This is a genomic window from Mesorhizobium sp. URHB0026, from assembly GCF_054059755.1.
In genome coordinates, this window is the sequence record NZ_JBSSCN010000001.1 from 725,879 (window position 1) to 777,500 (window position 51,622).

At 63.2% G+C, this 51,622-nt stretch carries 50 protein-coding genes, 1 tRNA gene, 2 rRNA genes and 2 pseudogenes (2 of these 55 cut by a window edge); 33 read left to right on the forward strand and 22 right to left on the reverse strand.

What is annotated here, in order from left to right; translation table 11 throughout:
• The 12 genes from phnG to phnE (ACVWWD_RS03725) all read left to right on the forward strand — a co-directional run.
• Nucleotides 1-263: the 3' portion of a phosphonate C-P lyase system protein PhnG gene (gene phnG / locus ACVWWD_RS03670; RefSeq protein WP_352551591.1), read on the forward strand. It extends 199 nt beyond the left edge of the window; the window shows 263 of its 462 coding nt (coding positions 200-462); the start codon falls outside the window, past its left edge; it ends in the stop codon at nucleotides 261-263.
• Nucleotides 263-874, forward strand: a complete 612-nt coding sequence (phnH, locus tag ACVWWD_RS03675; RefSeq protein ID WP_023770677.1) for a phosphonate C-P lyase system protein PhnH — start codon at nucleotides 263-265, stop codon at nucleotides 872-874. Before phnG ends, phnH begins: the two co-directional genes overlap by 1 nt.
• 1 nt (nucleotide 875) lies before the next feature.
• Nucleotides 876-1,988, forward strand: a complete 1,113-nt coding sequence (locus ACVWWD_RS03680) for a carbon-phosphorus lyase complex subunit PhnI (protein ID WP_457102916.1) — start codon at nucleotides 876-878, stop codon at nucleotides 1,986-1,988.
• Nucleotides 1,985-2,896, forward strand: a complete 912-nt coding sequence (locus tag ACVWWD_RS03685) for an alpha-D-ribose 1-methylphosphonate 5-phosphate C-P-lyase PhnJ (protein WP_352551840.1) — start codon at nucleotides 1,985-1,987, stop codon at nucleotides 2,894-2,896. Before ACVWWD_RS03680 ends, ACVWWD_RS03685 begins: the two co-directional genes overlap by 4 nt.
• On the forward strand, nucleotides 2,893-3,669 hold the full coding sequence (gene phnK / locus ACVWWD_RS03690) for a phosphonate C-P lyase system protein PhnK (RefSeq protein ID WP_352551838.1): 777 nt from the start codon (nucleotides 2,893-2,895) through the stop codon (nucleotides 3,667-3,669). Before ACVWWD_RS03685 ends, phnK begins: the two co-directional genes overlap by 4 nt.
• A gap of 46 nt (nucleotides 3,670-3,715) precedes the next feature.
• Nucleotides 3,716-4,423: a phosphonate C-P lyase system protein PhnL gene (gene phnL, locus ACVWWD_RS03695; protein WP_352551836.1), complete on the forward strand. Its 708-nt coding sequence runs from the start codon at nucleotides 3,716-3,718 to the stop codon at nucleotides 4,421-4,423.
• Nucleotides 4,420-5,058, forward strand: coding sequence for a DapH/DapD/GlmU-related protein (locus ACVWWD_RS03700; RefSeq protein WP_352551834.1), 639 nt, complete (start codon nucleotides 4,420-4,422; stop codon nucleotides 5,056-5,058). Before phnL ends, ACVWWD_RS03700 begins: the two co-directional genes overlap by 4 nt.
• A gap of 86 nt (nucleotides 5,059-5,144) precedes the next feature.
• A complete protein-coding gene (locus ACVWWD_RS03705) occupies nucleotides 5,145-5,855 on the forward strand; it encodes a DUF1868 domain-containing protein (RefSeq protein ID WP_352551832.1) in 711 nt (236 codons plus the stop codon).
• A gap of 210 nt (nucleotides 5,856-6,065) precedes the next feature.
• Nucleotides 6,066-6,923, forward strand: a complete 858-nt coding sequence (phnC, locus tag ACVWWD_RS03710) for a phosphonate ABC transporter ATP-binding protein (protein ID WP_352551830.1) — start codon at nucleotides 6,066-6,068, stop codon at nucleotides 6,921-6,923.
• Nucleotides 6,924-7,035: 112 nt separating this feature from the next.
• A complete protein-coding gene (gene phnD, locus ACVWWD_RS03715; protein WP_352551828.1) occupies nucleotides 7,036-7,944 on the forward strand; it encodes a phosphonate ABC transporter substrate-binding protein in 909 nt (302 codons plus the stop codon).
• A 56-nt stretch (nucleotides 7,945-8,000) separates the two neighbouring features.
• Nucleotides 8,001-8,957, forward strand: coding sequence for a phosphonate ABC transporter, permease protein PhnE (gene phnE / locus ACVWWD_RS03720; protein ID WP_023770685.1), 957 nt, complete (start codon nucleotides 8,001-8,003; stop codon nucleotides 8,955-8,957).
• A gap of 68 nt (nucleotides 8,958-9,025) precedes the next feature.
• Nucleotides 9,026-10,384, forward strand: coding sequence for a phosphonate ABC transporter, permease protein PhnE (gene phnE, locus ACVWWD_RS03725; protein WP_352551826.1), 1,359 nt, complete (start codon nucleotides 9,026-9,028; stop codon nucleotides 10,382-10,384).
• 77 nt (nucleotides 10,385-10,461) lie between these two features.
• Here the strand turns inward: phnE (ACVWWD_RS03725) and ACVWWD_RS03730 are convergent, their stop codons facing one another.
• The 3 genes from ACVWWD_RS03730 to ACVWWD_RS03740 form a co-directional block, all read right to left on the reverse strand.
• Nucleotides 10,462-11,313, reverse strand: coding sequence for a sugar phosphate isomerase/epimerase family protein (locus ACVWWD_RS03730; protein ID WP_352551824.1), 852 nt, complete (start codon nucleotides 11,311-11,313; stop codon nucleotides 10,462-10,464).
• A 64-nt stretch (nucleotides 11,314-11,377) separates the two neighbouring features.
• Entirely contained in the window at nucleotides 11,378-12,565 is a 1,188-nt protein-coding gene (locus ACVWWD_RS03735) for a Gfo/Idh/MocA family protein (protein WP_023770688.1), read from the reverse strand.
• Between the two features lie 54 nt (nucleotides 12,566-12,619).
• On the reverse strand, nucleotides 12,620-13,675 hold the full coding sequence (locus ACVWWD_RS03740) for a sugar phosphate isomerase/epimerase family protein (RefSeq protein ID WP_352551821.1): 1,056 nt from the start codon (nucleotides 13,673-13,675) through the stop codon (nucleotides 12,620-12,622).
• 399 nt (nucleotides 13,676-14,074) lie between these two features.
• Here ACVWWD_RS03740 and ACVWWD_RS03745 point away from each other — a divergent pair, with 399 nt between their 5' ends.
• The 5 genes and pseudogenes from ACVWWD_RS03745 (at nucleotide 14,075) to ACVWWD_RS03765 (ending at nucleotide 18,340) form a co-directional block, all read left to right on the forward strand.
• A complete protein-coding gene (locus ACVWWD_RS03745) occupies nucleotides 14,075-14,962 on the forward strand; it encodes a sugar phosphate isomerase/epimerase family protein (RefSeq protein WP_352551819.1) in 888 nt (295 codons plus the stop codon).
• Nucleotides 14,963-15,022: 60 nt separating this feature from the next.
• The gene (locus ACVWWD_RS03750) at nucleotides 15,023-16,192 is read left to right on the forward strand and encodes a mandelate racemase/muconate lactonizing enzyme family protein (protein ID WP_023770690.1); all 1,170 of its coding nucleotides are present in this window, start codon (nucleotides 15,023-15,025) and stop codon (nucleotides 16,190-16,192) included.
• Between the two features lie 2 nt (nucleotides 16,193-16,194).
• On the forward strand, nucleotides 16,195-16,914 hold the full coding sequence (locus tag ACVWWD_RS03755; RefSeq protein ID WP_023770691.1) for a FadR/GntR family transcriptional regulator: 720 nt from the start codon (nucleotides 16,195-16,197) through the stop codon (nucleotides 16,912-16,914).
• A 14-nt stretch (nucleotides 16,915-16,928) separates the two neighbouring features.
• Nucleotides 16,929-17,910, forward strand: a pseudogene (locus tag ACVWWD_RS03760) (hydroxyacid dehydrogenase).
• Nucleotides 17,911-17,950: 40 nt separating this feature from the next.
• Nucleotides 17,951-18,340, forward strand: coding sequence for a hypothetical protein (locus tag ACVWWD_RS03765; RefSeq protein ID WP_352551816.1), 390 nt, complete (start codon nucleotides 17,951-17,953; stop codon nucleotides 18,338-18,340).
• Between the two features lie 15 nt (nucleotides 18,341-18,355).
• On the opposite strand, the gene ACVWWD_RS03770 is transcribed toward ACVWWD_RS03765, so the two are convergent.
• Entirely contained in the window at nucleotides 18,356-19,660 is a 1,305-nt protein-coding gene (locus tag ACVWWD_RS03770) for an amidase (RefSeq protein ID WP_352551814.1), read from the reverse strand.
• A 113-nt stretch (nucleotides 19,661-19,773) separates the two neighbouring features.
• Here ACVWWD_RS03770 and ACVWWD_RS03775 point away from each other — a divergent pair, with 113 nt between their 5' ends.
• Nucleotides 19,774-20,118, forward strand: a complete 345-nt coding sequence (locus tag ACVWWD_RS03775) for a GFA family protein (protein ID WP_023770695.1) — start codon at nucleotides 19,774-19,776, stop codon at nucleotides 20,116-20,118.
• An 11-nt stretch (nucleotides 20,119-20,129) separates the two neighbouring features.
• Here ACVWWD_RS03775 and ACVWWD_RS03780 read toward each other — a convergent pair whose 3' ends face one another.
• Nucleotides 20,130-21,032, reverse strand: a complete 903-nt coding sequence (locus ACVWWD_RS03780) for an SDR family oxidoreductase (RefSeq protein WP_352551812.1) — start codon at nucleotides 21,030-21,032, stop codon at nucleotides 20,130-20,132.
• A gap of 97 nt (nucleotides 21,033-21,129) precedes the next feature.
• Between ACVWWD_RS03780 and ACVWWD_RS03785 the strand changes: the two genes are divergently transcribed.
• From ACVWWD_RS03785 to ACVWWD_RS03795, 3 genes are all read left to right on the forward strand, one after another.
• The gene (locus ACVWWD_RS03785) at nucleotides 21,130-21,708 is read left to right on the forward strand and encodes a TetR/AcrR family transcriptional regulator (RefSeq protein WP_023770697.1); all 579 of its coding nucleotides are present in this window, start codon (nucleotides 21,130-21,132) and stop codon (nucleotides 21,706-21,708) included.
• Nucleotides 21,709-21,922: 214 nt separating this feature from the next.
• Nucleotides 21,923-22,894 carry an AraC family transcriptional regulator gene (locus tag ACVWWD_RS03790; RefSeq protein WP_352551810.1) on the forward strand — a complete coding sequence of 324 codons (972 nt, stop codon included), beginning with the start codon at nucleotides 21,923-21,925 and terminating at the stop codon, nucleotides 22,892-22,894.
• A gap of 116 nt (nucleotides 22,895-23,010) precedes the next feature.
• The gene (locus ACVWWD_RS03795; protein WP_352565973.1) at nucleotides 23,011-23,442 is read left to right on the forward strand and encodes a DUF4437 domain-containing protein; all 432 of its coding nucleotides are present in this window, start codon (nucleotides 23,011-23,013) and stop codon (nucleotides 23,440-23,442) included.
• A gap of 7 nt (nucleotides 23,443-23,449) precedes the next feature.
• Here the strand turns inward: ACVWWD_RS03795 and ACVWWD_RS03800 are convergent, their stop codons facing one another.
• From ACVWWD_RS03800 to ACVWWD_RS03830, 7 genes and pseudogenes are all read right to left on the reverse strand, one after another.
• Nucleotides 23,450-24,553 carry an ABC transporter ATP-binding protein gene (locus tag ACVWWD_RS03800; RefSeq protein ID WP_352551808.1) on the reverse strand — a complete coding sequence of 368 codons (1,104 nt, stop codon included), beginning with the start codon at nucleotides 24,551-24,553 and terminating at the stop codon, nucleotides 23,450-23,452.
• Entirely contained in the window at nucleotides 24,553-25,656 is a 1,104-nt protein-coding gene (locus tag ACVWWD_RS03805; protein ID WP_352551806.1) for an ABC transporter ATP-binding protein, read from the reverse strand. Before ACVWWD_RS03805 ends, ACVWWD_RS03800 begins: the two co-directional genes overlap by 1 nt.
• Nucleotides 25,653-25,883: a hypothetical protein gene (locus ACVWWD_RS03810; protein ID WP_023793683.1), complete on the reverse strand. Its 231-nt coding sequence runs from the start codon at nucleotides 25,881-25,883 to the stop codon at nucleotides 25,653-25,655. The genes ACVWWD_RS03805 and ACVWWD_RS03810 overlap by 4 nt, the downstream gene beginning before the upstream one ends.
• Nucleotides 25,880-26,839, reverse strand: a complete 960-nt coding sequence (locus tag ACVWWD_RS03815; RefSeq protein WP_352551804.1) for a carbohydrate ABC transporter permease — start codon at nucleotides 26,837-26,839, stop codon at nucleotides 25,880-25,882. The genes ACVWWD_RS03810 and ACVWWD_RS03815 overlap by 4 nt, the downstream gene beginning before the upstream one ends.
• A gap of 1 nt (nucleotide 26,840) precedes the next feature.
• Nucleotides 26,841-27,747, reverse strand: a pseudogene (locus ACVWWD_RS03820) (carbohydrate ABC transporter permease).
• A gap of 69 nt (nucleotides 27,748-27,816) precedes the next feature.
• Complete coding sequence (locus ACVWWD_RS03825; RefSeq protein ID WP_015315631.1) at nucleotides 27,817-29,133, reverse strand: ABC transporter substrate-binding protein; 1,317 nt, start codon at nucleotides 29,131-29,133, stop codon at nucleotides 27,817-27,819.
• Nucleotides 29,134-29,493: 360 nt separating this feature from the next.
• Nucleotides 29,494-30,174: a TetR/AcrR family transcriptional regulator gene (locus ACVWWD_RS03830; protein WP_023770703.1), complete on the reverse strand. Its 681-nt coding sequence runs from the start codon at nucleotides 30,172-30,174 to the stop codon at nucleotides 29,494-29,496.
• A 136-nt stretch (nucleotides 30,175-30,310) separates the two neighbouring features.
• Here ACVWWD_RS03830 and ACVWWD_RS03835 point away from each other — a divergent pair, with 136 nt between their 5' ends.
• The 3 genes from ACVWWD_RS03835 to ACVWWD_RS03845 are packed head-to-tail and all read left to right on the forward strand — an operon-like array spanning nucleotide 30,311 to nucleotide 32,803.
• Entirely contained in the window at nucleotides 30,311-31,507 is a 1,197-nt protein-coding gene (locus ACVWWD_RS03835; protein ID WP_457102917.1) for a Tm-1-like ATP-binding domain-containing protein, read from the forward strand.
• Nucleotides 31,508-31,516: 9 nt separating this feature from the next.
• Complete coding sequence (locus ACVWWD_RS03840) at nucleotides 31,517-32,383, forward strand: phosphoenolpyruvate hydrolase family protein (RefSeq protein ID WP_023770705.1); 867 nt, start codon at nucleotides 31,517-31,519, stop codon at nucleotides 32,381-32,383.
• 3 nt (nucleotides 32,384-32,386) lie between these two features.
• Nucleotides 32,387-32,803 (forward strand): cupin domain-containing protein, encoded by a 417-nt coding sequence (locus ACVWWD_RS03845; protein ID WP_023770706.1) that lies wholly within the window; start codon nucleotides 32,387-32,389, stop codon nucleotides 32,801-32,803.
• A gap of 192 nt (nucleotides 32,804-32,995) precedes the next feature.
• Here ACVWWD_RS03845 and ACVWWD_RS03850 read toward each other — a convergent pair whose 3' ends face one another.
• Nucleotides 32,996-34,186, reverse strand: a complete 1,191-nt coding sequence (locus ACVWWD_RS03850) for a Xaa-Pro peptidase family protein (RefSeq protein WP_352551796.1) — start codon at nucleotides 34,184-34,186, stop codon at nucleotides 32,996-32,998.
• A gap of 365 nt (nucleotides 34,187-34,551) precedes the next feature.
• Here ACVWWD_RS03850 and ACVWWD_RS03855 point away from each other — a divergent pair, with 365 nt between their 5' ends.
• From ACVWWD_RS03855 to ACVWWD_RS03875, 5 genes are all read left to right on the forward strand, one after another.
• Entirely contained in the window at nucleotides 34,552-36,162 is a 1,611-nt protein-coding gene (locus ACVWWD_RS03855) for an ABC transporter substrate-binding protein (RefSeq protein ID WP_352551795.1), read from the forward strand.
• Between the two features lie 144 nt (nucleotides 36,163-36,306).
• Nucleotides 36,307-37,293, forward strand: coding sequence for an ABC transporter permease (locus ACVWWD_RS03860; RefSeq protein ID WP_352551792.1), 987 nt, complete (start codon nucleotides 36,307-36,309; stop codon nucleotides 37,291-37,293).
• Nucleotides 37,290-38,120 (forward strand): ABC transporter permease, encoded by an 831-nt coding sequence (locus ACVWWD_RS03865; RefSeq protein ID WP_352551790.1) that lies wholly within the window; start codon nucleotides 37,290-37,292, stop codon nucleotides 38,118-38,120. The genes ACVWWD_RS03860 and ACVWWD_RS03865 overlap by 4 nt, the downstream gene beginning before the upstream one ends.
• Nucleotides 38,117-38,968, forward strand: a complete 852-nt coding sequence (locus tag ACVWWD_RS03870) for an ABC transporter ATP-binding protein (RefSeq protein ID WP_352551788.1) — start codon at nucleotides 38,117-38,119, stop codon at nucleotides 38,966-38,968. Before ACVWWD_RS03865 ends, ACVWWD_RS03870 begins: the two co-directional genes overlap by 4 nt.
• Nucleotides 38,965-39,741 carry an ATP-binding cassette domain-containing protein gene (locus ACVWWD_RS03875; protein WP_457102918.1) on the forward strand — a complete coding sequence of 259 codons (777 nt, stop codon included), beginning with the start codon at nucleotides 38,965-38,967 and terminating at the stop codon, nucleotides 39,739-39,741. The genes ACVWWD_RS03870 and ACVWWD_RS03875 overlap by 4 nt, the downstream gene beginning before the upstream one ends.
• A gap of 36 nt (nucleotides 39,742-39,777) precedes the next feature.
• Here the strand turns inward: ACVWWD_RS03875 and ACVWWD_RS03880 are convergent, their stop codons facing one another.
• From ACVWWD_RS03880 to ACVWWD_RS03895, 4 genes are all read right to left on the reverse strand, one after another.
• Nucleotides 39,778-40,533: an ATP-binding cassette domain-containing protein gene (locus ACVWWD_RS03880; protein ID WP_352553637.1), complete on the reverse strand. Its 756-nt coding sequence runs from the start codon at nucleotides 40,531-40,533 to the stop codon at nucleotides 39,778-39,780.
• On the reverse strand, nucleotides 40,526-41,587 hold the full coding sequence (locus tag ACVWWD_RS03885) for an ABC transporter permease subunit (protein WP_352553639.1): 1,062 nt from the start codon (nucleotides 41,585-41,587) through the stop codon (nucleotides 40,526-40,528). Before ACVWWD_RS03885 ends, ACVWWD_RS03880 begins: the two co-directional genes overlap by 8 nt.
• 99 nt (nucleotides 41,588-41,686) lie before the next feature.
• Nucleotides 41,687-42,664, reverse strand: coding sequence for an ABC transporter substrate-binding protein (locus ACVWWD_RS03890; protein ID WP_015315618.1), 978 nt, complete (start codon nucleotides 42,662-42,664; stop codon nucleotides 41,687-41,689).
• 433 nt (nucleotides 42,665-43,097) lie between these two features.
• Nucleotides 43,098-44,003, reverse strand: a complete 906-nt coding sequence (locus ACVWWD_RS03895; RefSeq protein ID WP_352553642.1) for a sugar-binding transcriptional regulator — start codon at nucleotides 44,001-44,003, stop codon at nucleotides 43,098-43,100.
• 275 nt (nucleotides 44,004-44,278) lie between these two features.
• On the opposite strand from ACVWWD_RS03895, the gene ACVWWD_RS03900 reads away from it, so the two are divergent.
• Both ACVWWD_RS03900 and ACVWWD_RS03905 read left to right on the forward strand, forming a co-directional pair.
• Nucleotides 44,279-45,187 carry a tagatose-bisphosphate aldolase gene (locus ACVWWD_RS03900; protein WP_352553644.1) on the forward strand — a complete coding sequence of 303 codons (909 nt, stop codon included), beginning with the start codon at nucleotides 44,279-44,281 and terminating at the stop codon, nucleotides 45,185-45,187.
• 35 nt (nucleotides 45,188-45,222) lie between these two features.
• Nucleotides 45,223-46,689, forward strand: a complete 1,467-nt coding sequence (locus ACVWWD_RS03905; protein WP_352553646.1) for an ROK family protein — start codon at nucleotides 45,223-45,225, stop codon at nucleotides 46,687-46,689.
• On the opposite strand, the gene ACVWWD_RS03910 is transcribed toward ACVWWD_RS03905, so the two are convergent.
• Nucleotides 46,673-47,284, reverse strand: a complete 612-nt coding sequence (locus ACVWWD_RS03910) for an NAD(P)-dependent oxidoreductase (RefSeq protein WP_457102919.1) — start codon at nucleotides 47,282-47,284, stop codon at nucleotides 46,673-46,675. The genes ACVWWD_RS03905 and ACVWWD_RS03910 overlap by 17 nt on opposite strands.
• A gap of 36 nt (nucleotides 47,285-47,320) precedes the next feature.
• A complete protein-coding gene (locus ACVWWD_RS03915) occupies nucleotides 47,321-47,959 on the reverse strand; it encodes a DsbA family protein (protein ID WP_023781038.1) in 639 nt (212 codons plus the stop codon).
• Nucleotides 47,960-48,101: 142 nt separating this feature from the next.
• Here ACVWWD_RS03915 and ACVWWD_RS03920 point away from each other — a divergent pair, with 142 nt between their 5' ends.
• Complete coding sequence (locus ACVWWD_RS03920) at nucleotides 48,102-49,019, forward strand: LysR family transcriptional regulator (protein WP_023770718.1); 918 nt, start codon at nucleotides 48,102-48,104, stop codon at nucleotides 49,017-49,019.
• A 136-nt stretch (nucleotides 49,020-49,155) separates the two neighbouring features.
• A complete protein-coding gene (locus ACVWWD_RS03925; protein WP_352553649.1) occupies nucleotides 49,156-49,473 on the forward strand; it encodes a DUF2251 domain-containing protein in 318 nt (105 codons plus the stop codon).
• A 406-nt stretch (nucleotides 49,474-49,879) separates the two neighbouring features.
• Here the strand turns inward: ACVWWD_RS03925 and ACVWWD_RS03930 are convergent.
• The 3 genes from ACVWWD_RS03930 to ACVWWD_RS03940 form a co-directional block, all read right to left on the reverse strand.
• Nucleotides 49,880-49,956, reverse strand: a tRNA-Met gene (locus tag ACVWWD_RS03930).
• A 126-nt stretch (nucleotides 49,957-50,082) separates the two neighbouring features.
• Nucleotides 50,083-50,197 (reverse strand): 5S ribosomal RNA (gene rrf, locus ACVWWD_RS03935).
• A 273-nt stretch (nucleotides 50,198-50,470) separates the two neighbouring features.
• Nucleotides 50,471-51,622 (reverse strand): 23S ribosomal RNA (locus ACVWWD_RS03940); it runs 1,684 nt beyond the window's last position.

Below are 51,622 nucleotides of genomic sequence, written 5' to 3' on the forward strand. Positions count from 1 at the left end.
GCGAGGCGACCGTCACGCGTGCCACTGTCCGGCTGCCATCCGGGCAGGTCGGCCATTGCTACGCGCTTGGCCGCGACAAGCAGAAGGCGAAGCTGGGAGCAATAGCCGACGCGCTCTGGCAGGACCCTGCCCGCCGCACCGAGGTCGAGACCAGGCTCATTACGCCTTTACGCTCGGCTCTCACCGCTGCCCACGAAAAATGCCGCGCCGAGACGGCGGCAACGAAGGTGGATTTCTTCACCATGGTTCGCGGAGAAGATTGATGGATATCGCTGCGCAATCGATCGAGGGCGGTTTCGCCGATCCGGTCTTCAACGCTCAGACTGTGTTTCGGGCCGTCATGGATGCCATGGCGCGGCCGGGCAGCTTCCAGCCCTTGCCGGCCCTGGCCCGCCCACCGGCTCCGCTCTCGGCGACATCGGGCGCCGTGGCACTGGCGCTATGCGACAACGACACGCCGCTCTGGCTCGACCCTGCCCTCCATGCCTCCGCCGCGATCGGGTCCTGGCTTGGTTTCCATACGGGCGCGCCGCTGGCCAACACGCCGCCCGACGCGCATTTCGCGTTTGTTGCCACGCCGGCCGAGATGATGGCGCTCGACGGTTTTTCGCAGGGCACGCAGGATTATCCCGACCGATCGACGACGCTGATCCTGCAGGTCGGCGATCTCACTTCAGGGACCCCGCTGTTGCTGGAAGGCCCGGGTATCGAAACCAGCGCCACGATCGCGCCGGCACGGATGCCGCGCCATTTCGTCGAGCAGTGGAAGCAGAATATCAGGCGCTTTCCGCGCGGCGTCGACATCGTCCTCGCCACATCTGACGGCATAGCCTGCCTGCCGCGCACCACGCGCATCAAGACGATGGAGGCGTGATATGTATGTCGCGGTAAAAGGTGGCGAAGCCGCCATTGCCAACGCCCACAGCCTGCTTGCCGACCGCCGGCGCGGCGACCGCTCGGTGCCCGCACTTCGCCTCGACCAGATCGTCGAACAGCTGGCGCTCGGCGTCGACAGGGTGATGAGCGAAGGCTCACTCTATGACAGGGAATTGGCCGCGCTGGCCATCGTTCAGGCGCGCGGCGACATGATCGAGGCGATTTTCCTGGTGCGCGCCTACCGCACCACGCTGCCGCGCTTCGGCTATTCCAGACCGATCGACACCGGCACCATGCTGGTCGAGCGGCGTGTGTCGGCGACCTACAAGGACCTGCCCGGTGGCCAGTTGCTTGGTCCGACCTTCGACTACACGCACCGCCTGCTCGACCCCGAGCTCGCCGCCGGTGCCGATGTCGCCGAGCCCTTGCGGCGCGAGACGAAAGCGCAGGCGATGCCGCGTGTCTCGGCGATCCTCGCCCGTGAAGGCCTGATCGAACCGGATGGCCAGATGCCTGGGGATCATGTGCCCGGCGACATCACCCGCGAGCCGCTGGAATTCCCGATGACGCGTGACATCCGCCTGCAGGCGCTGTCGCGCGGCGACGAGGGTTTTCTGCTGGCGCTCGGCTATTCCACCCAGCGCGGCTATGCCCGCAATCATCCCTTTGTCGGCGAAATCCGCATCGGCGAGGTCGAGCTGGAACTCGACGTTCCCGAACTGCCCTTCGCCGTCCCGCTCGGCACGGTGCGCGTCACCGAATGCCAGATGGTCAACCAGTTCAAGGGCTCGGCCAAGGCGCCGCCGCAATTCACCCGCGGCTACGGCCTCGTCTTCGGCCAGAGCGAACGCAAGGCGATGGCCATGGCGCTCTGCGACCGCGCCCTGCGCGCCTCCGAGCTCGGCGAGGACATTATCGCCGCCGCCCAGGACGAGGAGTTCGTCATCTCGCACTCCGACAATGTCCAGGCCACCGGCTTCGTCGAGCATCTGAAGCTGCCGCACTATGTCGACTTCCAGGCCGAACTCGACCTCGTGCGCCGCATGCGCGCCGAATACGAGGCTCGCGAAAATCCAGCGCAGGCGGAAGAAAAAAAGGAGGCAGCGGAATGACTGCGCAACCGACAGACATCGCCACCTACAATTTCGCCTATCTCGACGAGCAGACCAAAAGGATGATCCGCCGGGCGATCCTCAAGGGCATCGCCATCCCCGGCTATCAGGTGCCGTTCGCCTCGCGCGAAATGCCGATGCCTTATGGCTGGGGCACTGGCGGCGTGCAGGTCACCGCGTCGATCATCGGCCCCGACGATGTGCTGAAGGTCATCGACCAGGGCGCCGACGACACCACCAACGCCGTGTCCATCCGTGCCTTCTTCAAGAAGGTCGCCAATGTCGCGGTCACCACCGATACCGCCAGCGCCACCATCATCCAGACACGCCACCGCATTCCCGAGCATCCGCTGACCACGGGCCAGGTGCTGGTCTACCAGGTGCCGATCCCCGAACCCCTGCGTTTCCTCGAGCCGCGCGAGACCGAAACGCGGAAAATGCATGCGTTGGAGGAATACGGCCTCATGCATGTGAAGCTCTATGAGGATATTGCCAAGCACGGCCGCATCGCCACCACCTATGCCTATCCGGTCAAGGTCGAGGGCCGTTATGTCATGGACCCGTCGCCGACGCCGAAATTCGACAATCCCAAGATGCACCGCTCGCCGGCCCTGCAGCTGTTCGGCGCCGGCCGCGAAAAGCGCATCTACGCCGTGCCGCCCTTCACCGATGTCGTCAGCCTCGACTTCGAGGATCATCCGTTCGAGGTGCAGACTTTCGATCAGCCCTGCGCGTTGTGCGCGGCCGAGAATGTCTATCTCGACGAGGTCATCCTCGACGACCATGGCGGCCACATGTTCGTCTGCTCCGACACCGATTATTGCGAGAAGCGGCGCGCCGACGGCCATCGCGGCCACCTTGCCCCCGAAACCGATCTTGCCGCGGGAAAAATGGAGCCGGCCCAATGACCGACGAACCGCTGCTGCGCGTCTCTGCGCTCTCCAAGTTCTATGGCTCACGGGTTGGCTGCGACAACGTCTCCTTCGACCTGTGGCCGGGCGAAGTCCTGGCTGTCGTCGGTGAATCCGGTTCCGGCAAGACGACACTGCTCAACTGCCTGTCGACACGGCTTTTGCCTTCGTCGGGCACCGCCAGCTACCGCATGCGCGATGGCCAGTTCCGCGAGCTCTACCGCATGAGCGAGGCCGAGCGCCGCTTCCTGATGCGCACCGACTGGGGCTTTGTCCACCAGAACCCGGCCGATGGCCTGCGCATGACGGTGTCGGCCGGCGCCAATGTCGGTGAACGGCTGATGGCGGTCGGCGACCGCCACTACGGCAAGATCCGCGCCACGGCGGTCGACTGGCTATCACGCGTCGAGATCGAGGAAGACCGCATCGACGACGAACCGCGCACCTTTTCCGGCGGCATGCGTCAGCGGCTGCAGATCGCCCGCAATCTCGTCACCGGGCCAAGGCTGGTGTTCATGGATGAGCCTACCGGTGGCCTTGATGTCTCGGTGCAGGCACGCCTGCTCGACCTGTTGCGCGGGCTGGTCACCGACCTTGGCCTGGCCGCGATCGTCGTCACCCACGACCTCGCCGTGGCGCGGCTTCTGTCACAGCGCATGATGGTGATGAAGGACGGCCGCGTCGTCGAAAGCGGCCTCACCGACCGCGTCCTCGACGACCCGCGCGCGCCCTACACGCAATTGCTCGTTTCCTCGATTTTGCAGGTGTGATGATGGCGCGTGTCCCGCCGACCATCGACGATTGGAGAACCTTCTGATGCCGACCCCACTCGTTGTCTCCGACGTTGCCAAAAGCTTTACCATGCATCTGCGCGACGGCATCAAACTGCCCGTCGTCACCGGCGTTTCGTTCTCGATCAAGGCCGGTGAATGCACCGTGCTCGGCGGCCCGTCCGGCGCCGGCAAGAGCTCGATCCTGAAGATGCTCTACGGCAACTACGCCGTCGACGAAGGCCAGATCATCGTCAGGCACGAGGACGGACTGATCGACCTCGCCCATGCCAGCCCGCGCACCGTGCTTGCCGTACGCAGGCAAACGATCGGCTATGTCAGCCAGTTCCTGCGCACCGTGCCGCGCGTCTCGGCTCTCGACGTCGTCGCCGAGCCACTGGTTGAACGCGGCGAGGAGCGCGAGGCGGCCCGAGCCAAGGCACGCGCGTTGCTGGCCCAGCTCAACCTCCCGGAAAAACTCTGGATGCTGCCGCCGGCAACCTTCTCGGGCGGCGAGCAGCAGCGTGTCAACATCGCGCGCGGCTTCATCACCGAGCACCCCATCCTGCTGCTCGACGAGCCGACCGCATCGCTCGACGCGACGAACCGCGACGTGGTGATCGAACTCATCGCCGCCAAGAAGGCGGCTGACGTTGCCCTGCTCGGCATCTTCCACGATCACGATGTGCGCGAGGCGGTGGCCGACCGCATCATCGACGTCACCGCCTTCGCTCCGGGAAAACTCGCCGCATGACCAGGAAGCTATCGGAGACGCCGCTGGTTCACCCGACGGCGGAGGTGCACAACTCGACGCTCGGCCGCTGGACCGAGATCGCCGACCGCAGCCGGGTTTCGGAAAGCGAGCTCGGCGACTATTCCTACATGATGCAGGACTGCGCGGTCTGGTGCGCGACGATCGGCAAGTTTGCCAACATCGCCGCCAGCGTGCGCCTCAACGCCACCAACCACCCGACCTGGCGGCCGACGCTCCACCACTTCACCTATCGCGCCTCCGACTATTGGGACGACGCCGAGCATGAGAGTGAATTCTTCGCTGAGCGCCGCGCCAAGCGCGTCACCATCGGCCACGACACCTGGCTCGGCCACGGCTCGACCGTCCTGCCCGGCGTCACCATCGGTGACGGCGCCGCCGTTGGCGCCGGAGCGGTCGTCTCGAAAGACGTCGCGCCCTACGCCATCGTCGCCGGGGTACCGGCAAAACCGATCCGCGAGCGCTTCGACCGCCGCACCGCCGCGCGCTACCAGGCGCTTGCCTGGTGGGACTGGGATCACGCAAGGCTGCGCGCCGCGCTCGACGATTTTCGGGAGCTGACGGCCGAAGCATTTTTGGAGAAATACGAGGAAAGTGCATCGGGCAAAGGGGCATAGCCCTCACATCTTCGCCAGATCGCCGGCTTGTTCATATCCTTGACACAGGACTCGGACAGGACGCGATCTCCTTCAAGGAGATCGCCATGCTCGACACCATCAAACCCTCGCTCGCCGGATTCTTCGCCGGCTCCAACCCGGCGTCGCCGGCGCATCTTGGCACGCGCTACGATTCCTCAGGCAACTTCCTCCTCGAGCCGGGCAACACCGTCGTCAGCCATCTGGTCAGCGGCTCGCATTCGGAAGCGGTGGTGTTAGCCGTCCGCGAGAAGATGCTGGCGATGCCTGATGCCGACCGCCTCGCCTTCACGCCGGTCTCCAGCCTGCACATGACGCTGTTCCAGGGCATCATCGAATATCGCCGCCGCTTGCCTTACTGGCCGCAGGACGTGCCGCTCGACACCAGCATCGACGCCATGACCCGCCTCTATCTGGGGCGCTTGAAAGGGTTCGAGGGCTTCGGCCCATTCAACATCAAGGTGGTCGAGATCGTGCCGACCGGCCTCACCGTCGCCGGCGCGACGGACGAGGATGTGCGCATCATGCGTCAATGGCGCGATGCGCTCGCGGTGCCGTTCGGCTACCGCCATCCCGATCACGACACCTACGTCTTCCACATCACCTTCGCCTATCAGATCCAGCGCCTTGATGACGATGGAGCCGCCGCGTGGCAGGCGCGGGTTGACGATTGCCTGGCGCTTTTCGCGCGCCAGGCGCCGGTGATCGAGATCAAGGCTCCCGCCTTCTGCGCATTCCGCGACATGAAGCATTTCGAGGAATTGCTGGTGCTCGGCTGATCGCCCGCCAGGCGCCAATGCATGTCGCCGAAAGTGACCTCGGTGTCGGGAGAACGACATGCATAAAAACAAAAGACCTGAAGCGCGACGCGCTTCAGCCGTCGCCCCTGTGGAGCGTAACAAAACTGACATCATCGCGACACGGCAGGTTCATGTGGCTGCGTTAGGCGAGTGCCTGACGATCAATATGGACCGGACTGGAACCAGCCCATGTCAGCAAGCTCTGCCACACTCGAAATCCGCGGCGTCAGCCGACGATTTGGCAAGAACACTGCCGTCAGCAACGTCAGCATCTCGATCCCGCAGGGGCAGATGGTCGGCGTCATCGGTCGTTCGGGCGCCGGCAAGTCAACTCTTCTTCGCATGATCAACCGTCTTGTCGACCCCAGCCAGGGGTCGATTTTTTTTGACGGCGCCGAGGTCTCCCAGCTGCGCGGCTCGCCGCTGCGGCGCTGGCAGCGCGACTGCGCCATGATCTTCCAGCAGTTCAACCTGGTGCCGCGCCTCGACGTGCTGACCAACGTGCTGCTCGGCAAACTGAACCACCGTTCGACCCTGTCCAATCTTCTAGGCATGTTTTCGCGCGCCGAGTGCGCCGAGGCGGTCGCCGCGCTCGAGCGGCTCGACATCGCCCGCACCGCACTTCAGCCCGCCGGTACGCTGTCGGGCGGCCAGCAGCAGCGCGTCGCAATCGCCCGCGCCATGATGCAGCAGCCCAGGGTGATCCTCGCCGACGAGCCGATCGCCTCGCTCGACCCGCTCAACGCCAAGGTGGTGATGGATTCGCTGCAGGACATCAACCTGCGCGAAGGCATCACCGTTGTCACCAATCTGCATACGCTCGATACCGCCCGCACCTATTGCAACCGCATCATTGGCATGGCCGCCGGCAAGGTCGTCTTCGACGGCCCGCCCGAAGAGCTCGACCGCCAAGCCGTGCGTCTTGTCAATGGCGCCGACAGCAATGGCGGCGAGATATCGGAGGTCATCACCTCCACCAGTGTTGCCTTCAAGCAGAAGATCGCCGCATCCGCCGGACCGCTCGAACCCGCATTCCCGGGATACTGAGCCCATTACGGGCCAAAAGTGAGCAGCCTGGATCGTCCGCCCGCGTCAAGGGCACTTGTCAAGATCAAGAACGCTGCCGGCGCGGGGCCGGAACCTACAGGAGAGATAACAGATGTTCAGGAAGATGGTTTTCAGCGCCGTTTCGGTGCTCGCCATGGCCACCAGCATGGCCCATGCCGCCGACATGAAAGAATTTCGCGTCGGCATTCTCGGCGGTGAAAACGAAACCGACCGGCTGCGCAACTACCAGTGCCTGGCCGATCACCTGAAGGCAGAGTTTGGCTTCGAGAAGGTCTCGCTGTTCCCCGCCGCCGACTATGACGGCGTCATCCAGGGCCTGCTCGGCGGGACGCTCGACTTCGCCGAACTCGGCGCTTCCGGCTACGCCAGCGTCTATCTCAAGGATCCGAAGGCGGTTACCCCGATCCTCACCACCAAGCAGACCGACGGCTCCACCGGCTACTATTCGATCGGGCTGGCGCTGAAGACGTCGGGGATCACCGACATCAAGTCGGCCAAGGGCAAGAAGCTCGGCTATGCCGATCCGGATTCGACCTCCGGCTATCTGATCCCGCTGACCCAGATTCCGAAGGACACCGGTGCCTCGAACGAAACCTTCTTCGCTTCGACCCAGTTCAATGGCGGCCACGAAAACAACGTCCTGGCCGTGCGTGACGGCAAGGTCGACGTCGCGGTCGACGATTCCTCGGGCATCGGCGACTTCAAGAACGGCTACACCTCCGGCACCTTCCACAAGGAAGTCGCCAAGGGCGCCGTCGACCCCAACGACTTCGTCGAAGTCTGGCGCTCGGGCCTGATCCCGAACGGCCCGCTTGTCGTGCGCACCGCGATCGGCGACGACATGACCGCCAAGCTGACCACCTTCTTCACCGATCTGCCCAAGAAGGACAAGGCTTGCTTCGAAGGCGTCGAGGGTGGCGATTTTACCGGCTATGTTCCAGTGAAGCCGGACTTCTACAGCGTCATCGTCGAAGCCCGTAAGGCAGCTATCGGCGGCTAACGGCGAAATTGCAAAAGGGCGGTACCTGAAGTACCGCCCTTTTTGCATCTCCCATCATGACCCTTTCCGTGACAGCCCCCTCCGGCGACACCCACCAGATGGCCGCTGCCTGGCGACGCCAGACGTCGCTGCGCCGGTTCTATACCGTGCTCGGCGTCGGCCTGCTGCTCGCCGCCATGTTCGCCAGCATGTGGTTCGCCGACGAAGCCAACGCCGGGCACTTCTTCGACCGGCTGCCGCATATTCTGGATTTCCTGAGCTGGCTGGTCCCCAAGGACTGGAACGACGTCTGGCGGGCGCTGTTCGATATCGCCTCGCCGCACGACACCGGCACCCAGGAATTCAACTTCCCGCTTGGCCGCGTCCACGTCTGGGGCGATTTCTACATCCCCGAATATTTCGAACTGATGCTGACCACAGTCAACGTCGCGCTGGTCTCGACCTTCATCGGCTTTGTCTTCGCGGTGCCATTTTCCTTCACCGCGGCGCGCAACCTGACACCCCATCCGGCACTGAGGCTGGTGGTCAAGCGCTTCATGGAATTGCTGCGCGCCTTTCCCGAAATCGTCATCGCAGGCCTGTTCGCGGCCATCGTCTCGACCGGTCCGATCGCCGCCGTCATCGCCATCGGCCTGCATTCCATCGGCGCGCTCGGCAAGCTGTTCTACGAGATCAACGAGAACATCGACATGCGAGCCGAAGAAGGCCTGCGCGCGGTCGGCGCCAACTGGTTCGAGCGGGTTCGCTTTGCCGGCCTGCCGCAGGTGTTGCCCAACTTCATGTCGTACACGCTGCTGCGCGTGGAGATCAACGTCCGCGTCTCGACCATCATCGGCGCCGTGGGCGGCGGTGGCATCGGCGAGGAGCTGAAGCTTTCCATCTCACGCGGCTTCGGCGCCAAGACGCTGGCTCTGGTGCTGCTCCTGTTCACCACCATCTTCATCATCGACCAGTTTTCCGCCTGGCTTCGGCGCAAGCTGGTCGGCGAACAAGCCTTTATGATGGGGGCCTAGGCCATGACCCCGAAAAGTGGCATTCGGTCTTCGGAAGAGGTCATGGCCAAATGGAAGGACAAACGACCATGACCGCCGAGGAGATGCTGTCGATCGAGGCCCGACACCCGCAGGTGTTCCGGCGCCCGGCATACAAGCGCTTCGGTCCGCTCCTTCTGTTCGTCGGTACGCTCCTCTATCTGATCTATGCCTTGTGGTTCTTCAGCCTGCCGCAGGTGCTGCGGGAATCGCATTGGGAGCGCCTGCCGCTCTTCCTGACGCAATGGATCAGCTACGATCTGCAGCCGGAATTCCGTCTCGACCAGCCGGAGATCACGCCCAAATACCCGCGCTTTTCCGCGCTGGGCGACAACCCGAATCCCGACTGGGTGGTCAGGAATCCAGACGGCACCTTCACCGTGCTGATCGACGGTCCGGCAAAATCCGTCACCTTCGACAAGACGCAGGCGACAATCGTCGCCAACGGCCAGACCGTGTCTGTTTCGCTGACCAGCGGCAAGCCGGTGGTCACGGGTGCGGTACCGGACTGGATCACCGCCCATGACGACGAGGTGGTGGCCAAGATGGGCTTCGTCGGCGAGGTGCGCGTCACCGTCGACCGCGTGAAGGTGCGCAAGCGCTTCCTCGGCTGGGCGAACTTCGTCTTCGACACGCGCTCGCCCTTCTTTGGCAAATCAGCGCGAGAAGTGATCTCGCTGATCATCTCGGGACCGGAGCTGAAACCAGGTACCACCAACCTTGCTCTTGCCGGCGACAACATCTGGAACAACGCCCAGTGGCAGCACGGCGACGTCTGGACGAAGCTCCTGCAGACCATTGTCATGGCCTTCCTCGGCACGCTGCTCGGCGGCGTCGTCGCCTTCCCCCTTGCCTTCTTCGCGGCGCGCAACATTACGCCGAGTGGCATGCTCAGCCAGGTGCTCAAGCGCTTCTTCGACTTCATGCGCTCGGTCGACATGCTGATCTGGGCGCTGTTCTTCACCCGCGCCTTTGGCCCCGGCCCCCTGGCGGGAAGTGCAGCGATTTTCTTCACCGAGATCGGCACCCTCGGCAAAGTCTATTCGGAAGGCCTGGAGAACATCGACGACAAGCCGCGCGAAGGCGTGCTCTCGACCGGCGCCAACGGCATCTTGGTGCAGCGCTACGGCGTGATGCCCGAAGTGATCCCGGTCTTCATCAGCCAGACGCTCTACCAGTGGGAATCCAACACCCGCGGCGCCACCATCATCGGCGCCGTCGGCGCCGGCGGCATCGGCCTGAAACTGTGGGAAGCGATGCGTACCAATTCCAACTGGGCCAACGTCTTCTACATGGTGCTGCTGATCCTGCTCGTCGTCTTCATTTTCGACAACATATCCAACTTCCTGCGCCGCCGGCTGAGCCGGACGATCCACGACTACAATAGAATCCAGGCCCAGCAGGGATAGCTTGTGATGTAAAACTTACTAGAGGCCGGCGGGATAGCGGGGGCGCGAAGGATCGCTGACGCAGCGAGATCGGCTTCTTATCCCGCCTTCCTCCAGCCGTTCTTGATATGCCTGTACCCGTCGCGATAGACGGCTTCCGGCGTCTCGGAAAAATCCCGCCACACCTTGGTCGCCGCCGCCAGATCCTTCAGCGAGCGGCCGAACGCTTCGATCGTCAGCCAGTTGTCATAACCGCTCTTGCGGATGGCGGAAAAGGTCTCCTTCCACGGAATGTTGCCACGCCCGGGCACGCCGCGATCGTTCTCCGATATGTGGATATGCACGACATTGCCGCGATGCTTCGTATAGGCGCCGATCGGGTCCGCTTCCTCGATATTGGCGTGGAACGTGTCGTACATTGCCTTGATGTGCGGCCGGTCGATGGCATCGATATGCTCCGATAGGTCTGCCATGGTGTTGAGAAGATAGCATTCGAAGCGGTTCAGCGCCTCCAGCCCGATGGTGACGTTGCGCTTGCCGGCATGGTCGCCGATGGCACGCTGCGAGGCGATCGAGCGCTTCTTTTCGGCGGCGGTCGGTCCGGACCCGGAAAAAGCGCCGAGCGTCGAATGCAGCGGTCCGCTCAGCGTGCGGGCGCCAAGCGCATCGGCGCAATCGATGGCCCATTTCATGTAGTCGATACCGGCCTTGCGCGTTGCAGCATCGGCAGAAATCAGGTTCATCCCCGGATCGCCCATGGCTGATACGGCGGTCCGCTCCAGCCCGATACGGTCGAGAAATTCGCCCAGTTTCCTGTAGTCGTCCGGCGTGCCGGCGAAGATCGGGATTTCGACACCGTCGAAGCCGGTTGCCTTGATGTCGCGAAGCAGCGGCTCGTGCTTCTTCGATACCGCCGTCGTCCACAAGAACATGCACATGCCGATCTTCATCGACGCCCTCCCCCAATGTTGACAACCGGCTGGTTGTTCCCGCCCCTTCGTTGCTCGGCGCCTCTTACAGCTTGGTCCAGGCCCCATTCTTCTTCGACGACTTCACGCAGGCCTCGATGAAGGCCATGCCCTCGACGCCGTCCTGGATGGTCGGGAAGACGACATCCTTTGCCGGCTTGCCACCCTTCTTGCGTGCCGCGCGGATCGCGCGTGCGGCCTCCTGGTAGATGTTGGCGAAGCCTTCGAGGTAGCCCTCGGGATGGCCTGACGGTACGCGGCTGACGCGGCCCGCCACCGGCAGCGCGCCGGCGCCGTTGCGGGTGATCAACTGCTTCGGCTGGCCGAACGGCGTGTACCAGAGGTAGTTGGGATCGGCTTGCACCCATTCCAGCCCGCCCTTCGAACCATAGATGCGCAGCTTCAGGCCGTTCTCATGACCGGGCGCCACCTGGCTCGCCCAGATCATGCCCTTGGCCGGATGCGTCTTTCCCGTCGGTTTGAAACGCAGCATGACGTTGACATTGTCGTCGAGCAGCCTGCCCGGCACGAAGGCGTCGAGATCGGCCGACAGGGAGTCGAGTTCGAGCCCGGAGACGAAGCGGGCGAGATTGTAGGCATGGGTGCCGATATCCCCGAGCGCACCGCCGGCGCCCGCCTGCTTGGGGTCTGAACGCCACGCCGCCTGCTTCTGGCCGGTGGCGGCGAGGTCCTCGGTCAGCCAGTCTTGCGGATATTCCGACTGCACGATGCGGATGTCGCCGAGCACGCCCTTGGCGACCATTTCGCGCGCCTGCCGCACCATCGGATAGGCGGTGTAGTTGTGGGTGAGCACGAACACCTTGCCGGTTTTTTCCACGATCGCCGCAAGCTTTTTCGCCTCGGCCAGGGTCGTTGCCAGCGGCTTGTCGCAGATCACGTGGATGCCTGCTTCCAGGAAGGCCTTGGCCGCCGGCACATGCACGTTGTTGGGAGTGACGATGGCCACCGCCTCGATGCCATCCGAGCGCTTCGCCTCGGCCTTGGCCATTTCGGCGTAGGACGCATAGCTGCGGGAGGGATCGAGCCCGAGTTCGGCGGCCGAGGCTTTCGCACGCGCCGGATCAGCAGACAGGGCGCCGGCGACCAGCACGAAATCATTGTCCATGCGGGCCGCGATCCGGTGCACCGCGCCGATGAATGCGCCCTGCCCGCCGCCGACCATGCCGTAGCGGATCGGGCCGCCTCCCGTTTCCGACTTCGATGCACCAACCATGTTTTTCTCCCTCGTGTGAGATACCCCTCCCCCGAGGGAGGAGGGGAAGTCGTGTCAAATTCCCATCATGGCGCGCAGCAGCTTCTTGTCCGTGGTGCCGGCGGCGAAATCGTCGAATGCCTTCTCCGTCACCCGGATGATGTGGTGCTGGATGAAGGGCGCCCCTTCGGCGGCACCATCCTCCGGATGCTTCAGGCAGCATTCCCACTCCAGGACCGCCCAGGAATCGTAGCTGTACTGGGTAAGCTTGGAGAAGATGCCGCCGAAATCCACTTGCCCATCGCCGAGCGAACGGAACCGGCCGGCGCGGTTCGTCCAGCTCTGGTAACCGGAGTACACGCCCTGCCGTCCAGTCGGATTGAACTCGGCGTCCTTGACGTGGAACGCCTTGATCCGCTCGTGATAGATGTCGATGAATTCGAGATAATCGAGTTGCTGCAGCAGGAAATGCGAAGGGTCGTAATTGATGTTGCAGCGCTTGTGGCCGCCGACCGCGTCTAGGAACATCTCGAAGGTCGCCCCGTCGAACACGTCCTCCGAAGGATGGATTTCGTAGCCGACATCGACACCATTGTCTTCATAGGCGTCGAGGATCGGCTTCCAGCGTTTGCCGAGTTCGCCGAAGGCTTCCTCGATCAGTCCGGCGGGCCGCTGCGGAAAGGGATAGAGGTAGGGGAAAGCCAGCGAGCCGGTGAACGACACCGAGACATTCAGCCCGAGATTGCGCGATGCCTTGGCACCGAACTTCATCTGTTCGACAGCCCATTCCTGTCTCGCCTTCGGGTTGTTGTGCACCGACGGCGGCGCGAACCCATCCATCTGGGCGTCATAGGCCGGATGCACCGCCACCAATTGCCCCTGCAGATGCGTCGACAATTCGGTGATCTCGACCCCGGCGTCAGTGCAGATGCCCTTCACCTCATCGCAATAGCCCTTGGAAGACGCCGCCTTCTTGAGGTCGAACAGGCGCGCGTCCCAGGTCGGGATCTGCACGCCCTTGTAGCCGAGACCGGCGGCCCATTTGGTGATCGACGCCAGCGAATTGAACGGTGCGGCATCGCCCGCGAACTGCGCCAGAAACAGCCCAGGGCCCTTCATTGTCGTCGGCATCGGCATCCTCCTTGTTTGTCATGACCAAGCATAGCGCCTGATGAAAGCCGGGCCAGTCACTTTGGTCTTATCGCGTCGGACGCTCTGCCGACACCGTCATTCTGGTATGACCAAATAAGGCAATCTGGTCAAGCCTTGGAATGCGCCGAAAAGGCACTCCCAAAGCGCGAAATAACGGCACATATCGCAATGTAATCAACAAACTAATTCACCATGAAAGTCGCGCTTCCACAGTTGTTGCCGTCTTGAGGAATTTGCTGTAGACCTCATTTCAGGCCCAATTGGTCTAACCAGTTTGCAGGAAAAGGCTGGGGATGCCTTGGGGAGGAACCCTTGCGTCGTCTTGCGGCGATGCATGTCGCAGGCAAACCATACGGACGAATCTGGGAAGGACAGACCATGCATCTTTCGACGCACAACTGGATGCGCGCGGAACCGCTTGAGACGACGCTGAAGCGCATCAAGAAATTCGGCTATGAGTCGATCGAGATTTCCGGCGAGCCAGCGCAGTACAAGACCAAGGAGACGCGGGCGTTGCTGAAGGAGCATGGCATTCGCTGCTGGGGCGCGGTGACCTTGATGCTGGGTGAACGCAACCTCGCCGCCAGGGACCAGGGCCAGCGCGAACGCTCCGTGCAGTACGTCAAGGATGTGCTGACGATGGTCGGCGAGCTCGATGGCGAGATCATCACGCTGGTTCCGGCGACAGTCGGCAAGGTGGTCCCGGACGGCACCGAGGAAGAGGAATGGAAGTGGGTGGTCGACGCGACCCGCGAATGCTTCACTCATGCCAAGAAGGTCGGCGTCAAGATCGCCGTCGAACCGCTCAACCGCTTCGAAACCTATCTGTTCAATCGCGGCGCCCAGGCGCTGGCGCTGGCTGACGCGGTCAGCCCAGAATGCGGCGTCTGCCTCGACGCCTACCACATCCACATGGAGGAATTTAAGGTGCATGACGCTATCCGCCAGGTCGGAAAGCGTCTGTTCGACTTCCATGTCGCCGACAACAACCGCTTTGCCGCCGGCCTGGGCCAGATCGACTGGCCAAGGATCGTCGCCACGTTGAAAGAAGTCGGCTACGACGGCGCACTGACCAATGAGTTCGTCGCCCCGGTCGATCGTACGCCGGCAGCACCCTATCCCGACATGGTCGAGCGTCACCCGGTCGATATCTCGCCCGAGCAGCTGAAGTTCATCCAGGACCATGGCTCCAGCGTGCTCACCGAGAAATTCTACACCGACCAGATGCGCATCACCGCCGAAACGCTGCTGCCGCTGATCAAGTAGTCGACCGCCGCTGGGAAATTTGCCCTTCCGCCCCGACCGGCGGCAGGGCTGGGGAAAAACATGCGCATCAAGACAGTCCAGGCCTGGTGGGTCCGCGTGCCGATCGAAGCCGCGAAGCAGCATCGCAGCGACTTCGGCCAGGTGACGACCTTCGACGCCGCCATCCTGCGCGTCGAAACCGATGACGGGCTGGTCGGCTGGGGCGAAGGCAAGAACGCAGCCGGCAGCGCCGGCAGCTACGGCGCACTCGTCCACATGCTGAACCACGAGGTCGGGCCGCAGCTGATCGGCCGCGACCCGGCCGACATCGGCATCATCTGGGAGATGCTCTACAACGGTGTGCGCCACCAAAGTGCCGCCCATGCCGGCCACGCCATGCCGCAACTGGCGCGGCGTGGGATGAGCGTCGCCGCCATAAGCGCGGTCGACATCGCGCTCTGGGACATCCTGGGCAAGTCGCTGGGCCAACCGGTCTGGCGGCTTCTCGGCGGCCGCAAGGTCGATCGCATGCAGGCCTATGCCTCGGGCGGCTGGGCCTCCGCCGATGCCATCGGGGAGCAATTGCAATCCTACATCGCCAAAGGCGGCTTCAAGGCGTTGAAGATGCGGGTGGGCGCCATGGATGGGGCGGCACACGTTTCCGCTGCCCGCGTGCGCGCCGCACGCCAGGCCCTCGGCCCCGACGTCGAGCTGATGGTCGACGCCCATGGCACCTACACGGTAGCGGAAGCCAAACGCTTCATCCATCTCGTCAAAGACCTCGATCTCGCCTGGTTCGAGGAGCCTGTTATCGCCGACGACAAGGCAGGCATGGCCGAAGTGCGCGCCTCCGGCGCCGTTCCGATCGCCACCGGCGAAAGCGAGGCGACACGCTATGCCTTCCGCGATCTCGCCGTGCTCAAGGCCGCCGACATCTTCCAGCCGGACCCGGCCTTCTGCGGCGGCATCAGCGAAGCGATGAAGATCGGCACCATCGCCAGCGCCTTCAATTTGCGCTTTGCACCGCATCTGTGGGCCGGCGCGCCCTGCTTCTTCGCCGGGCTGCATGTCTGCGCCGCGTCGCCTTCGAGTTTCACCGTCGAGTATTCGCTCGGCGCCAACCCGATGATCCACGATCTGGTCGAAGAGACTGTCGAAGCCAAGGACGGTATGATAGCGATCCCGGAAAAGCCCGGATTGGGATTCACCGTTTCGGAGCGATTCCTGGAGGCGCACGCGCAACGCAATTGACGATGAAAGAAAAGAACCTTCTCGCGGAACTCGCCGCCTATCTGTTCTCCCATTCGGACAAGGAGAGCGGCCGCACGCCGTCGGAACGCGAATTGGCCGAGCATTTCGGCGTCAGCCGCGGCCAGATCCGCGAAGCGCTCGCCATTCTCGAGGCAATGCGCATCGTCGAGCGCCGCGCCAAGTCAGGCATCTACATCGACACCAAGCAGGCCAGCGTCGAGGCGCTGGCGCTGTTCGCACGGGCCGGCCTGCCGCTTGATCCCTTGCAGATCTATGAGACGGTCGAGTTGCGCAAGATCCATGAGATCAAGGCCGCCGAGCTTGCCTGCTCGCGCGCCACCGAGGAGAATTTCGAGCGCCTGCGCGAAATCCTCAAAGCGTCGGAAGACCGCATCGCCGCTGGCGAAGGTCTGGCCAAGGAGGACCGCGAGTTTCACCTCGAGATCGTGCGCGCCACCAAGAACAGCGTCTTCCACAATATCTGCAGCGTCTACTATCTGATGGGCGAGCAGCGCCTGCCGATCTACTTCAACGATCCCGAACGCAGCGTGCGCTCGCACGCCGAGCACGTGCAGATCTACGAGGCGCTGCTGCGCCGCGACGGCAATCTCGCCCAGGCGCTGATGAGCGCCCATCTGCAAGGCGCGGAAAGCTATTGGAAGGGATTGATCGAGGGCGGCATGGCGGCTTCGCCCGCGGGCGCGGCACTCGAAAGGGCCTGACCGTGACCCAGACCGTGCCAAAGATCCTGTCAACGCATCCGCTGCACCCGCGCGCCACGGCCAAGCTGGCCGGCGCCGGCCAGTTGATCATCGCTTCGGCGCTTGACCCCGGCACATTGGCGAGGGAAGCCAAGGATGCCGACATCGTCATCGTGCGGGCGCCGCTGCCGCCGGCGCTGTTCGAGGTTGCATGGAAGCTGAGGGCCGCGATCGCGCCATGGCGCCGGGCTCGACATGATCCCGATGGAAGCGGCCGCGGCGGCCGGCGTGCTCGTGGCCAACGTGCCGGCGGTCAATGCCCGCTCGGTGGCCGAACATGTCATGTTCACCGCGCTTGCACTGCTGCGGCAGTTCCGCAGGGTCGACCGCGACCTGCGCGCCAAGGGCTGGCTGGCCGGACGCGAGCATGCCAATGCCAACGTCGAACTCGCCGGCAAGACCATCGGCATCGTTGGTCTCGGCGCCGTCGGGCAGGCGGTCGGCCACATCGCCGCACACGGCTTCGACCTCAAAGTGGTGGCAACGACACGCAGCATGCAGCCGGCGCCGGAAAAGGTCGGCTTCCTGTCGATCGACGCGCTGGTCGAGCAGAGCGATATCATCGTGCTCTGCTGTCCGCTGACGCAGGAGACACGCGGCCTGATCAGCCGCGAGCGCATCGCCCGCATGAAACCCAACGCACTGCTGATCAACGTATCGCGCGGACCGGTCGTCGATGACGACGCGCTGGTTGAGGCCTTGCAGGAGCGCCGCGTCGGCGGCGCCGCGCTCGACGTTTTCTCTACGCAGCCGCTGCCGCCAAATCATCCCTATTTCGGCTTCGACAACGTCATCGTCACCCCGCATATGGCAGGCATTACCGAGGAATCGATGATGCGCATGGGCGTCGGCGCGGCCGGCGAAGCCCTTCTGGTGCTGGCCAACAAACTGCCTGTCAATCTGCGCAATCCAGAAGTGGTCGATCACTACCGGCGTCGATTTCCGGCGCGGATATAGCATCGCGGTTTCGCCCCAATTCTCCGCGACGTTGCGGGCCATGTCCGGTCTTCGCGTTGCAGTTCTGATTGTCGCAACTTCGTCCATCTGCACCTCGCCGTCATTCGCAGCGGCCGAGAGCAGCTATGTCTACTGCGACAACAGACTACGCTGCTTCAAGGCGCCCTGCCCGTCGAGCAGCGCACTCGACCTTGGCACCGGCACCATCATCAAGGGCGTGTCGATCGACACCAGCGGATTGCCGCGGGCCGACAAGGCGATAACGGCTCAGTCCGACGTGCTTTATAGCGGAAAGATCGTCGTCAGAGGCTCGATCGAGCACCGCATCCAGACCTTCGCCGGCAAGGAATACAGCCTGCCCCGGCTGGTCGCGACCCGCATCGTGCGCAGCGCCAAGGACAGCGAACGCAAGCACTGTTCATCGCATTGATCCGTCATCTACGAGTCACTGCCGATCAACCCCCAGCAGCCTCTCCACCGACACGGCGATCCGCAGCAGATACCGGTCATGGCCGTTGCGCGCCACGAGCATCAACCCCATTGGCAGCGATGGTCCCGGCATCGGCAATGAGATTGCGCAAAGGTCGAACTGGTTGGCGATCTGGGTGTTGCGCAGCAGCAGGGCTTCGGTGCGGTCACGCAACTCCGCATCCTCGGCCATGGAAGCGATGGCCGGCGCCGTCACCGGCGTGGCTGGCAACGCCAGCACGTCAACCGATGCCAGCCGCTCATCCATGGCGGCGGCCAGCACGGCACGGCGGCCGAGCGCCCTGATATAGACCGGCGTCGGCAGCAGCGCCGCCCGCGACAATGGCCCGCTGACATGCGGGTCGACCGGCACCGATGCGCCTGTCGCCAGCCAGTCAGCATGCACTTCCGCGCCCTCCATCGCCGCGATCGAACCGCGCTTGGTGGCCGCGCGCAGATCCGCGATCATGTCGTCGATCGACAGATCCGTAATGCGTGCGCCAGCCTGTTCGATCTTGCCGAGACAATACTCGAAGGCGGCGGCAAGCTCGCCTTCCGTCTCGCCGAAAAGAACGCCGCGCGGAATGCCGATGCGAAGCCCGGCAAGTGGAATGGCCGCCAACTCCGTCGGCACTTCGCCGGCCATAACCGAGTCGGCGGCGGCGCATTGCGAGACGGTTCGGGCAAGCGGGCCGACCGAGTCCAAAGTGCCCGAAAGCGGGAAGGCGCCGGAGAGCGGCACGCGCCGCGCCGTCGGCTTGAAGCCGACGACGCCATTGAGCGCCGCCGGAATGCGGATCGAGCCGCCGGTGTCGGAGCCGATCGAGATTTCGCTCGTTCCCTCCCCGACGGACACACCGGCCCCGGATGACGAACCGCCGGGGATGCGGCTCGCGTCCGTCGCATTGCCAGGCGTGCCGTAATGCATGTTGTCGCCGATCGCGGTGAAGGCGAACTCGGTCATGTTGGTCTTGCCGATGACGACCGCACCGGCTTGCCGAAGCCGGCTGACGATGGCGGCGTCGCGCTGTGCCGGCGCGGCGGTCCTGCGCATCAGCGACCCGGCCGTGGTCGGCTCGCCGGCGACATCGAACAGGTCCTTGATCGAGACAATGGTGCCGTCGAGCGGGCCGAGTGTCACGCCCACTCTCTTGCGGGCATCGCTGGCGTCAGCCGCGACCCGCGCCGCTTCGGCATAGAGCTTCGTGAAGACCTTCTCGTCGGCCACACGATTGGTAAGACGTGACATGATAGTTTCGAGGCGGTCGCGGATTGGTTGCATGTTGGTGTCGGACTCCGCCAGAATGGAACGTCTTTAAGGCAAGCAGCCGTTGGGACTGCCGAAGGGATAACCCGGCCAGCGTGCCTTTGCACCTGCCAGACAGGAAGATACTGATGCTGTACAAAGGCAGCTGCCATTGCGGCAAGGTTGCGTTCGAGGTGGAGGGCGAACTTGAGGGCGTCGTGCGCTGCAACTGCTCGATCTGCGCCCGCAAGGGTGCGCTGCTATGGGCCGTGCCACACGACAAGCTTACGCTCGTCGCCTGGGGCGATGACCTTGGCCGCTACACATTCGGCGAGGCGAGAATAGCACACCGCTTCTGCCGAACCTGCGGCATCCATCCATTTGCCGAGGACACCAGCCAAGGCGAACGCAGCGCTTACGTCAACATCAATTGCGTCACTGGTCTCGACCCGTCCACCTTGTCGATCTTCGACTTCGACGGGCGTTCGGCCTGAGCAATTCTGCTCTATCGGTAGCCTGTCGCGTCAGCCGGTTTGCCGGCATCCTGAACTTCCGGAACATAGCGCCAGGCATCGGGTTGAGAACCGTCCAAATCGGTGAAACCGTAGACTTGCGCCAGCCCGCCACTGGACAGTGACTGCCCGTTCCAGCGCTCGCGATCCGGATCCGCCGCCAAGGCGGCAACGGCGCGGCCAACGAAACGCGGCGTTTCGGAAATGACGAAATGCGGCACTTTTGCCGTGGCGTCGCGCCAGTTTTCCTCGGCAACGCCGTAAAGCTCCAGCATCATTTCCGAACGCATCCAGCCAGGCGTCAGCGAGACCGATGTGGAGCCGTGTTTCGCAAGATCCTTGGCGTGGGCCCAAGCCATGCGGTTCACCGCTACCTTGGCAAGGTCGTAGAAGGGCGACAGGCGATAATGCCCGGCATTGTATTCGGCGGTACCGTCGGTGATTTCGACAAGCAACCCGCCCGGCCGCTCGATCATCAACGGCAAGGCATGGTGCGCGGTGATCAGATGCGTGTCGATGGCCAGGCGCATCATCCGCAAGCCGTTCTCCAGATTGTGCTCCCAGACCGGCTTGTTCCATTCGAACAGTTGTTCACCGCCCCAGATATCGTTGACCAGTATGTCGAGCCGACCCTGTTCGGCCCGGATGCGCCCGACCAGGCCGCGTACGTCATCGGCGATGAGATGATCGACCCGCACTGCATTGCCGCCATTCGCGGTAACCAATTCCGCCGTCTTCTCGATCGTCTCAGGCCGGGCATACTCCGATGGCTGCCCGCGCGTGCTTCGCCCCGTGACATAGACCGTGGCGCCGGCGGCGCCGAGTTCGATCGCTATGCCACGCCCGGCACCCCGTGTGCCGCCGGCAACCAGGGCAACTTTCCCCTGCAACGTCATTGAACTCTCCCAAAACAGCATCATCGATCAAATCCGAGCTGGCTCACGCCGCCCGCATCATATATAAATGATCATTCGGTTATATCAGGATGTCAAGATGACCCGTCCCAAAACCCGGTCCGACGAGCAGGTGCTGGAAGCCGCATTGCGATTGATCCACGAGCACGGCCCGGAGGCCCTCACCTTCGAGCGTCTGGCAAAAGCCTGCGGCCTTTCAGGCGCAACCCTGGTGCAGCGCTTCAAGAACAAAGCGCGGTTGAAGCAGCGCACCTTGCTGCATGCCTGGGACGGTCTTGACGACAAGACCAGAACGCTGGCCACCGACATTGTAAGAACCCCGGCTGGCGCCATCGAATTGCTGGTTGCGCTATCGCAAGGCTATGGCGGCATCGAAACCTATGCCGAAGGCCTGCTCGTCTTGCGCGAGGATCTGCGCGACCCCGTTCTGAGGGCGCGTGGCGCTGCCTGGAAGGCATTCCTATGCGCCGCTCTTGCGGCCTGCTTCGCCGAAATCGACGACCCGCCGCAAGACGTTGGCCTGCTCATGGCGTCGCATTGGCAAGGTTCGTTGCTATGGTGGAGCTTCGATCCGACGATCGAAGTGGCCGTCTATGTCGAGGACAGTCTCAACCGCTTCGTTGCCGCCATCACGACGCAAGCGGCCCGAAAACCGTAAGGGTTCTCGAGTCGTTGCCAGCGGTGGCTGTTGCGAGAGACTATTCGGACTGCTTTGGGCCGCGCAGGAACTACGACGGCAGCAGCGTCGCGGCTCCATGGCCTTGCCGCCGGGGCTGCTATGCGGTCGGTCTTCTGTTTGTCTGCAGCGCAGCATCCGGCCGCACTGCAACATGGGAGTGACGGCTTGGAGTTCCCATGCTAGAAACACCGGAATGAACTACAATTCGTCCAAAGTGGCACTGTCGACTTCTGGCGATCCTCTGACCGACATGCTGCGCGGATTGCGGCTCGACGGCGTCGACTATGGCCGCTGCGTGTTGGGCGAGCCCTGGGCCGTTTCCTTCCCCGCACAGAGGGCGGCGCGGTTTCATTTCATCGGCCAGCAGGGCTGCTGGTTGTTCTCACCCGCCAGGGAGTGGATCGAACTCTCGGTGGGTGACGCGCTTCTGATCCCGCGCGGCGACGAGCATGTCCTGGCCAGCGCGCCCGGCGTGCCTCCGGTGCCGATCGGCAGCTATACGATCGAACCGGTGTGCGAGAACATCTACGACGTCTCCAACGAGTGCAGTGGGCCCAAGACCTTGCTGTTTTGCGGCAGCATGCATTTCAATCTCGACGGCTCGCATCCGCTGCTCGACATGATGCCCACCCTCATGCAGGCACATAAGTTGATGGCGAACGCCCCGGGTATTCAGCATCTGCTCGACGCGATGGCCTCCGAGGTGACGATGGATCGGGTCGGCTCCGGCGGGATTCTGGCCCGCCTTGCCGATGTGCTCGCCGCCACGATCATCCGCTCCTGGGTCGAGAACGGCTGTGGCGATGCCACCGGCTGGATCGCCGCCGTCCGCAATCCCGACGTCGGCAAGGCGCTGGCGACCATCCACCTGCAGCCGGATCGCGATTGGAGCGTCGAGGCGCTGGCGCGGATGATGGGAGCCTCGCGCTCGGCCTTTGCCAAGCGCTTCGCCACAGTGGTCGGAGAGACGCCGGCCAAATATGTGCTGCGCGTGCGCATGCACCAGGCCAGGCAATGGTTGGCTCGCGATGGCATGAGAGTATCGGTGGCGGCGGCGAAGCTAGGCTATGATTCGGAAGCATCCTTCAGCCGCGCCTTCAAGCGGGTGATGGGCATGGCGCCAAGCCATCTGCGCCACGTTGGTGCCGGCGACAAGCCGTCCTGACGTCGGGACGACAAATCGCTGCGATCCTTCCGGCTGGAGGAATTGCCTGGTCTTTTGGACGCAGCGTCATTGCAGGCCAGCTTCCGGCGGATAATCTGGCCCGTGGAGGAAATCCCATGGCCAATCATTTCGTACTGCTCGCGCTTGGTGTCCTGTCGGTCATTCCCGGACACGCCTTTGCCCTCGAGGACAGCTATCTCCCTGCAGGCAAGATCCCTTACGTCGCCGAGGCGCCGGACCAGCCGCAGCGCCTGGGACCACTGTGGGGCGAAAGGGCCAAAGGCCCTGCCGGAACCTTGCTGAAAGTCCCGGGCAACTGGCGCGCGCCTGTCCACGCGCACACCGCAGACTATCGCGCCGTGGTCATTCAGGGTCTGTGGGCGCACTGGCAGATTGAAGGCGGTGAAGCGACCAAGGTCGAACTGCCACCTGGATCCTACTGGACCCAGAAGGCCAATGAGATGCATGACGACGCGTGCCTCTCGGAGACGGAATGCGTGATCCTGCTGATCAACGACACGCCTTACGAGACCTACCTGCCGAAATAGCCGCGCCCTATGACGCGTGCCGCAGGCTGACACCACTGCCCTTGTCGAACAGCACCACCTTGTCAGGATTCCAGGCAAAGCGCACCGGTTGCTCGATCGCGACATCGGTCCTGGCCGGCACCGTGGCGCGAAGAGTTGTATCGCCGACCCGCAGCGTCAGGATCTTTTCCACGCCATGGTTCTCGACGTCGTGGACACGCGCCTCGACCGGCGCGCCGCTTTCCAGATAAACATCCTCCGGACGGATGCCGAAGACGAGCGGGCGACCGTCGGTCGCCGCACTCGCCCCAGCCCCCGTAAAAATCTTGGCTCCCCCCGCAAAGGGCAGTTCGAAATTCAATGGCGCCATCACCGCGCGGCCGTTCACCAGCCTGCCGTCGATGAGGTTCATCGGCGGCGAGCCGACGAAGCTCGCCACATAGGTGTCGCGCGGGTTGTTGTAGATCTCGTGCGGCGTGCCGGTCTGGATGATCCGGCCATGGTTGAGCACGCCGACCTTGTCGCCCATCGACATCGCCTCGATCTGGTCGTGGGTCACAAACAGGAAGGTGGCGCCAAGCTGTATCTGCAAGTTCTTCAACTCGGTACGGAGCGCCTCGCGCAATTTGGCGTCGAGTGCCGACAGCGGCTCGTCCATCAGGAACACGCGCGGCTTGCGCACGATGGCGCGGCCGATGGAGACGCGCTGCATCTCGCCGCCGGACAGGCGGTCGGTCTTGCGGTCGAGCAGATGCTCGATCCGCAGCGTGCGGGCGGCGCGGTCGACGCGGTCCTTGATCTCGGCATCCGGCAGCCGGCGGATCTTCGGTTTCAGCGGAAATTCGAGGTTTTCGCGCACCGTGTAGCGCGGGTAGAGCGAATACTGTTGCAGCACCAGCGCCACGTCGCGCTCGGCCGCGCCCCAGTCGGCGACGTCGACGCCGTCGATGAAGACCTGCCCCTCGCTCGGCTTCTCCAGGCCGGCAATCAGCCGCAGCGTCGTCGTCTTGCCGGCGCCCGTCTCGCCGAGCAGGACAAAGAATTCGCCATCGGCGATGTCGAGGTCGAGCCCGGTCAAGGCCGTGTGGTTGCCGAAGCTCTTGGAGATGTTCTTGAGCTGGATATGGGCCATCAGAGCCTCACCTCAAGCGACTTGCCGCTTGCCTTGTCGAAGAAATGCGCCTGGGTCGGATCGATTCGGGCAAACACCTTCTCGCCCGGTCCGGCAACGAAGCCGCTCTTCGTGCGGGCCCGCAGCATTTTAGAGCCAACCTTGAGGTCGACGATGTCGAAGGAGCCGAGCGGTTCCACGATCTGCGTCTCGACGGCCATGAAGCCATCGGCCGCTTCACGACGAATGAGGACGCCTTCCGGCCGGATGCCGAGTGCGAGTTGGCCGCTGGCGTGGCCGTTGAGTTTCGACAGCAGCGCCCGCGGAAACTCAAAGCCGGAAGCCGCTCCACCAACTGTAACCGAAGCCGATGACGGTGTTTCGGCAACCGCCGCGTCGGCGACATTCATCACCGGACTGCCGACGAATTGGGCCACGAACAGATTGGCCGGCCGCGAATAGACCTCGTCGGGCGTTCCCACTTGCTGCAGCACGCCCTCATGCATGATGACGATACGATCGGCGAGGCTCATGGCCTCGATCTGGTCGTGCGTGACATAGATGGTGGTCGAGCCCTGCTTGATATGCAGCCGCTTGATCTCGGCCCGCATCTCCTCGCGCAATTTGGCGTCGAGCGCGCCGATCGGCTCATCCATGAGCATCGCCTTCGGCCGCCGCACCAGCGCCCGTCCGATCGCGACGCGCTGCATGTCGCCGCCCGAAAGCGCCGACGGCTTCTTCGCCAGCAAATCCATTATCTGCAGCGTCTTGGCGACCGAGCGCACTTCCTGGTCGATCTCGCTTTTGCTCTTGCGCGTGGCGCGCAAGGGAAAGGCGATGTTCTCGTATACGCTCATATGCGGGTAGAGCGAGAATGACTGGAACACCATGGCGATGTCGCGGTCGGCGGCCTTCAGATGCTGGACCGGCTTGCCGTCGATGAGGATGTCGCCCTCGTCGATGGTTTCCAGTCCGGCGATGGCGCGCAACGTCGTCGTCTTGCCGCAACCGGACTGGCCGAGCAGCACGATGAACTCATTGTCCGCGATCTTGAGGTTGAGGTCCTTGATGACCTGGACGGCACCGAAGAATTTCTGGACGCCGCGAAGCTCGATCTGGGTCAATGCTGTGCTCCCGGATTTCGCGCGTCCGCGGCATGACCGGTGCCGGCCTGTTCCTCGGGCGCGATCTTCGAGGTGATGTTGAAACCGATCAGCCCGATCAGGATGATGGTCAGGCCGTAGGTGTGCAGGGTCATGTTCCAGGGCTGGCAGAGGGCCACGATGCCGAGCACCATGAGTATCTGCGAACCCGGTTCCAGATATTTCTGATTGATGGCGCGAAAGCTCATTTGCGGATCGCTCCGAAGGACATGCCGCGCAGCAGATGGTTGCGGAGCAGGAAGGTGAAGATGGCGACCGGCAGCAGGAACAGGAAGGTGCCGGCGGCTATCACCGTCCAGTCCGGCAGGCCCGAGCCGACCTGGCTCGGGATGAACGGCGGCGCGGTCTGGGCGCGGCGGTTGGTCATGATCAGCGCGAAGGCGTATTCGTTCCACGCCGTGATGAAGCAGAAGACGGCGGTGGCGGCGATACCGGTGGCGGCCTCCGGCAGCACGATCTTGAAGAAGGCTTCCATGCGTGTGTAGCCGTCGACCAGTGCCGCCTCCTCATATTCCTTCGGGATTTCATCCATGAAACCCTTCATCAGCCACACCGAAAAGGACAGGTTGAAGGCGGTGTAGAGAATGATCAGCCCGATGTGGGTATCGTTGAGGCCGACCGCGCGGTACATCAGGAACATCGGGATCGCGACCACCACCGGTGGCAGCATGCGTGTCGACAGGATGAAGAAGAGCAGGTCCGCCTCCCCGTTCACCCTGAAGCGCGAGAAGCCATAGGCGGTGAACGTGCCCATGCCGACGGCCAGCACTGTCGAGGTGATGGCGATGATCAGCGAGTTCAGGAAGCGGCTCGGATAGCCCGACCACTGCACCTGGCCCTTGCCGTCGCGCACGATCTTTTCGCCACCGTCGAAGACGACCCGCTCCCACCATGGGGCCGCCGCGTACTCTTCCGGCGACGGCGGACTGCGCAATTGAGAGCGCTTGGTGAACAGCTTCACGAACGGCGATATCTCCGGCTGGAAGACGACGGTCGGCGGAATAGTGGTGGCAAGATTGCGCGGCTTGAACGCCGTCGAGGCGATCCAGTAGATCGGCGCCAGGAAGATGATCGTCACCAGCAGCACGGCGACTATAGCGACGCGGTTGAAGGTGATTTCGGAAGAAGTGCGGACGGCTGCCATCTCAGCGCTCCTTCACCTTGTTGAGATATTTGACGTAGATGTTGGTGATCGCCAGCACCATGATCAGAACGATGTAGGCCATCGCGCAGGAGCGCCCGGTCTGCCATTCCTGGAACGCCATCTTGTAGAGCCGGATCGAGATCAGCTCGGCCGTCGGCTGGCTGGTCAGGATGTAGGCGAGATCGAAGGTCTTGAAGGCTTCCATGGTGCGGAAGATGACGGCGATCATCAGGATCGGCGCGACCAGCGGCAGGGTGATGCGGAAGAAGGTGTAGAACGGCCCGGCGCGGTCGATCGCGGCGGCCTCATAGAGATGCTTCGGCACCGCCGACAGTCCGGCGAGCGACAGCAGCATGACGAAGGGCGACCACATCCAGATATCCGTCAACGCAACAGCGTAGAGTGCCATCTTGGGATCGGCCAGCCACTCGAAATTGCCGAGCCCGAGCGCATAGTTGATAACTCCCCATGACGGGTCGTAAAGCAGTTTCCAGAATAGCCCGACCACCGCCATCGACAGCATCATCGGCAGCAGCAGCAGCGTGGTGATAAGACCCTTGAGCGGAATGTCCCGGTTGAGCAGCATCGCCACGCCGAAGCCGACAAGCAGCTGTCCGACGACCGAGACAATCACGTATTTCGCCGTGATGGCGAAGTTCGACCAGACATAGGGGTCGTTGAGCAGGTCGCGATAATTCTGCAGCCCGACGAAATTCGCCGGCGCATTGGTCGACGCGCGGAAGTCGGTGAAGGAATAGCCGAGCGAGTAGATCAGCGGAAAAATGTTGTAAGACGATCAGGAACAGAACCGTCGGGATGATGAAGAGATTGCGGATGGAGATATCGCTTAGGCCGCGTGCCGCGGCGCGCGTGGATCTGTCGAGGGTGGTGGTCATCGTGGTCGCCAAGACCCTGCTCCCGGTTCAAGAAAAAGAAACGGAGGAGGCGACACCGCCCCCTCCGCGGGACATGAAGGATTATTGGACGCGGCCGTATTTCTTGAAGGTCGCGTTCCAGTCTCCAGCCAATGCGTCCAGCGTTTCCTTTGCGGTGCCACTGCCGCCGATCATGTAGGGATAAACGCGCTGGTTCAGCTGCTGCAGCAGTTCGGCATATTCCGGCACCGCCCAGAAGTCCTTCACCTTGAACATGGTCTCGTAGAAGGCCTTGTTGTAGGGCGTTGCGTTCTGGAACTCAGGCGACTTGAGCACCGCCTGGCTGCAGGTATAGCCGCCAAGGGCAGCCCACTTCTTCTGGGTCTCGTCCTTGATGAACCATTCGAGGAACTTCATCGCCTCGTCTTGCTTCTTCGAGTACGAGATGACGGAGATGCCTTGCCCGCCGAGTGCGGCGAACTGATCGCCATTTGGACCGGGAGGGTTGGCGAAGAAGCCGGTGTTCTTGGCATTCGGGTTCGACGCCTCGTTGATCAGCGAGGGGAAGAACGCGAAGAAGTTCATGCTCATCGCGGCCAGGTTTTCAGTGATTGCCTGGTTGTCCTCGACGAAGAACGATTTGGCCCAGCCCGGAGGCGTGAACTTGTAGAGCTCCTTGTAGGCATCGAGCGCGGCCACCGCCTTGTCGGAGTTGATGTGACCGTCGACCTTGTAGGTCGTGTAGTCGCCCAGCTCACCACCATAGGAGAACAGCGCGTTCTCGAAGCCCATCGCCATCGCGTCGTAGGAATTGTCGGTGTAGATGGCGATGCCGTATCTCTTCTGATCCGGCCGGTGGAAGAACTCGGCGATGTCGCGCAGCGCCTTGAAATCCTTCGGCACGTCGAGGTCGTAGCCGTATTTGGCCTTGAAGGCTTCCTTTTCCTTGGGATCCTCGAACCAATCCTTGCGATAGGACCAGCCGACGGCGTCGCCCTCAAGCGGGATCGCCCAGTATTTGCCGCTGTTGCCGGGATACTCGGCATAATATTTCACCGTCGCCGGTGCCATGACGTTGCCGAGATCATGCTTCTTGAAGAAGTCGGTCAGGTCGACGTAGTGGCCGCCGGTGGAGCCGGCGCCGAGCCACTGCGAGTCGCCGACGACCAGGTCATAGGCGTCGCCATGGGCGTTGAACTCGGTAAAGGCCTTGGTCTGGAAGTCGGACCAGGGCGTGGTCTCCACCGTGATCTTGACGCCGGTTTCCTTCTCGTACTCGTTGCCGAGTTCCTGCAGGTAATTGGCCGGATCCCATTCCGCCCAGAAGATGGTGAGCGACTTTTCCTGCGCGTAGACGGACGTTCCGCAGGCAAGCGTTAAGCCGATACCAGCAAGCATGCTGGTCACTAACTTGCGCATAATGATTTCCTCCCTTGTGCGCATTCTACCTTGTCGTACGAGCCGGCGACGGAGCCGGCCCTGGTAGTTCCTCCCGTGGTCGCGCTTTTCCGAATTCGGAGCCTCCTCGCTCAGTCCGGAAATGGATCGCAGCCCTCACTTTCGAACCGCTTATCTTCCTTGATCTGGTATTACCAATCCTGCAGCGACGTCAAGTCCTTTCTTGAACGGAGGGCTGGGCCGTTACCGTCCAACTGGAGCTTTATCTGCCTGTTTTCCCATGATTTTCCTACTCAGTGATACACATTGGCCTTGCCCCATGACCTTATTTTGGGCTAGGATCAGCGGTATGCAGGGAAATCTGGTCGAACCAGATTGGGACTATTCTGCCGCTCCTGAAGCAGACCCATCACCACCATAAGCCGACTCCGCGATTGCCGTGCGCACCAGCGCACTCGCCGCCCATTGCGCCACCGACATCGTCCGGCGGCTGTCCAGCCCCCATATATCCTTGAGCACGATCAGCACCTCCACGCCGAAGATCAGCGACAGCGCCTGCGCCAGCCGCTTGACGTCGCGCGGCGGCAAGCGGCCCTTGAGCGGCGTGAGCGCCTCCTTCAGCAATTCGACGCGATGGCCGCGCGTGAAGGCCGGCTCTCCGCCCAGCGTGCCCGCTTGGCGCCGCGCCCATTGATCGAGCGACAGCTTCAACGCAGCCTTGAATGTCGCCTCGAAGGCCTCGATGCGCGGCATGGCCGTATCGAACAGTTCGGCGACGCGGCGCTCGGCATCGGCGGCGGTGGACTTCCAGGTCAAGATTGGCCCCAGCCCCTCGTCGACGACGGCCTGGACCAGGGCTGCCTGGCTGGGGAAATAGCGGTAGGCCGTGGCCCGGGAGACCTCGGCTGCCTCCGCGACCTCGCTGACGGAAGGCGTGGCACCCGCCTGCATCAGTCGCGTGGCCGTCTCCAGCATCAGCCGCTTTGTCCGCGCCCGCGGTCCGCGCTCGGCCCTCTCCCCGGCGTTGTCGTCCGTTGCGGGTTGTTGACGTGAGACATCCATGCCAATACGATACGCGCGTCTCAAAAATTTGCAATGGCAGCCCTTTTCCTGGAGTGGCCACGTTGACGCTCTACGGCGCACAAAGCTTTCTGATGAGCATCACCACCTTCGAACCAACCAACCGAGGGAGGCGCGGATGAAGCGCATCCATGTGGTGGGCACCGCCGACACCAAGGGCGAGGAACTCGCCTTCCTGGCCGATGCGATCGCCGCGACGGGGGCCGTCGTCTGCCGTGTCGATGTCGGCACGCGAGGCGCGACCGTGCCGGTCGACGTCTCGGCTGAGGAGCTAGCCGCTCATCACCCCGATGGCCGCGGTGCGGTGCTCGGAATCGACGACCGCGGCAGATCGGTTGCGGCAATGGCTGAGGCCTTCACGCGCTTTGTCCGGTCCCGCGACGACATATCGGGCATCATCGGCATTGGCGGCGGCGGAGGCACCTCGATCATCACAGCGGGCATGCGCGCGCTGCCGCTCGGTCTGCCCAAGCTCATGGTCTCGACGTTGGCCTCGGGCGACACGGCCCCCTATGTGGACGTGTCCGACATCATCATCATGCCATCGGTGACCGACATGGCAGGCCTCAACCGGCTGTCTCGTGTCGTGCTGCACAACGCCGCCCGGGCGATAGCGGGCATGGCGGTCAATCCGGCGCCTGCAGCGGACGGCAAGGCCTCGATCGGCCTCACCATGTTCGGCGTGACCACGCCTTGCGTGACGGCAATCGCCGAACACCTCCGCTCGACTTATGATTGCATGGTCTTCCATGCCACTGGCACTGGCGGCCGCAGCATGGAGAAGCTGGCCGACAGCGGTCTGCTGTCGGGTGTCGTCGACATCACCACAACGGAGGTCTGCGACCTGCTGTTCGGCGGCGTGTTGCCGGCGACGGAGGATCGTTTCGGTGCCATCGCCCGCACCAAGCTGCCCTATGTCGGCTCGGTCGGCGCGCTCGACATGGTCAATTTCTGGGCGCCATCGACCATTCCGGAGCATCATCGTGGTCGGCTGTTCTACGAGCACAATCCGAACGTCACGCTGATGCGCACGACCGCGCGGGAATGCCGCGCGATCGGCGAATGGATCGGCACAAGGCTCGCCCGCTGCGAAGGCCCGGTGCATTTCCTGATCCCGGAAAATGGCGTTTCCGCGCTCGACATCGAAGGCGGCCCCTTCTTCGATCCAGAAGCCGACGCAGCTCTGTTCGAAGCCATTGAGCGCACCATCAGGCCGGGTGCGACGCGCCGCGTCACCCGCCTGGCGCTGCACATCAACGATCCGGACTTTGCCAAGGCGGCGGTCGCGGCCTTTCTCGACATCGCCAGACAGTGAGACCCAGACATGCCAGCCATACCACGCAAGGACATACTGAAGAAGTTCCGGGGAATGATCGACAAAGGCGTGCCGATCGTCGGTGGCGGCGCCGGCACCGGTCTGTCTGCCAAGGCCGAGGAGGCCGGCGGCATCGACCTCATCATCATCTACAATTCCGGCCGCTACCGCATGGCTGGCCGCGGCTCGGCCGCCGGCCTGCTCGCCTATGGCAACGCCAACGAGATCGTCAAGGAGATGGCCTATGAGGTGCTGCCGGTGGTCAGACACACGCCGGTGCTGGCCGGCGTCAACGGCACCGATCCCTTCGTCATCATGCCGCTGCTGCTGGCGGAACTGAAGACGATGGGGTTTTCCGGCGTTCAGAACTTTCCCACCATCGGCTTGTTCGACGGCCAGATGCGACAGAGTTTCGAAGAGACCGGCATGGGCTTCGGCCTAGAGGTGGACATGATCGCCGAGGCACACAAGCTCGACCTCCTGACCACGCCCTATGTCTTCAACCCCGAAGAAGCGCGCGCCATGACCAAGGCGGGCGCCGACATCGTTGTCGCCCATATGGGCGTGACCACCGGCGGCTCGATCGGCGCCACCTCGGCCAAGTCGCTCGACGACTGCGTCGTGGCCATCGACGCCATTGCCGAGGCGGCGCGCTCAGTGCGCAAGGATGTCATCCTGCTTTGCCATGGCGGCCCGATCTCGATGCCCGACGATGCCCGCTACATCCTCTCCCACGCCAAGGGCCTGCACGGCTTTTATGGCGCAAGCTCGATGGAACGGCTGCCGGCGGAAGCCGCGATCGCCAGGCAGACGGCGGACTTCAAGGCGGTGACGCTCGGCGGTGAGAAGACCGCCAAGAAAAAGATGGGACAATGAGAGATGGCCGACAAGAGCAAGGTGTTTGTCTACCCGAAGGACGTCAGCGCCTTCGGCTTCGATTGGGGAAAACTCTCTTTGACGGTGGCACCTGAAGTGAACGGCGCGACCCGCTTTTCCGGCGGCGTTGTCGACCTGCCCTCGGGCAAGGGCCATACCCGCCACAACCATCCGGGTGCGGAAGAGATCATCTTCGTCATCTCGGGCCATGGCGAGCAGATGGTCGAGGACGAGAAGGGCAATCCGGTGGTCGAGAAAGTCGGCCCCGGCTGCACCATCTATGTGCCGGAAAGCCGCTTCCATTCGACGCTCAACACCGGCGACGGGCCGATGCAGTTGTTCGTCGTCTATTCGCCGGCCGGGCCGGAACTGGGTCTGCGAGAACTGCCGGATTTCAGGCTGATCCCGCCGCGCAGTTGATCAACCTATTCTGCTGGAGGCAGCGCCGCCTCTCATTGTGCTGCCGGACATTTCTCCCCGTATACTGACGGGGAGAAAGGTGCTGTCATCGACGCTTTCGCCAATTGCCAGTGCTGAGGCTGCTCCCTTCTCCCCGTTCTACGAAGAGAAGGTGCCCGAAGGGCGGATGAGGGGCAGCGCCGCCCTCCAAAATCAGGCCGTCCCACCCCTATTCCATCCCCGGCCCCGATCGCCAAACATCACGTACCCGCTCTCGGTCACCGCCAGCGTATCCTCCAGCTTGATGAAGCCGCGCGTCGGGTGAAGCATTGTGGTCTCCACGGACAGCACCATGTTTTTCTCCAGCGGCTTGGCCGCATAGGTGCCTTCATAGGTCACCGGGTGGTTGGTCATCAGGAACGGCGCCTCGTGCGTGATCAGCCCCATGCCGTGGGCGAAGAAATCCGTATAGGGCGCGACCTTGGATGTCTTCAGCACACCCTCGGCGTAAGCAATCATGTCGCCGCCAAGCGTGCCGGCTTTCACCTTGGAGAACGCCGCCTGCTGCACGGTTTCGACCTCGGCCAGCAGATCCTCGAGCTCGGCATCGGGTTCGCCCAGAATGCCCATCCTGCAGAGATCGCCAATATAGCCGTGATAGTTGCCGCCGGAATCGATCGACAGCACTTCGCCCTTCTTCCACGCTTGCGGGGAGGTGGCGCGGTTATGGCTGGAGCCCAGCGTCAGCAGGCAATATTCGAAATGCGCACCACGATTGGTCTCTTCGCGCCTGATCTGCTCGATCAACTCGGCCTTGGTCGTGCCCTCGCGCGCCCAAGCGATGGTCGCCAGCATGGAATCGGTGATCAGCTCGGAGGCCATGCGAAGCTTCTCCAACTCCGCGTCGGTCTTGATGGCACGCATACGTTCCAGCATGTCGGTCGCATCGATCAGCTTCGCATCGGGCAATGCCTTCCGGATCAGCGCATAAGCGTCCGAAGGCAGGAAACCGGGCTCGATACCGATGCGGGCATCGCCCTTGCCGATCTTCCTGACATGCTCGACGGCAAGATTGGCGGCGTCGAGAGTGCCCCAGCAGGCGGCATGCAGCGTCGGCGTCCAGAACGGGTGGTTCTGGTGCTCGCCGCCTTCCATGCGGTTGGCGATATAGGCAGCATGATCCGGCCCGCCCTTCTCGTAGACCACGATCGGCAAATAGCGGCTGTGGCCGATCGCATCCATGGCGGCGAAGAAGATGAACTTGTAGCCGCCCAGCAGATATTGCGTGTTGTGCTTGGAGGTCGCGAGCAGCACGTCGATGCCGGCCTCATCCATCAGCCGGTCGACCCTGGCCTGCTCGAACGGGATATTGCTGACGGCACTCTTGCCTGGCGCAATGTTCATCACTCGCTCCCTGAATTGCCCGGGATCGGCGCTGTTTCGCACCCGATCCCCGGCTCGCGATCAAATCTGCACTATTTTTCTCGCTCTGGTCTAGCCAGAATGTTCACGAACACAACGTTCGGTGGTCACCCAAGCGTCACTTGTGCGCATATCCGCTAATCTGGTCCTACCAGCCAGTCGAATTGACTGGGCTTGTGCTAAACTGGTCCAGCGGACGGAAATTTCAAAGCCAAGCAAGGATGCGCCAATTCCGTCTCTGGCGAAACCCTCGGCAAGGCCCATAATCCCCGCCGCAAGGATGCCGATGCGCGCGCCGACGTTCGAGGTCGCGCCGGGTCGGGTGGAGGAGAGGACGGAGTTCGATCATGTCAGGTTTCACGATTTCCAGACGCACCATGCTTACCGGGTCGGCAATGCTGCTGGCCACCACCGCCATGCCGGCCCTGGGCTGGACGCAGACGCCAAAGAAGGGCGGACGGCTCGTGATTGCCGCCGATTCCGAGCCGCGCAATCTCAACCCGGCGATCGTCGCCTCCAACGGCGTGTTCTTCATCTCCAGCAAGATCGTCGAGACGCTGGCCGAAGCCTCCTTCGAGGCCAAGGACGGGCTCGCGCCTCGGCTGGCGGTGAGCTGGGAAGGTGCCGCCGACGGGCTCTCGGCGACCTTCAAGCTGCGCGAAGGAGTCAAATGGCATGACGGCAAGCCGTTCACCTCGGCCGACGTCGCCTTCTCGGCGTTGCAGATATGGAAGCCGCTGCAGAATCTCGGCCGGACCGTGTTCAAGGACCTCAGCACGGTCGAGACACCAGACGATCTGACCGCCGTGTTCAAATTCGCCAAGCCGACGCCGTTCCAGCTGATCCGCAACGCCTTGCCGGCGCTGTCGAGCGTGGTGCCGAAGCACATCTACGAAGTCGGCAAGATCGAGGACAACCCTGCCAACAACGCACCGATCGGTACGGGTCCGTTCAAGTTCGGCGAGTACAAGGCCGGCCAGTATTACCGGCTGACGAAGAACGTCGACTACTGGGGCAAGGACGAGCCCTATCTTGACGAGATCATCTATCAGGTCCTGCCCGACCGTACCTCGGCCGCCGCCGCGCTGGAGGCCGAGGAAATCCAACTCGCGGCTTTCTCGGCCGTGCCGCTGGCCGATCTCGACCGCATCTCCAAGGTTCCCGGCCTGAAGGTCATCACCAAGGGCTATGAGGGCCTCACCTACCAGCTCGTGGTGGAGATCAACCATCGCCGCAAGGAATTGGCCGACCTCAAGGTGCGTCAGGCCATCGCGCACGCCATCGACAAGGACTTCGTCGTCAAGACAGTGTTCCTCGGCTACGCCGCCACGGCGACCGGCTCGGTGCCGAAGAACGATCCGCAATTCTACACCGCCGACGTGCCGATCTATGCCTTCGATGTCGACAAGGCCAACGCGCTGCTCGACGAAGCCGGTTATAAGAAAGGCGCCGACGGCAACCGCTTCTCGCTCAGGCTCTTGCCTGCCCCCTATTTCAACGAGACGAAACAGTTCGGCGACTATCTGCGTCAGGCGCTCGCGGCAATAGGGATCGACGCGCAGCTGGTCAACAACGACTCGGCCGCCCACATCAAGGCGGTCTATACCGACCATGCCTTCGACCTCGCGGTCGGCCCGCCGGTTTTCCGCGGCGACCCGGCGATCTCGACCACCATCCTGGTGCAGAGCGGCATTCCCGATGGCGTGCCGTTCTCCAACCAGGGTGGCTACAAGAATGACGCGCTCGACGCCCTGATCACCAAGGCCTCCGAGACGCTCGACACCACGGCGCGCACCGACCTCTACAAGGAATTTCAGAAGCAGGTCGCGGCCGACCTGCCGCTGATCAACGTCGCCGAATGGAGCTTTATCAGCGTCGCCAGTGACAAGGTCGGCAACATCGCCAACAACCCGCGCTGGGCGGTGTCGAACTGGGCGGACACGTATCTGGAATCGTGACAGACTTGCGCGGATGAGAGTTCGCGAGGAAAAACATCGGCAGCAGCCAATCTACCCCCTTGAGGGGGAGATGTCCGGCAGGACAGAAGGGGGCCCCTGGGCTCGACATTTCCTTATGTCCTTTATCGCGCATTCGAGGTCCGCATGAATCGCGCCCTCGTCCTCCTGCGCCGTCGCCTCGTCGGCAGCATCTTCGTACTTTTGATCGTCGTCATCGGCACCTTCGTGCTGCTCGAAGCAGCGCCCGGCGATGCGGTCGACGCCTACATCGTCTCGACCGGCGGCGACGCCGGCATGATCGAGCTGTTGCGCCACCGCTGGGGTCTCGATCAGTCGGAGCTGACGCGGCTCGCCAACTACCTCTGGGCACTGCTGCATCTCGATCTCGGCCGGTCCGTCACTTTTTCCCGACCGATCCGCGATGTCATCCTCGAGCGACTGCCGACCACGCTCTTCCTGATGGTCAGCGCCACCGCGCTCTCCTTTGGCCTCGGCTCGGCGCTCGGCATCCATGCCGGCGCCAGGCCAGGCAGCTTCCGCGACCGTTTTCTCTCCGTCGCCTCGCTGGCGCTCTACGCAGTGCCCGGCTTCTGGCTCGGCCTGGTGCTGATCGTGATCTTCGCCGTCGACCTGCGCTGGCTGCCGATCGGTGGCGTCGAAACCCTGGCCTCGGACAAGACCGGCCTCGACCGCGCCGCCGACATCGCCGTCCATCTGGTGCTGCCGGTTTGCGCACTCGGTTTCATCTATCTGGCGCTCTATCTGCGCATGATGCGCGCCGGCATGGCCGAGGCCTGGCGCCAGGATTTTGTGCTGGCCGCCCGCGCCAGGGGGTTATCGCGCCGCCGCATCGTGCTCGCTCATGTCGCCCGCAATGCGCTGCTGCCGCTGGTCACCATGCTCGGCCTGCAGTCGGCGCAGATGCTCGGCGGCAGCGTCGTCATCGAGAGCGTCTTTGCGGTGCCGGGCCTCGGCCGGCTGGCGCAGGAAGCGGTGGCCGCGCGCGACACGCCGCTGCTGCTCGGTATCATTCTTACCAGCGCCGTCCTGGTCATCGTCATCAATCTTGTCGTCGACATTGCCTATGCCTTCCTTGACCCGCGCGTCGGCGCCAGCGGGGCCGGTGCATGAGCCGTCTGCGCCGCTTTCTGCGCACGCCCGAGGCGGTCGCCGGTGCCATCATCCTGGCGGCGCTTTTCGCCATGGCGCTGTCGGCCTCGCTGCTGTTTCCCGGGGACCCGCAAGCCATTGCCGGCGCGGCGCTGCTGCCGCCCTTCCGGGATTGGTCGCTGCCGCTCGGCACCGACCGGCTCGGCCGCGACGTGTTGGCCGAGCTGTTCCACGGCGCCCGTACGTCGCTGGCGGTCGGTCTGGCCGCGGCGGCCGCGGCACTCGCCGTCGGCGCGGTGATCGGCACGCTGGCCGGTTTCGCCGGCGGCCTGATCGACGAGGTGCTGATGCGCATCACTGACGCTTTCCAAACCGTGCCGGGCTTCCTGCTGGCGCTGGCCTTCGTCAGCGTGGTTGGGCCCTCGCTCGGCGTCGTCGTCATGGCAATAGCGCTCGGCACCTGGACGGGACCGGCGCGGGTCGCCCGCGCGGAAGTCCTCTCCATTCGCGAACGCGACTATGTCGCCAGTGCCCGTGTCATTGGCATGCATCCCCTGGAAATCGCCTTTCGCGAGGTGCTGCCCAATGCCTTGCCGCCGATCTTGGGGATGTCATCGGTGATCGTCGCCGCCGCGATCCTCACCGAAGCAGCCCTGTCTTTTCTTGGTCTTGGCGACCCCAACCGGGTTACCTGGGGTGGCATGATCGCGGAAGGTCGCGCTGTCTTGCGCACCGCCCCGTTCCTCTCGATCGTCCCGGGCATTGCGCTGGTGCTGACTGTGCTCGGCGTCTATCTCGCCGGCGAAGGCATCGTCGAGACGACGGCGGTACGCGGGGGCCTGTCGTGACGGTATTGGCGTCGATCCGAGATCTGACGGTGACCTACCGCCGTGATGGCAGCGAGGTCGCCGCGCTGAAGAACATTATTCTCGATATCCAGGCAGGCGAACGGCTGGCCATCATCGGTGAAAGCGGTTCGGGCAAGAGCACGCTGGCGCTGGCGATCGCGGGATTGTTGCCGGCGAGCGCCAGGATTGAGGGGAGTATCGACTGGCAGACCTCGAAAATTCAAATGTCGCATTCCCTCGAGCCGGAACGCGAACCTTTCCTGCTTCGCGACAATATCCCCCTCGGCGGCCGCGATATCGGCTTCGTGTTCCAGGACCCATCAGCCAGCCTCGACCCGGTGATGACCGTGGGCAAACAGATTGCCGAGGTGTTGCGCACCCATCTCAACCTTGACTGGCACCGGTCCTTTGCCAAAGCCAAAACCCTCCTCGAACGCGTCCGCTTGCCCGACCCCGATTCCGCCCTGCGTGCCTTCCCGCATCAGCTTTCCGGCGGCCAGAAGCAGCGTGTGGCGATTGCCGCCGCGATTGCCGCCGGGCCGAAACTGCTGATCGCCGACGAGGCGACCAGCGCGCTCGACACCATCGTGCAGGCCGAGATCGTCGATTTGATTCGACGGCTTGTGGCCGAGGACGGCATGACGCTGCTGTTTATCAGCCATGACATTGCGCTCGCTGCCGAGCTTGCCGAACGCATCGCTGTGTTCCGCCACGGCCAGGTGGTGGAGTTTGGCAAGACCGAGCAGATTGTCGAAGCCCCGACGCAAGCCTATACCCGCGCGCTGCTCGACGTCCATATCGGCCTCGACGCCGAGCCGCTGCTGCACCGAAGCAGGCTGAATGCATGAGCCTGCTGACAGTGTCCAATCTCACCAAACGCTATAGTCGCGGCGGCACGACCCTTGCTGCGGTGGACGATGTCTCCTTTCATATCGAGCCCGGCGAAACGCTGGCGCTGGCAGGCCCTTCCGGCAGCGGCAAGTCGACCATCGCGCGGCTGGCGCTGCGCCTGATCGAGCCGGATGGCGGACGCATTGAATTCGAAGGCGATGATTTCCTGGCTCTGGGCGGCTCGGCACTTCGAGCCCGTCGCGCGCGCCTGCAAATGGTGTTCCAGGATCCGCTGGCCGCCTTCAATCCGCGCGCCACGGTGGCGCGCGTCCTCGATGATCCCTTGCGCATTCATGGCGTCGCCCCGCGCTCGGAGCGCCCGCGCCGCATCGCTGCCCTGCTGGAGCGGGTCGGCCTGGCGGCCGATCTCGCGCCCCGCGCAATCCATGAAATCTCCGGCGGTCAGCGGCAGCGTGTGGCGATTGCCCGCGCCATCGCCACGAAGCCGCCGCTGATCGTGCTTGACGAAGCGGTGTCGGCGCTCGACGTCTCGGTGCGCGGCCAGATCCTCGATCTCCTGCTCGACCTGCAGCGCGAGGAACGGATCGCCTATCTCTTCATTTCGCATGATCTTGGCGTCGTCCGGGCGGTCGCCCACCGCGTCATCCTTCTCGATGCCGGGCGGATTGCCGAGAGCGGCGATGCCCGAACCGTTATCGACGCGCCGCGATCGGCCATCGGCAAGGCACTGGTCGCGGCTGCGCCTAGACTGAACAGGAAGAGACCATGATCCGGTCTTCGAACAAGATCATGCCGACAGGACGGCCTACCCCCCAACCATCAACCTGACGACCTCGTCATGGTTGGTCTCGGAAATCTTGCGCTCGCCGGCCTGGACGCCGCGGCGCAGCACGACGATGCGGTCCGAGACCGCGAAGATATCCTGCAGATTGTGCGAGATGAAGATCACGCCGCGTCCCTGCGCCTTGAGATGGTGGATGAGCGAGATCACCTTGCGCTGTTCCGGCACGCCAAGTGCCGCGGTCGGTTCGTCCATGATGAGGATCTGCGCATCCCAGTAGACGGCACGGCCGATGGCGACGGCCTGGCGCTGGCCGCCGGAGAAATTGCTGACCGGGGCGTTCATCCGGCTGACGTGGAAATCCAGTCGCTTCATCGTCTCCCTGGCCGCCTCGGCCATGGCCTTGCGGTCGAGCACCGGCAGGAAGCCGAACGCCTTGCGCATCGGTTCGCGGCCAAGGAAAATGTTGGCGCCGATCGACAGATTGTCGGCGAGAGCCAGATCCTGATAGATCGTCTCGATGCCTTTTTCGCGCGCCTCCTGCGGCGTCGCGAATGCCACCTGCTGGCCGCAGAGCAGGAGTTCGCCGCCTGTCGGCTGGAACACGCCCGAGATCGCCTTGATCAGCGTCGTCTTGCCCGCGCCATTATCGCCGGCCAGCGCCACGACTTCGCCTGGCCGCACGGCCATGGAGAAATCGTTGAGCGCGCGCACGGCGCCGAAATGCTTGGACAGGTTGCGGACCTCGAGCAAGGGGGTGTTCTGGTCGTTGCTATTCATCCTGGCGGCCTCCACTGAACCGGCGCTGCGCCTGGTCTATGAGCACGGAAATGATGATGACGACGCCGACGGCGATGAACTGCCAGAACGGCTCGACATTGACGAAGACCAGCCCGTACTGGATGACCGCGATCACCAGCGCGCCGGCGACCGTGCCCAGGATGGTGCCGGAGCCACCGAACAGGCTGGCGCCGCCGATGACGACCGCCGCGACGCTGTCGAGCAGCAGTGGCTCGCCGGCTTGCGCCGCACCGGCGGTGAAGCGCGCCGCGTAGAGCGCCCCGCCAAGACCGGCGCACATCGCCGACAGCACATAGAGCCGCAATATGTGGCCCCTGATATCGATGCCGGCGCGCCGCGCCGCCTGCACATTGGCGCCGATGGCATAATTGTGCTGGCCGAACCGCGTCTGGCTGAGCAGATAATGCATCACGACGACGAAGACGGCGGCGATCATGACCAGATAGGGCACGCCATGGAACTTGCCGTTGCCGAGCAGCGCGAACCAGGAATTCTGCACCGGCACCGTCGTGCCGCCGGCAAGCAGGAAGGCAACGCCGCGCGCGACGCCGAACATGCCGAGCGTGCCGATGAACGGCGGCACCCTGAGGCGCGAGATCAGCAGGCCATTGATGATGCCGGGCAAGCCGGCGACGATCACCGCGGCGAGGATGCCCGCCAGCATGGCCAGCGGCAAGGGAATGGCGGCGCCCGCCATATTGGTGGCATGCGCGGCAACGACGGCGGCAAGGCCCATAATGAAGCCGAGCGACAGATCGATACCGCCAGAAATGATGACGAAAGTCTGTCCGGTCGCAAGCAGCAGCGGCGCTATGGCGAAGATCGCGATGGATTGCAGGTTGAAAGGGTTGAGCACGAACGTCGCGCCGAAGGCGAACCTCGACCATGCTTCGAAGCAGATAATCAGACCGGCAAGGAACAACCAGGCGCGCCCTTCGGCGATGCGTCCGATCAGGCTCCTGGCCGGATCGCCATGATCGGCCTGGGGGGCGACATGCTTCTCGGCCGACTGGGCTGGTGATGTCGATGTCATGAATACTCCGCGGCGCGGCTGTGTTCAAACAGGCCCCGCCTCTGGGAACCCGGCACGAGCTCCCCCCGGCGGACCGGGAGGAGCCAAGCTCGTCTTGACCTACTCGGAGTAGAGATACTTCGAGATGTTCGGGTCGGCGATGTTGGACTTGTCCATGATCGTGAAGCCGGTGCCGATCGTGACCGGGATTGAATGGCCGGTCAGGTGGGCATAGGCCGAGACGACGCCGAAGTAGCCGATCTCGGCGGGATGCTGGGCGATCGCCACGTCCACCAGGCCGGTGTTGATGTTGTCGACGATGCTGGTCGGTGCATCGAAGGCGACGACCTTGACGGTGCCGCTCTGCCCGGCCTGCTTGACGCCGTTGGCCGCACCCAGCGCGGAGAACAAATTGGCCCCGAACACACCGACCAGATCGGGATTGCGCGCGAAGACGGCCTGCAGCTGCGAGGCCGCCTTGTTGGCGTCATCGTCATTGAATTGCGTCTCCAGCACGGTGATGCCCGTATGCTTGGCCATCTCCTTCTTGAAGCCTTCTTCGCGCTGGTCGGTGGTCGAGATGCCGGGCTTGACGTTCGACACATAGACCTTGCCCTTGTCGCCGACGGCGGTGGCAAGCGCACGCGCGGCGATCTCGCCGCCCAGAACGTTGTCCGAGGCAATGTAGGCCAGCGGGAAATCGGCATCCCCAGCACCCGTCTGGTAGACGCCGCTACCGATGAAAGTATCGACTGTTATGACCGGAATGCCGGCGTCGTTGGCCTTGCGCAGCGGCTCGACCAGCTGGACCTTATCGGTCGGCGCGATCAGGATCGCATCCGGTTTCTTGGCGATGACCGCGTCGAGCACCGGCACTTGGGTGACCGGGTTGAAGTCCGGAGCACCCTGGAAGACCAGGTTCACGCCGAGCGCGTCGGCGGCCGCTTGGGCACCCTTGCGCATGGTAATGTAAAAGCCGTCGGTGGTGAGGCCCGGAATGAGCGCAATGGTGTATTTTTTGTCCTGCGCCTGCGCGGGCGCCATCAGCACCGTCGCGCTGACGGCAAGCGCCGCGAGCGCGGCAACGATCTTCTTCATGACATCCTCCTCATTGTTGGCAGTTCTGCCGTTTCGGTGACATTGGAATGGCCGTTATCCGCTCAGGGGCAGGATGCCGACGGCCGGAACGCCTGTTTGCTTTCGCGGGCAGCTCCTCCCAAGCGCCCTCCAGTCTAAATATCAGCCGGTCGAGCCGACCGGCACAATCCCCGTGCTCACTTTCCTCGCCTCCGCGATGTCAGGGGACCATCGCGCCAGGCATGCCTGCACGGCGGATCGGCAGTTTGTAACACTTTGCAGAAATAAATTGCAACTCGGTTTTTCCGGGGCCGCAACGCCGGCTTTTCCAGACGCCATCTGACTGCTCCTCCGAGCTCCTGCGGACTATCGTCCCGACTCCGCGGCGACACAATCGATTTCGCAACGGCTTCTCTCCGCACCGACAGCGCCGCATCAGTCGGCATATCCGCCGCTATCGCGTTGCAAGAACCGCGAGGATGGCCTGCGCCGTCTTGGTATCCGTCACCAGCGTGTTGATGAGCCCAGAACGAACGGCGCCGATGATTGCCGTCGCCTTCTCCGGCGAGGCTGCGACGCCGATCACCAGCGGTACGGCGCGAAGCTGCCCTGGCGACATGGCGATCATCCTGCTCTCCCCTTCCCAGGCGATCAGGGCGCCTTCGGCATCGAAATAATGTCGAAGGACGTCGCCAGCCGCATGGACCAGCGCCTGCTCGGTCGGCGTGGCGGCACTCGCCTCGGGTGGGTTGATGGCGTGCGGTAGGCCAATGCCGACGATCGCGACGTCGGTCCTGTCCCACAGCGCGACGGCATCGCGGATGGTGGCGTCTCCGAGGAAGACCTCTCGCAGTTCGCTGGACGGCATATAGGGCGCATGGATAAAGTGCGGTTTCCCGCCAAACTCTTCGGCGGCGAGCCGCACGAATTCATTGACCTGGAAATGCGCCGCGTGCTGCTGCATGCCGCCCGTAGCGGCCACAGTCAGCACGCCCGGCATACGCGGCAGACCGGCTCGGATGACCTCGCGCACGGCGCGCCCCCAGCCGATGGCGACCACGGAGCCGGCCACCAGTTGTGCCTGCCTGAGCAAAGCGCCTAGCGGGGCGGAAAGCGCCGTCAGCGCGCCGGCCCCCGGCGTCTCGACAACGGCGGCGTCCCGCAATTTCAATCCGTCGACAAGCTGCCTGGTAATATCCTCCGGCGTCGCCAGGTCGATCACCTCGATGCGCACGATGCCTTCCGCCCGCGCCCGTTGCAGCAGGCGCGAAATCGTCGCGGTGGAGACACCGAGCTGCCGCGCTATGTCGACCTGCGACATCTCCTCCACATAGTGCAACTTGGCAACCGTGTGCAGCATCGTGCGCGATGCGGTCGCGTCCTGGACGGAGGGAACAGACAGCTTGCAATTCCTTTCAGCAACGTGTTACACACGTATAGGCCGATGCGAGTTATCGCGCAAATCCGGTGAACTCGCAACTTTTGGGGACACCAGCCAAGCGCCGGCCAGGCTGCTTATCCCAGCAGCCGGCGATGCATCAGGCGGCAACTCTTCCTGCCGGCAGGCGGGAGAACTGACCATTTATTTCCACGGGATCAGCGCCTCGGCGCGCCAACATCGGACAGAAGAAAACCATGAGCAAGATGACCACCGCGGAACTGCGCGGCTACCAGCAGATATGCGGCAAGGATGGAGCCATGGTGGCCATCGCTTGCGACCAGCGCGGCGGCATGCGCACCTTGTTGGCGTCGGACCCCGCGGACCAGGCCAGGATCACCAACGACATGCTCGGCGACACCAAGGCCGACATCACGCGCTACCTCGCGAGCGCGGCGTCCTGCGTGCTGCTCGACCCGCTCTGCGCGGTGCCAAGGGTTGTCGACGACGGCGTGCTGAACCGCGATACCGCACTCCTCATCGGTCTCGACGCGTCCGGTTTCGACGTCTCGCCGGAGGGCTATCGGCTGTCGCGGCTGGTCCCCGGCATCGATGCGCGGCGCGTGCGCGAATTGGGCGGCACCGGCGGCAAGATCATGGTGTATCTGCGGGCCGACAAGCCTGAAGCCAACGAGCACAACATCGCCATTCTGCGCCAATGCATCACCGACTTCGGCAAAGAAGACCTGCTGCTCGTCGTCGAATTCCTGACCTATCAGCTCGAAGGGGAAAGCCCCGAGGACTATGCGGCCAAGACGCCCTGGCTGGTCGAGGAGGGTACGAGGATTTCGCTGGAATGCGGCGCGAAGGTGCTGAAGATTCCCTACCCCGGAACGCCGGAAGCCTGCGCCAACATCACTGAAATGGCCGGCGAAGTGCCGTGGGCCGTACTTTCGGCCGGCGTCAACCACGCCACTTTCCTTGGTCAGGTCGAGATCGCCATGCAAAATGGCGCCTCCGGCGTCATCGCCGGCCGATCGCTGTGGAAGGACTGCATCTCGCTCGATCGTGACATTCAGCGCGAAAGGCTTAAGACCATCGCGGTGCCGCGACTGCGAGAGATCCAGGCGGTGATCGGGCGCTATCGGCAGAAGGCTGCCGCCTGATATCCATCTTTGATCGCCGACACGTGCAGGACGTCATGCCACAAAAGTCCATGGCCATAGGGATCGATATCGGCGGCACCAATTTGCGTGCCGCCCGCATCTCGGGCAGCGGTGAAATCCTCGAACGCCTTTCCGAAAAGAGCGCGCATGACCCGGAGCTGGTGCTTGGCCGCGTCGCCGACATGGTGCGCCTTCTCGATACGCCTGATGTGGCGGGCATCGGCGTCGGCGTTCCCGGCCGCGTCGACGCGCGGCGCGGCGCGGTGCTGTCGGGCGGCTATGTCAACCTCGCTTCGGTCGCGCTCGCGCAGCGGCTGGAAAGCATGACCGGCAAGCCTGTCATCGTCGACAATGACTGCAACATGGCGCTGGCCGCCGAGATGGCGCTTGGCGCCGGCCAGGGCCACGACAACATCGCCATGTTCACCATCGGCACCGGTATTGGCGGCGCCGTTGTCCAGAACCGACGGATCATGCGCGGCCGGGCAACGGCGGGGCAACTGGGGCACATCACCGTCGACGTCAACGGCGAACTCTGCGCTTGCGGGCGGCGCGGCTGTGTCGAAACCACCAGTTCGGGTACGGCGCTCGGCCGTCACATAGCGCGGGCTGGCCTTGGTCCCGAGGTTTCGGTCGACCAGCTTTTTGCCCGCGACGCCGCCGGCGACATCCAGGCTCGCGGCATACTGGCAGCCTGGGCAAAACCGCTGCGCGCGGCGATCGATACCACCGTTGCCCTGTTCGACCCCGACCTCGTGCTGCTTGGCGGCGGTCTTGGCCGGGCCGCACACAAAGCGCTTGGCCACGCGCCGGCGCTGGCGCCGTGGTACCAGTGCCCGGTGGCGCCGGCGGGGCTCGGCGACGACGCCGGAGTGATCGGCGCCGGTCTCCAGGCGCTTTCGGCACCGGCATCGCTTTCCGTTCAGCCCGGCCGCGCCAGACGCGCCGTGCTCGTCAACGGCATCCCGGCCAGCGGCAAGAGCACGGTGTCACGCGGCATCGCCGATCGTATGGGATGGCCGCTGCTCGCGCTCGATACGGTCAAGAACCCGTTTCTCGAAGTGCTCGGCGGCGCCGACCGCGAATTCAATCGCACGCTCGGCCGCGCGAGCTACCAGGCAATCTGGTCGCTCGTCGGCGACGCCCCGGCCGGCAGCACCTTCATCGTCGATGCCTGGTTCGGCTTCCAGCCGCGGCAAGCGCTCGAGGATCACCTGCGCAACGCTGGCGTCGAAGACACGGTCGAAATCTGGTGCCACGCGCCGGGCGAAGTTCTGGCCGAACGCTATGGCGCCCGGCTCGGTCAGCGCCTGCCGGGACATCCCGGCGCTGCCTATATCCCCGAATTGATCGAACTGGCCAAGCGCGCCGAACCGCTGCGGCGCGGGCCGCTCTTCGACGTCGATACCACGCAGCCGATCGACTTCGACGCCATCGCCGCATGGCTCCGAGCGACCTTGGCCGGCGACGCGTCGGTCAATTCAATCAATAACCGACGGTGAAGCGCTGCCTGACATGCGTCGGCTTCTCGATCTCGTCGACCATGGCGATAGCATAGTCCTCGAAGGAGATGCTGCTACCCTTATCCGAGGCGAGAAGCGTGTCCTTGCCAACGCGGAACTTGCCGGTGCGCTCACCTGGGACGAACATCGCGGACGGAGACAGGAACGCCCAGTCGAGGTCGCTGACTGTCTTCAACTTGTCCAGGAAGTCGGCGCCCTTCTGTGCCTCGGCCTTGTAGATCGCAGGAAATTCGGCGGTATCGACCAGACGCTTGCCGGGCGCGACTTCGAGACTGCCCGCGCCGCCCACGACGAGATAGCGCTTTACGCCCGAGGCACGCACCGCGGCGATCAGCATATCGGGGTCGCTATCCAAGAAATGCACCGCGCTGATCACCGCATCATGGTCGCGGATCAACTCGGCAAGGCCTTCCTTATCGAAGACATCGCCCTTCTTGGCGGTCACGCCGGGGAGCGCGGCAATCTTTTCAGGGCTGCGGGCGATACCGGTGACCCTGTGGCCATGATCGGAGAGTTCCTTGAGTATGCGCGAGCCGACAGCGCCGGATGCACCTATGAGAGCGACGTTTGCCATGTTCTTTTCCAGTCCTTGTTGGAGGTCAGTTGGGGATCACGCCGCCGCGATATGGGCGACAAGATTGTCAAAGCTGCCGAACAGCGCGTTCGAACCGATGAGCCGAGGCGCTTCGTTGCGAATGACCGCCAGCGAAGGCACGCCGTTGGCATGCAAGCGATGGAACAGCGCGCGGCCACGATTGACCAGCTCGAGGTGCCACGTCAGCAAGGTTTCGGTCGGGCTCTTCAGGATCGCGGCGGCATCCATCATGCCAGCACCAGCGAGCACCGCAGCCACGCCTTCTACAGTCACGATATCGCGACCGTCGACATAGCGCGCACGTTGGATTGCCTTGAGCGCGGTCCACCGGCGGCTTGGGTCTTCCAGGCCGGCGGCGCTGATGCCGAGGGTCGCGGCATGCGAGTCCAGCAAGCTGCCACGGATGCCGAGGACATTGTGCTGATAGGCCAGCGTGAACGCTTGTCCGGTCAGACGCTCGATACGCTGGTCGTTCGCCCAGGCGTGAGCGGCAAAACCTTCATCCATCGGCCTCGCGCCCGCACCCGAAAACAGGCCGGTCGGCAGCAATTCGACGCTCACGCCGCTGGTAGCCAATTTGTCCAGCATCGGGGCGGCGCCGTAGCACCAGCCGCAGAGCGGATCGAAAAGATAAATCACATCCGAATTGCTCATGACTGCCTGGAGATCCCTTGGCGCGGCGTGCAGCGGTCTGGATTGTCAAAAACTGTTGCTCGTATGTGGCAGACAACGACCTTGCGATAAACACCATCCAATAATACAGACTGTCTGATCTATTCATACAAAAGCGATCGCCGTGGCTGACCTGCTGAACCTCAATCGACTCGTCTACTTCACCACCGTGATGGAGACTGGCTCCTTCACATCGGCGGCCGACCGGCTTGGCGTCGCCAAAGCCGTGGTCAGCCATCAGATTGGCAAGCTCGAGGAGGAATTGGGCGCGACACTCATGCGACGCACGACGCGGCGTGTCGCGCCGACCGAAGAGGGACGCCTCTTCTACGATCGTGCGATGATAATTCTGCGGGAAGCGGAGGCCGCCTATGGCGAGCTTTCGCGGGCGGCCGTCGAACCGGCGGGAATGTTGAGACTGACGGCGCCGCTCGACTACGGCACGAAGATGGTCGCGCCGGTCATCGCCGCCTATCTGAGAACTTATCCGCATATGCGCGTCGACGTGATCTTCGACGACGCGGTAAGCAATCTGGTCGACGAGCAGATCGACCTCGGCATTCGCGTCGGCTGGCTTGCTGATTCCTCCAACCAGACGCGGCGCCTGGGCACGATACGGCAGATCGTGGTGGCAAGCCCTGCGTTCGCCGCAGGCCTGCCGCAGGGCGTGAGCCCGCGGCAGGCGCAATCGCTGGCCTGGGTCGGAAACGCCCAGCTTCGCGGCGTCGGCCAATGGCTGTTTTCCAGGGATGGCGACAAGGTGCTGACCGAACTCAACCCGGTCATCACCTGCGACAAGAGCCCGGCTGCCCATGCCTGCGTGCTTGCCGGCATAGGGCTGGGTGTGTTTCCCGACTACAGCGTCAGCGACGACATCGCCGAGGGGCGGCTGGTGCCGGTCTTTGCCGACTGGGCCTTGCCCACCGGCGGCATCCACGCCGTCTTTCCGCCGGCAAGGTTCCGGCCTGCCAAGGTGCGCGTGTTTGTGGACCTGCTCGCCGCCGCCGAGAGAAAGCGATCGCGCGGCAGTGCCGTGGCGTGAATGTAGCCGCCGCAGAAGGTCGGCAAAAACTTACATCAGACTCATAAGCGCGGCGCCACGGGCGCATTGAGGCGAGTTGGATCAGGGCGAGGAAGTTGGCGGCTCGCGTTGGCCAAGTTTGCGAGGAGGAGCAGCTATGATCGATGTCTACGAAACCGCGACTGACGACCTAGGGCGGTTCGGGGCAGTATTCGAAAGAGATGACGAAACAGCATACTTCTATTTGCTCGACATGAGAAAGCAGGAGGGCAAACGGATCATCTCCGCATTCAATGCCAAAGCAGTGACCGACTTGCCTGCTGACACGCCCGTTTCGATCCGGTGGAGCTCATCTGTGGCGGCAGTCGGGCTGTTCGTTGACGGCGCATTGTCAGCCATCTTTGATCTGCGCATAGCTGATCCGGTAGGCCGCTGGGCCGATCTCGAGGATAGTCACCTTTTCGCGGTGCATTGAACCAGAGCCCTCCGGGGCCGACCGTCTCCCGTTTTATGAGTTCACGACCTAAAACGGTTCTGATCCGGATAGGCAACGGTGCCCCGACTTGGACCCATACGACCGTCTTTTTTGATGTCTTCTTCTGGGGTTTTGTTGGCTTGGTTTGGGGGCGGCTGATGGGTTCAAGTCTCTGTCCGGCAAGTTTCTGTCCGGCAAGTTTCTGTCCGGCATGAGAGTGGAACGCGAACGGCCCGCCAGGTTTGAACCTGGCGGGCCGTTATTGATTGGTTGCGGGGACAGGATTTGCGTTTTCTGTCCCGCGGCGTCGGCTCCGCCTCCTTGCGGGGCCCTGATGACAGGTAAAATCGCCGGCTGCCACAGCAAAATACAAAAGAGCCCGCACGAGGGCGGGCTCTTTTGTATTTGGTTGCGGGGACAGGATTTGAACCTGTGACCTTCAGGTTATGAGCCTGACGAGCTACCGGGCTGCTCCACCCCGCGTCATATTCCTCACCGCCAAATGAAAGGGCCGCTTTCGCGGCCCGTGATCCCGTTGGCGGGCCTGTACGTAGAGAGAAGATTTCACTGTCATCCGATTGGATGAGAGTTTGAACGTGCGTTTTGCAGACCTGGCAGCGACCTACTCTCCCGCGTCTTGAGACGAAGTACCATCAGCGCTGGAGCGTTTCACGGCCGAGTTCGGAATGGGATCGGGTGCAGCCGCTCCGCCATAACCACCAGGTCGGCAAAACGCACGTTATTCGAGAAGCTTTTGAGCGAAGAAGCATAAGAGACATCGACAGCGGAGCTGTCGGGTGCCTCTCGGGGCTGTTCGCTGGTCTTAATTGTGCCTTTACGGTTCTTTTGGTCCTGGCGCCTTTCGAAGCGAAGCTTCGCAAGGTCGACCGACCGTCGGCGCTGATGCGCCGCACCCACGTAGCGCCGCCCGCGGGGCGGAACAAGCGTGAGTGAGAACAGACCATCTGACTTTGTCAGATGGGCATAAGGAATGAGAACGATCAAGCCGATCGAACTATTAGTACCGGTAAGCTTCAAGCGTTGCCGCTCTTCCACACCCGGCCTATCAACGTGGTCGTCTTCCACGGTTCTCAGGGAATACTCGTTTTAAGGTGGGTTTCCCGCTTAGATGCCTTCAGCGGTTATCCCGTCCGGATATAGCTACCCTGCTATGCGGCTGGCGCCACAACAGGTCCACCAGAGATCCGTCCATCCCGGTCCTCTCGTACTAGGGACAGATCCTTTCAATATTCCTACACCCACGGCAGATAGGGACCGAACTGTCTCACGACGTTCTGAACCCAACTCACGTACCGCTTTAAATGGCGAACAGCCATACCCTTGGGACCTGCTCCAGCCCCAGGATGCGATGAGTCGACATCGAGGTGCCAAACAACCCCGTCGATATGGACTCTTGGGGGTCATCAGCCTGTTATCCCCGGCGTACCTTTTATCCGTTGAGCGATGGCCCTTCCACGCGGGACCACCGGATCACTATGACCGACTTTCGTCTCTGCTCGACTTGTCAGTCTCGCAGTCAGGCAGGCTTATGCCATTGCACTCAGCGAACGATTTCCGACCGTTCTGAGCCCACCATCGCGCGCCTCCGTTACTCTTTAGGAGGCGACCGCCCCAGTCAAACTACCCACCATACATTGTCCCGGACCCGGATAACGGGCCGCGGTTAGACATCCATAGTAATAAGGGTGGTATTTCAAGGGTGGCTCCACCTGAGCTGGCGCCCAGGTTTCAAAGCCTACCACCTATCCTACACATGCCACTACGAATGCCAATGTAAAGCTATAGTAAAGGTGCACGGGGTCTTTCCGTCTAACCGCAGGAACCCCGCATCTTCACGGGGAATTCAATTTCACTGAGTCTATGCTGGAGACAGCGGGGAAGTCGTTACGCCATTCGTGCAGGTCGGAACTTACCCGACAAGGAATTTCGCTACCTTAGGACCGTTATAGTTACGGCCGCCGTTTACTGGGGCTTCGATTCAGAGCTTGCACCCCTCCTCTTAACCTTCCAGCACCGGGCAGGCGTCAGACCCTATACGTCGTCTTGCGACTTCGCAGAGCCCTGTGTTTTTGATAAACAGTCGCTACCCCCTGGTCTGTGCCACCCTCCTCCACTTGCGTGGAAAAGG

Excerpts from the sequence above, each read along its gene's own strand:
- ACVWWD_RS03865 (WP_352551790.1), top strand. The coding sequence starts at position 37,290 with ATGAGCCGTCTGCGCCGCTTTCTGCGCACGCCCGAGGCGGTCGCCGGT.
- ACVWWD_RS03875 (WP_457102918.1), top strand. The coding sequence starts at position 38,965 with ATGAGCCTGCTGACAGTGTCCAATCTCACCAAACGCTATAGTCGCGGC.
- ACVWWD_RS03810 (WP_023793683.1), bottom strand. The coding sequence starts at position 25,883 with ATGAGCTTTCGCGCCATCAATCAGAAATATCTGGAACCGGGTTCGCAG.
- phnL (WP_352551836.1), top strand. The coding sequence starts at position 3,716 with ATGCCGACCCCACTCGTTGTCTCCGACGTTGCCAAAAGCTTTACCATG.
- ACVWWD_RS03680 (WP_457102916.1), top strand. The coding sequence starts at position 876 with ATGTATGTCGCGGTAAAAGGTGGCGAAGCCGCCATTGCCAACGCCCAC.
- ACVWWD_RS03750 (WP_023770690.1), top strand. The coding sequence starts at position 15,023 with ATGCGCATCAAGACAGTCCAGGCCTGGTGGGTCCGCGTGCCGATCGAA.
- ACVWWD_RS03825 (WP_015315631.1), bottom strand. The coding sequence starts at position 29,133 with ATGCGCAAGTTAGTGACCAGCATGCTTGCTGGTATCGGCTTAACGCTT.
- ACVWWD_RS03880 (WP_352553637.1), bottom strand. The coding sequence starts at position 40,533 with ATGAATAGCAACGACCAGAACACCCCCTTGCTCGAGGTCCGCAACCTG.
- phnC (WP_352551830.1), top strand. The coding sequence starts at position 6,066 with ATGTCAGCAAGCTCTGCCACACTCGAAATCCGCGGCGTCAGCCGACGA.
- ACVWWD_RS03795 (WP_352565973.1), top strand. The coding sequence starts at position 23,011 with ATGGCCAATCATTTCGTACTGCTCGCGCTTGGTGTCCTGTCGGTCATT.
- ACVWWD_RS03860 (WP_352551792.1), top strand. The coding sequence starts at position 36,307 with ATGAATCGCGCCCTCGTCCTCCTGCGCCGTCGCCTCGTCGGCAGCATC.
- ACVWWD_RS03855 (WP_352551795.1), top strand. The coding sequence starts at position 34,552 with ATGTCAGGTTTCACGATTTCCAGACGCACCATGCTTACCGGGTCGGCA.
- ACVWWD_RS03730 (WP_352551824.1), bottom strand. The coding sequence starts at position 11,313 with ATGAAGATCGGCATGTGCATGTTCTTGTGGACGACGGCGGTATCGAAG.
- phnE (WP_352551826.1), top strand. The coding sequence starts at position 9,026 with ATGACCGCCGAGGAGATGCTGTCGATCGAGGCCCGACACCCGCAGGTG.
- ACVWWD_RS03700 (WP_352551834.1), top strand. The coding sequence starts at position 4,420 with ATGACCAGGAAGCTATCGGAGACGCCGCTGGTTCACCCGACGGCGGAG.
- phnH (WP_023770677.1), top strand. The coding sequence starts at position 263 with ATGGATATCGCTGCGCAATCGATCGAGGGCGGTTTCGCCGATCCGGTC.
- ACVWWD_RS03780 (WP_352551812.1), bottom strand. The coding sequence starts at position 21,032 with ATGACGTTGCAGGGGAAAGTTGCCCTGGTTGCCGGCGGCACACGGGGT.
- ACVWWD_RS03885 (WP_352553639.1), bottom strand. The coding sequence starts at position 41,587 with ATGACATCGACATCACCAGCCCAGTCGGCCGAGAAGCATGTCGCCCCC.
- ACVWWD_RS03755 (WP_023770691.1), top strand. The coding sequence starts at position 16,195 with ATGAAAGAAAAGAACCTTCTCGCGGAACTCGCCGCCTATCTGTTCTCC.
- ACVWWD_RS03790 (WP_352551810.1), top strand. The coding sequence starts at position 21,923 with ATGAACTACAATTCGTCCAAAGTGGCACTGTCGACTTCTGGCGATCCT.
- ACVWWD_RS03905 (WP_352553646.1), top strand. The coding sequence starts at position 45,223 with ATGCCACAAAAGTCCATGGCCATAGGGATCGATATCGGCGGCACCAAT.
- phnK (WP_352551838.1), top strand. The coding sequence starts at position 2,893 with ATGACCGACGAACCGCTGCTGCGCGTCTCTGCGCTCTCCAAGTTCTAT.
- ACVWWD_RS03705 (WP_352551832.1), top strand. The coding sequence starts at position 5,145 with ATGCTCGACACCATCAAACCCTCGCTCGCCGGATTCTTCGCCGGCTCC.
- ACVWWD_RS03785 (WP_023770697.1), top strand. The coding sequence starts at position 21,130 with ATGACCCGTCCCAAAACCCGGTCCGACGAGCAGGTGCTGGAAGCCGCA.
- ACVWWD_RS03685 (WP_352551840.1), top strand. The coding sequence starts at position 1,985 with ATGACTGCGCAACCGACAGACATCGCCACCTACAATTTCGCCTATCTC.
- ACVWWD_RS03815 (WP_352551804.1), bottom strand. The coding sequence starts at position 26,839 with ATGGCAGCCGTCCGCACTTCTTCCGAAATCACCTTCAACCGCGTCGCT.
- ACVWWD_RS03845 (WP_023770706.1), top strand. The coding sequence starts at position 32,387 with ATGGCCGACAAGAGCAAGGTGTTTGTCTACCCGAAGGACGTCAGCGCC.
- ACVWWD_RS03900 (WP_352553644.1), top strand. The coding sequence starts at position 44,279 with ATGAGCAAGATGACCACCGCGGAACTGCGCGGCTACCAGCAGATATGC.
- ACVWWD_RS03840 (WP_023770705.1), top strand. The coding sequence starts at position 31,517 with ATGCCAGCCATACCACGCAAGGACATACTGAAGAAGTTCCGGGGAATG.
- ACVWWD_RS03910 (WP_457102919.1), bottom strand. The coding sequence starts at position 47,284 with ATGGCAAACGTCGCTCTCATAGGTGCATCCGGCGCTGTCGGCTCGCGC.
- ACVWWD_RS03735 (WP_023770688.1), bottom strand. The coding sequence starts at position 12,565 with ATGGTTGGTGCATCGAAGTCGGAAACGGGAGGCGGCCCGATCCGCTAC.
- ACVWWD_RS03775 (WP_023770695.1), top strand. The coding sequence starts at position 19,774 with ATGCTGTACAAAGGCAGCTGCCATTGCGGCAAGGTTGCGTTCGAGGTG.
- ACVWWD_RS03835 (WP_457102917.1), top strand. The coding sequence starts at position 30,311 with ATGAAGCGCATCCATGTGGTGGGCACCGCCGACACCAAGGGCGAGGAA.
- ACVWWD_RS03850 (WP_352551796.1), bottom strand. The coding sequence starts at position 34,186 with ATGAACATTGCGCCAGGCAAGAGTGCCGTCAGCAATATCCCGTTCGAG.
- ACVWWD_RS03740 (WP_352551821.1), bottom strand. The coding sequence starts at position 13,675 with ATGCCGACGACAATGAAGGGCCCTGGGCTGTTTCTGGCGCAGTTCGCG.
- ACVWWD_RS03765 (WP_352551816.1), top strand. The coding sequence starts at position 17,951 with ATGTCCGGTCTTCGCGTTGCAGTTCTGATTGTCGCAACTTCGTCCATC.
- ACVWWD_RS03745 (WP_352551819.1), top strand. The coding sequence starts at position 14,075 with ATGCATCTTTCGACGCACAACTGGATGCGCGCGGAACCGCTTGAGACG.
- ACVWWD_RS03915 (WP_023781038.1), bottom strand. The coding sequence starts at position 47,959 with ATGAGCAATTCGGATGTGATTTATCTTTTCGATCCGCTCTGCGGCTGG.
- phnE (WP_023770685.1), top strand. The coding sequence starts at position 8,001 with ATGACCCTTTCCGTGACAGCCCCCTCCGGCGACACCCACCAGATGGCC.
- ACVWWD_RS03895 (WP_352553642.1), bottom strand. The coding sequence starts at position 44,003 with ATGCTGCACACGGTTGCCAAGTTGCACTATGTGGAGGAGATGTCGCAG.
- ACVWWD_RS03925 (WP_352553649.1), top strand. The coding sequence starts at position 49,156 with ATGATCGATGTCTACGAAACCGCGACTGACGACCTAGGGCGGTTCGGG.
- ACVWWD_RS03890 (WP_015315618.1), bottom strand. The coding sequence starts at position 42,664 with ATGAAGAAGATCGTTGCCGCGCTCGCGGCGCTTGCCGTCAGCGCGACG.
- ACVWWD_RS03770 (WP_352551814.1), bottom strand. The coding sequence starts at position 19,660 with ATGCAACCAATCCGCGACCGCCTCGAAACTATCATGTCACGTCTTACC.
- phnD (WP_352551828.1), top strand. The coding sequence starts at position 7,036 with ATGTTCAGGAAGATGGTTTTCAGCGCCGTTTCGGTGCTCGCCATGGCC.
- ACVWWD_RS03830 (WP_023770703.1), bottom strand. The coding sequence starts at position 30,174 with ATGGATGTCTCACGTCAACAACCCGCAACGGACGACAACGCCGGGGAG.
- ACVWWD_RS03800 (WP_352551808.1), bottom strand. The coding sequence starts at position 24,553 with ATGGCCCATATCCAGCTCAAGAACATCTCCAAGAGCTTCGGCAACCAC.